The organism is Streptomyces sp. NPDC111507, from assembly GCF_055638955.1.
This window is the reverse complement of sequence record NZ_JBVKBU010000001.1, coordinates 1,104,420-1,162,090: the sequence shown is the minus strand read 5'-3', so window position 1 is coordinate 1,162,090 and position 57,671 is coordinate 1,104,420. Positions and strand designations below refer to the sequence as shown.

The following is a 57,671-nucleotide window of genomic DNA, read 5'->3' as shown; positions in this document are numbered from 1 at the left end:
CGGGGTGTACGACGGCGCCCAGTTCGACCCCGTCAAGGGTTCCCTGCGGCCCGGGGACGTCCTGATGCTCTTCACGGACGGTCTGGTGGAAACCTCCGACCGTGACATCGTCGAGGGCATCGACCGCCTCACCGGCGAGGCCGACCGCTATGTCGCGGGCGGTTTCCACGGCGCCGCGTGGCATCTCATCGAGGCGGTCGCCAAGGACGTCAACGACGACCGGGCCCTCCTCCTGATCTGCCGGGACGGCGCCACGGCGATCCGCTGACGACTCCGCGTCCCGCCCGCGGGCGGGTGGGGTTCTCCCCACCCGGAGTCGGCGGTCCGCCTCATGGTCCCACCCCCCTCCCCATCCGTACGTTCGAGACATCACCCGAGCGAACAGACGAATGCGGCGGAAGGACGGACCCACCATGGGCCTGCGGAAGAAGCGCCACGAACACGCGAACGCGGTCGCGGCCGGCCCGGATCCGACCACCGACTGGGCCGTCGAGCTCCGCGGCGTCCGACGCCAGTACGGCCGTGGCGGCAACACCGTCCACGCCCTGCGCGGCCTCGACCTCGCCCTCCCCCGCGGCAGCTTCACCGCGATCATGGGCCCCTCGGGCTCCGGAAAGTCCACGTTCCTTCAGTGCGCGGCCGGCCTCGACCGCCCCACTGCCGGCACCGTCCACCTCGGCGGCACGGACATCACCGGCATGAGCGAGAACAAGCTGACCGCCCTGCGCCGCACCCGCCTCGGCTTCGTCTTCCAGGCCTTCAACCTCCTCCCCTCCCTCACGGTCGAACAGAACGTCGTGCTCCCCACCCGCCTGGCGGGCCACCGCCCCGACCGCCACCGCGCCGCCGAGGTCCTCGCCCAGGTCGGTCTCGCCGACAAGGCCCGCCGCCGCCCCGGCCAGCTCTCCGGCGGCCAGCAGCAACGCGTCGCGATCGCCCGCGCCCTGGTCACCCGCCCGGACGTGGTGTTCGCGGACGAGCCGACGGGAGCCCTGGACACGACCACGGCCGCCGAGATCCTCGGCCTGCTCAGGGGAGCCGTCGACGGCCTCGGCTCGACGGTCGTCATGGTCACCCACGACCCGGCGGCCGCCGCCTGGGCGGACCGCGTCCTGTTCCTCGCCGACGGCTCGATCGCCGACCACCTCGAACGCGCCTCGGCCCAGCACATCGCCGCCCGCATGACCTCGCTCACCACCCCCGCGTACGCCCGAGCGGCAGCCTGATGACCAGGTCCGCACGCCTCCCCAACGGTCTCGCCCGCGCCGCCCTGCGCTTCAGGCCCGCCGGTTTCGTGGGCACGTTCGTCGCGCTCGCGATGGCCGCACTCGTCGTCGCGGCCTGCGGCATCCTCCTGGAGACGGGCGTACGGGCATCCGTGCCGCCCCAGCGCTACGCCCACGCCCCGGTCGTCGTCGCCGCCGACCAGCGGGCCCATCTCGTCAGCGGCCACGGGGAGGACCGCGAGGACGAGACCACCCAGGTCCCGGACCGCGCCCGCCTCGACAACTCCCTCGTGGCGAAGGCCGCTTCGGTACCGGGAGCGCGTACGGCGATCGCCGATGTGACCTTCCCCGTCCAGGCCGACGCGCACAGGACCGGTACCGCGCACAAGACCGGTACCGCACACGAGGCCCGTACCGCGCATGGCTGGGGTTCCACGGCCTTCACCGGCGAGAAGGTCGTGGCCGGCCGCGCCCCAGGCCCTGGTGAGGTCGTCCTTTCCGACGCCCGGGGCAGGGCCGTCGGCGACCGCGTCACGCTCACCACCGCCGACGGACCCCACACCTTCCGTGTCTCCGGCACGACCGCCCCACAGCCCACGCCCGCCGTCTGGTTCACCGACGCCGAGGCCGTACGCCTCTCCGCGTACCCGGGCCGGGTCGACGCCATCGCCGTCCTCCCCAAGGACGGCGTCCGCGCCGAGACGCTGAAGTCCGAGGTGGCGCGGGTCCTCGGCGCCTCCTCGGACGCGCGGGTGCACACCGGCGACGACCGGGGCGCCGTCGAGAACGCCTCGCTCGCCGAGGCCAGGGACCTGCTCACCGGGCTCGGCGGCTCCTTCGGGGGCATCGCCACCGTGGTCGCCGTCTTCACCGCGGCCGGTACCGTCGCCCTCTCGGTGGGCCAGCGCCGCCGTGAGTTCGCGCTGCTGCGCGCCATCGGCACGACCCCGCGGCAGATCCGCCGCACGATCGCCACCGAGGCCCTGCTCGTCGCCCCCGCGGCGGGAGTGGTCGGCTGCCTCCCCGGTATCGGCCTCGCCCACTGGTGGTTCGGACAGCTGAAGGACAAGGGCGCGGTCCCCGAGGCCGTCGAACTGTCCGTCTCGTACATCCCGCTGCTCACCGCCGTGGGCACCGTGCTGCTCACCGCGCTGTTCGCGGGCTGCATGGCGGCCCGCCGTTCCTCGCGGATCAAACCGGGGCTCGCGCTCGGCGAAGCATCCGTGGAACGGCTGCGGCCGGGCTGGATCCGTACGCCGCTGGGGCTCGCGGCGGCGGCCGGCGGCTTCGTCTGCGCGGGCCTCGCCGCCTCGCTGACCGGTGAGGACGCGGCCAACGCGGCGCTCGGCGTGGTCATGCTCTTCATGCTGGCGGTGGCGTTGCTCGGGCCGCTGGTGGCGCGTGTCTGCGCCACACTGTTCGGGCTGCCGCTGCGCGGCGCGGGCGCCTCCGCCGTGCTGGCCGCCGCCAACTCCCGTACGAACGCTCGCCGGATGGCCTCGGCGATCACCCCGATCGTGCTCGCCATGGCCTTCTCCTCGGTGCTCGTGTTCACGCACACGAGCGAGGAGCGGGCCACCCAGGAGCAGCAGCGCCGTGGCATCGTCGCCGATCACATCGTCACCTCGGACACCGGCCTCGCCCCGGACGCGGTGGCACGGGCCGCCCGCACGCCCGGCGTTACCTCGGCCGTGGGCCTGCTGAAGACGGCGGTACTGGTGCCGGTGAGCGGCTCACTGGAGTCGGCCACCGCCCAGGGGGTCACCGGATCCGTGCGGGAACTCGCCGCCGTCCAGGACCTTGACGTCCGGCACGGCACCCTCTCCCTGAAGCCGGGCGAGGTCGCGATGGACGCCTCGCTCGCGGACAGCGCCCACGCCGAGGTGGGCGACCGGCTCGCGCTCCGCCTGCCCGACGGCACCAAGGTGTCCCCGACGCTCGTGGCGACGTACGGCCGGGGCCTGGGGCTGTCCCAGGTCACGTTCGCGAGGGCCGACCTGGCGCGTCACGTGACCGACTCCTTCGACAGCGAGATCTGGACGAAGGGCGGCACGGCGGCCGGTCTCGCCGGGCTCGGCACGGTCCTCGACCGCGCCGACCACACCATCGCCGAGTCCCGGGACCGCGCGCTCAACGCCTGGGCGAACACCGTGATGGCGGCGGTGCTCGGCGGATTCGCGGCCGTCGCCGCCGCCAACACCCTCGTGATGACGGTTCTCGACCGGCGCGACGAACTCGGCACGCTCCGGCTGATCGGCTCCACCCGCCGCCAGGTGCTGCGCATGATCCGCTGGGAGGCCCTGCTGGTCGCCCTGGCCGGCATCGTCCTCGGCACGGCCATCGCGCTCGCCACGCTGGTGCCGATGATGAAGGGGCTGACCGGGCGGGGACCGTACATCCCGCCCCTTTTGTACGGGTCCTTCGCCGGGGCGGTTGTCATGCTCGGTCTGACGGCGGTCACCGTCCCCGCCCGCGCGGCGCTGCGGCGGGAGACACTGGAGGGGTGACGCAGACTCTCCTGACCCTGGCCGAAATAGAGGCCCTCGCCCGTGCGGCGCATGCCGCCCAGACCGACAAGGCGGGGCGGCCCTACACCGAGCACCTGCAGGCCGTCGCGGACGGGGTCCGTGAGCGCGGGGGCGACGACGAGCAGATCGCGGCGGCCTGGCTGCACGACGCCGTCGAGGACGACGTGCTCTCCGAGGACTGGCTGCGCGAGGCCGCGCTGACCGGGCGGACGAAGGACATCGTGCTCGCGCTGACCAAACGCGAGGGAGAGCTCCCGGAGTCGTACGCGAAACGCATTCGCACGACTCCAGGTGCTCTCGTGGTCAAGGCCTCGGACCTGGCGCACAACGCCGATCCGGCCCGGCTCGCGGTCCTCGACGAGCACACCCGCGCGCGGCTGACCAAGAAGTACGCCGCGATGCGGACGCTGCTGGGACTGCCGCCGGCCTGACAGCGGCCGTACCAGGGTCGACGGTGGCTACGCGGGGGTCCTGGCTCGTTCGCGGGCCAGCTCCGTGGCGTCCCGCTTGAACGCCCACTCCATGCTGGGCTCCATCGCGAAGCGGAAGACCCGCCGGACCGGCGCCGTGCACAGCAGGGTGACGGCCACGCCCGCGACGAGGGTCACGAAGATCTCGCCGAGCGGCCGGTGCAGCCACTTGTGGTCGAACCAGCCCCAGTAGTCGCCGCCCTTGACCAGGAAACCGTGCAGCAGATAGCCGTACAGCGTGCCCGCGCCGAGCGCCGTGAACCACATCCTGCGGCGCGGCACCCAGGCGAAGAAGCACGCGGTGAGCACCAGCGAGCAGCCGAGGAGAGCGAGCACCATCACGGGGCCGACCCACCAGGGGACGCCCAGCTCCTGGGCGCTGTCGCGGTGGTAGAACCAGCCGGGGTTCATCCGCGGCACCGCCCACCAGCTCACGACCAGCGCGGCGCCGAACACCGGCACCGACAGGATGCGCACCTCGCGGCGGCGCACCAGCTGGAAGTGCTCGGGCTTCATGCACAGGCCCAGCACGAAGAACGGCAGGAACTGGAGGGTCCGCTGCAGATCCAGGTCGTCACCGATGGACGGCGAGGTGGTCGCGAGCATGGCCACGAGGAGCGCGAGCGGAAGCGGCCAGCGGACCAGCTTCCACAGCGGCGTCGTCAGCCGCCAGATGAACAGCGCGCACAGGAACCAGGTGAGGAACCAGGGGTCGAGCAGGCTGACCGGCAGCGAGGGATCGTCGTCGGCCCAGCGCTTGAAGAGGACGTACGCCACTTCGAAGACGACGTACGGCACGGCGACGCCGGTGACCAGGCGCTTCAGCCGGTCGGCGCGCATGTCGAAACTGCGGGAGAAGTAGCCGGAGATGATGATGAAGGCCGGCATGTGGAAGGCGTACACGACCATGTACGCGGCTTCGAGGACGCGGCTTTGACCCTTCAGGGGCTCCCAGGCATGGCCCATGGCCACGAGCACGATCGCCAGGTACTTGGCGTTGTCGAAGAAGGCGTCACGCGGTGTGCCGGGCTGGGGGGCGGTGGCGGCCGTGGGGGCGGTGGCGGCCGTGGCGCCGGCCGGCTTCGAAGTCCGGTCGGACGGCAGGCTCGGGCCCGAGCGCGCGGTCGGCACCCCCTCCACCGGCCGCTCCGCCGGGGGGAGCGGCGTTCGGCGGGGACCGTTCGGGTGGAGCGAGTTCGTCACGAAGCCTCCCACCAAAAACCGCGGGGAGCGGAGGGAGCGGAGGAGAGGATCCAGGACCTTGCTGCTCTTGCGGGGGACGAGGCGGCGTGGAACATCTGAGGCACCCTAGCGTTGTCTGTGTGTCTTCGTAAAACTCCTGGCGTTATTCCTGCTTATCACGTGTGAGTTCGTCCGTGAGTAACGTTTCGAGTACCCCGGATTTGAGGATTTCCCCTTACCGCGTGCGATAGTTGTGGCGTCGTTCTGTCCGTATTCGTCATGACTAATTGGTGCATAACACTCGCGGGCGACTCTGGTGAAATGTCCATTCTTCGGTGTCTTCGGGATCATCTTCCGGGCGCCCTTTGGGGTTTCCTCGCCGCGCCTGTGGCAACAATTGGAAATTCCTGCGAACGGGATGTGTGGACACGGCAACGATCCCTCGGAATTTCCCATGCGGGCGCACGGTCGAATTACCGTACGAGGGCGCACAGTTGGTCCGCCACGGGAGGGTGGGAGCGTGCGGTTCCCGGGCGGCCCCGACCGACGATGTGTCACCTGCGGCATACGGGGGCCGCGTTGGTGGCACGATGGTTCTGGCGGGGGTGTGAGGGGCTGCACCCCCGGGCCGGGAGAGCGGACCGACCGTAGGGTGTGATCAGTTGTGGCCATTTCGCTGTCAGTGGTACTGCTGTTGGCGATCATCCTCGTGGTGCTGATCCGAGGGGGATCGATCAAGGCGGGGCCCGCCATCGTCGCGGTGCTCTTCGGCTTCTTCCTCGCATCGACCGGAATGGCTCCGTCCATCCAGCGGTTCCTGGACTCGATAGCGCAGACGATCAACTCGATCAGTTTCTGATCCCTGGTTCTGATCTCCGGGCGGGACGGGCCGACGCCTTCACCGCCCCCATTCGTGGACGCGGACCCGACGGCCGCGCCCCGGGCCGACCGTGCTCTCCTTGCCGGCTCGATCAGCGATCCGGCCGACCGGGAAATCCCTCGGGGGATCCGACCGGTCGGCAGAACGACCGGCAAAACGATCGGTGGACAAAGCGACCGGCGATCCGACCCGCCCGGAAAACGATCAGGGCCGGGCCGGAGGAGTGATCCTCCGGCCCGGCCCTGAGCCGTATGGAGCGGGCGACGGGAATCGAACCCGCGTAGCTAGTTTGGAAGACTAGGGCTCTACCATTGAGCTACGCCCGCACACAGAGCACCGCAGGTCAGTGACCCCGGCACAGGAGGCATCGTAGCGGGTCGCACCCCGTCCCCGCACACCCCGTTCCGCGACCCCGCGGACGCTCGTGAAATGCGGCAGCCGCGCTGTCTCCGGGCATGTACCCTACGTGTCGCACCGACGGGGTGTGGCGCAGCTTGGTAGCGCGTCCGCTTTGGGAGCGGAAGGCCGTGGGTTCAAATCCCGCCACCCCGACCACCAGCCGGTTCCGGCGACACGTCAGGCGACGGATCACGCGAGAGAACAGATGCCCGACAGTCGATGGCCGGGATCGCAAGATCGCCTTTTGGGGCGTGTACCGCCTGCGGTTACTATGCAGGTTGCGCGCCCGTGTGTCTGCACTGTTACGTCTCTCAAGGGCCGCGAATCCGCTGAGGCTCTGCCTGATCTCGGCAGAAACAAACAGCAGAACCCCGCAGCAGTACCCCCAAGAAGTCAGCCACAAGGAGACCGAACCGTGAAGAGCGCCGTGGAGAACCTGAACCCGACTCGGGTTCGGCTCACTGTCGAGGTGCCCTTCGAGGAGCTCAAGGACAGCCTCGACGCGGCGTACAAGAAGATCAACCAGCAGGTCACGGTGAAGGGCTTCCGGAAGGGCAAGATCCCGGCGCGCGTCATCGACCAGCGGTTCGGTCGCGGCGCCGTGCTCGAAGAGGCCGTCAACGACGCGCTCCCGAAGTTCTACACCGAAGCGGTCAACGAGGCTGAGCTGAACGTCCTCGGCCAGCCCGAGGTCGACATCACGGAGCTGAAGGACGGCGAAACGCTGAACTTCACCGCCGAGGTCGACGTCCGCCCGACCATCGAGATCCCGGACTACTCCGGCATCGAGGTCGAGGTCGACGCAGTCGAGGTCGCCGACGAGGACGTCGAGAAGGCCGTCGAGGAGCTCCGTGAGCGCTTCGCGTCCACCTCGCCGGTCGAGCGCGCCGCCCAGGACGGCGACGTCGTCACGATCGACCTGGAGGCCAAGGTCGACGGAGAGGTGCTGGAGGACGGCGTCGCTTCCGACGTGTCCTACACCATCGGCTCCGGCGAGCTGCTGGACGGCATCGACGAGGCCGTGAAGGGCCTGGAGGCCGGTGGCGAGGCCACCTTCGCCTCCGAGCTCAAGGGCGGCTCGGCGGCCGGCAAGGAGGCCGAGGTCACCGTCAAGGTCACCCAGGTCGCCGCGCGCGAACTGCCCGAGCTCGACGACGACTTCGCGCAGCTCGCCTCCGAGTTCGACACCCTCGACGAGCTCAAGGCGGACAGCCGCAAGCGCCTCGAGAACATGAAGCAGTACGACCAGGCCACGCAGGCCCAGGAGCGTGTCCTGGAGAAGCTGCTCGAGCTGGTCGAGGTCCCGGTCCCCGAGAAGCTGCTCGAGGACGAGATCAACACCCGTAAGCACAACCTCGAGCACCACCAGCTCGGCCAGATGGGCCTCGACCTCGCGAAGTACCTGGAGATCCAGGGCAAGACCGAGGAGGAGTTCGACGCCGAGACCAAGGAAGCGGCGGTCAAGGGCATCAAGACCCAGTTCGTCCTTGACGAGCTCGTCAACAAGGAGAAGCTGAACGTCAACCAGGAGGAGCTCACCGAGCACCTCATGCGGCGTGCGGCCTCCTCCGGCATGTCCCCCGACCAGTTCGCCCAGGCGGTCGTCGAAGGCGGCCAGGTCCCGATGCTGGTCGGCGAGGTCGCCCGCGGCAAGGCCCTCGCGGTCGTCGTCGAGGCCGCCACGGTCAAGGACACCAACGGCGAGGTCGTCGACCTCGACGACGAGGAGGACGAGACCGAGTCGGCCACCGAGGTCGTCGCCGAGGTCACCGACGGTGACGAGGCCTCCACCGAGGCCTCCGAGGAGAAGCCCGAGGCGTAAGCCGGCGGCGCTTCAGCAGCTGTACGACGGCCCCCGGGGACACTCGTGTCCCCGGGGGCCGTCGGCCTTCAGGGGCGCGGGGCTGTGACATCCGTGCGGCTCCGCCGCGTGGGCGCGCTCAGCCCCCACGGAGCCGCAGCCGCGTGTGCCACGAACGGTCCATCGGCGGGTGCGGCTTGTGAGGGGTCGCTCGCGCAGTTCCCCGCGCCCCTGTCGGGGGCGCGGCCCCGCCAAACCCCCTGTCCAACCCAGCGGAGCGCATGCGCTCACAGCGAACAGTTCCTTCTGCGGGATTCCCCGGAGGGACCCGCGCGTTAGGGTCCATGAATACGAGGGCAGGGGAGTCCCCGAAGCCGCCCCGGGCGGTTGTCGCACCGGGGTCCCACGCCCCCAGCAGAAGACGTGAGACGGCCCGGCGCCGTCGTAAGACGAGCAGGTGGATACGTGACGAATCTGATGCCCACAGCTGCCGGCGAACCCTTCGGTGGTGGCCTCGGCGACCAGGTCTACAACCGACTGCTCGGCGAGCGGATCATCTTCCTCGGCCAGGCGGTCGACGATGACATCGCCAACAAGATCACGGCGCAGCTGCTGCTCCTTGCCTCCGACCCGGACAAGGACATCTACCTCTACATCAACAGCCCCGGCGGATCGATCACGGCCGGCATGGCGATCTACGACACCATGCAGTACATCAAGAACGACGTGGTGACGATCGCCATGGGCATGGCGGCCTCGATGGGTCAGTTCCTGCTCAGCGCGGGCACCCCCGGCAAGCGCTTCGCCCTGCCGAACGCCGAGATCCTGATCCACCAGCCCTCGGCCGGCCTCGCGGGCTCCGCGTCGGACATCAAGATCCACGCCGAGCGGCTGCTGCACACCAAGAAGCGGATGGCCGAGCTGACCTCCTTCCACACCGGTCAGACGGTCGAGCAGATCACTCGTGACTCGGACCGCGACCGTTGGTTCGACCCGATCGAGGCCAAGGAGTACGGCCTCATCGACGACATCATGCCCACCGCTGCCGGTATGCCGGGCGGTGGCGGCACCGGGGCGGCGTAAGCCCCTCAGCGCCCCCCAGGGCGGCGCGTGGCCCCTCTGCCGCTCTCCGGGCACTCCTTGTGCCCCGGAGCGGCGCAGACGGCCCTCCAGCGCCCCCAGCCGACCGCCCCAGGCTCTTACAGGCTCTTCAGGAGACACAGTGAACGACTTCCCCGGCAGCGGCCTCTACGCCCGCACGCAGGCCGAGTACACCGGTCCTCGTGCGGAGTCCCGCTACGTCATCCCGCGCTTCGTCGAGCGCACCTCGCAGGGCGTGCGTGAGTACGACCCGTACGCGAAGCTGTTCGAGGAGCGCGTGATCTTCCTCGGCGTGCAGATCGACGACGCCTCCGCCAACGACGTCATGGCGCAGCTGCTGTGCCTGGAGTCGATGGACCCCGACCGCGACATCTCGGTCTACATCAACAGCCCCGGTGGCTCGTTTACGGCCCTCACGGCCATCTACGACACGATGCAGTTCGTGAAGCCCGACATCCAGACGGTCTGCATGGGTCAGGCGGCCTCGGCCGCCGCGATCCTGCTGGCCGCCGGCACACCGGGCAAGCGCATGGCGCTCCCGAACGCCCGCGTGCTGATCCACCAGCCCTACAGTGAGACCGGCCGCGGCCAGGTCTCGGACCTCGAGATCGCGGCGAACGAGATCCTCCGGATGCGCGCGCAGCTGGAAGACATGCTGGCCAAGCACTCGACCACGCCGATCGAGAAGATCCGCGAGGACATCGAGCGCGACAAGATCCTCACCGCTGAGGACGCGCTCGCGTACGGCCTGATCGACCAGATCATCTCGACCCGCAAGATGAACAGTTCCGCGATCGTCTGACGTATCGCTGTATCGTCTGCCGCTCGTCTGTCGCCCGTTGGCGCGGTTCACGACAAAGTGAACCGTGCCAAGGGGGGCCCGAACGGGGGGCTCGGCAAGGTACCGTCGGACATAAGGCAGCACCAGGAGCCGCTGGACCTAGGCGTCTCCCAGGCGAAGGGGAAGCACACCGTGGCACGCATCGGTGACGGCGGCGATCTGCTCAAGTGCTCGTTCTGTGGCAAGAGCCAGAAGCAGGTCAAGAAGCTCATCGCAGGCCCCGGTGTGTACATCTGCGACGAGTGCATCGATCTCTGCAACGAGATCATCGAAGAAGAACTCGCGGAAACGAGCGAGGTCCGCTGGGAGGAGCTCCCGAAGCCCCGCGAGATCTACGAGTTCCTCGAGGGGTACGTGGTCGGTCAGGAGTCGGCCAAGAAAGCCCTCTCGGTCGCGGTGTACAACCACTACAAGCGGGTCCAGGCCGGTGAGAACGGCGGCGGTCAGAGCCGGGACGACGCCATCGAGTTGGCGAAGTCCAACATCCTCCTGCTGGGCCCCACGGGCTCCGGCAAGACTCTGCTCGCCCAGACGCTCGCGCGCATGCTCAACGTCCCGTTCGCCATCGCCGACGCGACGGCGCTGACGGAGGCGGGGTACGTCGGCGAGGACGTCGAGAACATCCTGCTGAAGCTCATCCAGGCGGCCGACTACGACGTCAAGAAGGCCGAGACGGGCATCATCTACATCGACGAGATCGACAAGGTGGCCCGTAAGAGCGAAAACCCGTCGATCACGCGAGACGTGTCCGGCGAGGGCGTCCAGCAGGCGCTGCTCAAGATCCTGGAGGGCACGACGGCCTCCGTTCCGCCCCAGGGCGGACGCAAGCACCCCCACCAGGAGTTCATCCAGATCGACACGACGAACGTCCTGTTCATCGTGGGCGGCGCCTTCGCGGGCCTGGAGAAGCTCATCGAGTCGAGGGCGGGTGCCAAGGGCATCGGCTTCGGCGCGACGATCCGCTCCAAGCGCGAGCTCGAGTCCAAGGACCAGTTCGAGGCCGTCATGCCCGAGGACCTGGTGAAGTTCGGCATGATCCCCGAGTTCATCGGCCGGCTGCCCGTCATCACCTCGGTCCACAACCTCGACCGGCCGGCGCTCCTCCAGATCCTCGTGGAGCCGCGCAACGCGCTCGTGAAGCAGTACCAGCGCCTGTTCGAACTCGACGGCGTGGAGCTGGACTTCGAGCGAGAGGCCCTGGAAGCCATCGCCGACCAGGCGATCCTCCGCCAGACCGGCGCGCGCGGCCTGCGCGCCATCATGGAGGAGGTCCTCCAGGCGGTGATGTACGAGGTTCCCTCGCGCAAGGACGTGGCGAGGGTCGTCATCACGGCGGACGTCGTCCTCTCCAACGTCAACCCGACGCTGATCCCGCGCGACGCCCGCGGGCGCGGCCCGGGCGAGCAGAAGACGGCGTAACCGCCACCGCACGGACGTACGGCGAAGGGGCCCCGGTCAACCGACCGGGGCCCCTTCGCCGTTGCTGTGCTCGCGGTTGACGCGTGCGGTCAGATCTTGACGCGGACGTCGTTGCGGAGCTTGGCGGCGGTGGCGGCCGCGTCGTCCAGCGAACCGCTCTTGCCGGTGAGGAAGGCGGCGATGTCGACCGAGGTGACGGAGGCGACCGTGCTGTGGTCGCCCCAGACGCACAGGGGCACCTTCACGGTCTTGGGAGCGCCGGCCGTCGAGGTCGACGAGTCGGTGTTCGTGATCTCGGCCGCCTGGCACTTCAGGATGCCGTTGCTGAAGCCGGAGGGCTTGAACTCCTGCGGGCTGCCGAGCAGCTTGCCCTTGGTCTTGTCCTTGCTCTGGTCCTTCTCGGACTCCGTCTTCAGCTTGGCGAACATGGCGTCGACGACGGCCTCCGGGTCGTCGATCGTGCCGTACACGCCGCTGAAGGACAGGTTCTTCGCGGTCAGGCCCGTGCCGTTCGCGTAGCCCGCGCCGACGCCCTTGGCGTTCTTCACGCCCCACTTCTCGAAGTCCTTGATGTCGCTGTCGGACATCGTGGGGGAGTCGCTGGAGCTGTCGGACTTCTTGTAGGTGTCGTTGATGACCGTCGCGGGTGTCGTCAGCTTGTGCGGGCCGTCGTCCGCGACCGAACCGCTGCCGCTGCCACCACCGATGACGAGATACGCCCCCACGGCGATCACGGCGACGACCGCGACCGAGCCGATGACGATCGCCGTCTTCTTCTTGCCACCGCCGGGCGCGGGCGGCTGCGGGACGTTGTAGGGCTGCTGGCCGTAGGGAGGCTGCTGCCCGTGAGGGGGCTGCTGGCCGTACGCGGGCTGCTGACCGTACGGGGGAGTCTGCGGCGGGACACCCTGGGGAGCCTGCTGGGGGTAGCCGTAGCCGGGCTGCGGAGGAGCCTGCTGCGGGTAGCCGTAACCGGGCTGGGGAGGCTGCGGCGGCTGGCCGTAGCCGGGCTGGGGGGCCTGCGGCTGGCCGTAAGGCCCCTGCTGCCCCGGCTGACCGTACGGTCCGGGCTGCTGGGGCGGCCCGCCGTACGGGCCCGGCTGGTTGTAGCTCATCTCTGGGTTCCCCTCCAGATGCTTATGTGTTCCTGACATCCTGGCGTAACCCCTGGGGTGCCACGGCAGTGGGGGGCGGACCGTTACGAAGGAATCGTGTTTCGGGACAGGGCGGTGACGCCCCTAAACTGACCCCGTGACCGAGAACTCTCAGCAGCCGCAATCAGAGCCCACTCCCGAACTGCCGACCCAGTACGCGCCGGCCGAGGTAGAGGGGAAGCTGTACGAGCGCTGGGTAGAACGGGGTTACTTCGCGGCCGACGCGAAGAGCGACAAGCCCGCCTACACCATTGTCATCCCGCCGCCGAACGTCACCGGGTCGCTGCACCTGGGCCATGCCTTCCAGCACACGCTCATGGACGCCCTGACGCGCCGCAAGCGCATGCAGGGGTATGAGTCGCTGTGGCTGCCGGGCATGGACCACGCCGGTATCGCGACCCAGAACGTCGTCGAGCGCGAGCTCGGCAAGGAGGGCAAGTCCCGCCACGATCTGGGCCGTGAGGCGTTCGTCGAGCGCGTGTGGCAGTGGAAGGAAGAGTACGGCGGCAAGATCCTCGGCCAGATGCGCCGGCTCGGGGACGGCGTGGACTGGTCCCGCGAGCGGTTCACCATGGACGAAGGGCTCTCGCAGGCCGTCCAGACCATCTTCAAGAAGCTGTATGACGACGAGCTGATCTACCGCGCCGAGCGCATCATCAACTGGTGCCCGCGCTGCCTCACGGCGATCTCGGACATCGAGGTCGAGTACCAGGACGACGACGGCGAGCTGGTCTCCATGAAGTACGGGGAGGGAGACGACACGATCGTCGTCGCCACCACCCGTGCCGAGACCATGCTCGGTGACACCGCCGTCGCCGTTCACCCCGACGACGAGCGCTACAAGCACCTCGTCGGCCGACGCATCAAGCTGCCGCTGACCAACCGCACCGTCCCCGTCGTCGCGGACACCCACGTCGACCCGGAGTTCGGCACCGGCGCCGTCAAGGTGACCCCGGCCCACGACCCGAACGACTTCGCCATCGGCCAGCGCCACGACCTGGAGTCGCTGACCGTCATGGACGAGCGCGGCGTCATCACCGTGCACGGCCCGTTCCAGGGCCTCGACCGCTTCGAGGCCCGCTCCGCGATCGTCGCCGCGCTGCGCGCGGAGGGCCGCATCGTCGCCGAGAAGCGCCCGTACGTCCACTCGGTGGGCCACTGCTCGCGCTGCAAGACGACGCTGGAGCCGCGTCTGTCCATGCAGTGGTGGGTCAAGGTCGGCCCGCTGGCCAAGGCTGCCGGCGACGCCGTCCGGGACGGCCGGGTCACCATCCACCCGGCCGACATGTCGAAGCGCTACTTCGACTGGGTCGACAACATGCACGACTGGTGCATCTCGCGCCAGCTGTGGTGGGGCCACCGGATCCCCGTCTGGTACGGCCCCGAGGGCGAGGTTGTCTGCGTCGGCCCGGACGAGGAGCCCCCGGGCACCGAAGCCGAGGGCTGGAAGCAGGACCCCGACGTCCTGGACACCTGGTTCTCCTCGGGCCTGTGGCCTTTCTCGACCCTCGGCTGGCCCGAACGGACCCCGGACCTCGAGAAGTTCTACTCGACCGACGTCCTCCTCACGGGCCACGACATCATCTTCTTCTGGGTCGCCCGGATGATGATGTTCGGCCTGTACGCGATGGACGGCGAGGTGCCCTTCAAGACCATCGCCCTCACCGGACTCGTCCGTGACCAGTTCGGCAAGAAGATGTCGAAGTCCTCGGGCACGGCCGTCGACCCGCTCGACTGGATGAACGCGTACGGCTCCGACGCCGTCCGCTTCACCCTCGCCCGCGGCGCCAACCCCGGTACGGACGTGCCGATCGGTGAGGACTGGGTCCAGGCGTCCCGGAACTTCGCCAACAAGATCTGGAACGCCACCCGCTTCGCGCTGATGAACGGCGCGACGGTCGAGGGCCCGCTGCCGGACCCGTCCGAGATGACGGCGACGGACCGCTGGATCCTCTCCCGCCTGAACAAGACGGTGGCCGAAGTCGACGCGTTCTACGACGACTTCCAGTTCGCCAAGCTGTCCGACGCCCTCTACCACTTCGCATGGGACGAGGTCTTCGACTGGTACGTCGAGTTGTCCAAGACGACGTTCATTGCGGGCGGCGAGCCGGCGAAGGTCTCCGGGCGGGTCTTGGGCGAGGTCCTCGACGTCACCCTGCGCCTCCTCCACCCGATCGTCCCCTTCGTCACCGAGACGCTGTGGACGACGCTGACCGGCGGCGAGTCGGTCGTCATCGCCGAGTGGCCGACCGACTCCGGCTTCCGCGACGCGGGTGCCGAGCGCGAGATCGAGACGCTTCAGCAGGTCATCACCGAGGTCCGCCGCTTCCGTGCCGACCAGGGTCTCCAGCCCGGCCAGCGCGTCCCGGCCCGCCTCACGCTGGACGGCACCGCCCTCGCCCCGCACGAGGCGGCCATCCGCCAGTTGCTGCGGCTGCAGCCGGAGGGCGAGGCCTTCGCGGCCACGGCGACGCTTCCCGTCGCCGGGGCCACGGTGGCGCTCGACCTCTCCGGCACGATCGATGTCGTGGCCGAGCGCAAGCGGCTCGCCAAGGACCTCGCCGCCGCGGAGAAGGAGAAGGCCCAGGCGAACGCCAAGCTCGGCAACGAGGCGTTCCTCGCCAAGGCGCCGGACCAGGTCGTGGACAAGATCCGTACGCGGCTCGCCAAGGCGGACGAGGACATCGCCCGCATCCAGGCCCAACTGGAACGCCTCCCGGAGGCGTAACGGCTCTGCCGTAGGTGAACGAAGGCCCCCGGGACCTCACTGGTCCCGGGGGCCTTCGACGTCCTTCGGCTGCGGGTGGGCGGGGGCTGGTCGCGCAGTTCCCCGCGCCCCTGGGGCGGGGGCTTCGCCCCGCATCTCCCGCCCGCCCGGATTCGTTTGGCCGCGGGCCGGTGGGGGCTGGACATGCCTGGGGCGCCGGGGCGCAGCCCCGTGCCCAGGGGCGCGGGGAACTGCGCGACCGGCTTCCACTCGCCCGCAGCCGAAGAACCCACCCCGGGGGTCTGGGGGCGGAGCCCCCGGGACGGGACGGGTAGGGGCGGCGGGGGCGAGAGACCCGGGGTGGGCTCGGCTCCGTAGACTGGCAGCGTGAGTGAGCTCCCCCCGCACGACAGCAGCGAGCCGGACGAGCCGGACCCCAGCGACCCGCACGGTCTCTTCGACGAGATCATCGCGGCCGAGACCGACCGCGACCCCGACCTCGCCGTGATCGAGGCCGGCAGCCGCACCCTGCGCACCCAGGGCGCCGACGCGGGCCGGCAGGCCGACGTGCCCGCGCGCCCGGCCGACCCCGAGGTCGACAAGGCGCTGCGCGAGGTGGAGGCCGAGCTCGCCAGCCGCTGGGGCGAGACCAAGCTGGAGCCGTCCGTCAGCCGGATCGCCGCGCTGATGGACGTCCTGGGTGAGCCCCAGCGCGCGTACCCCTCGATCCACATCACGGGCACGAACGGCAAGACCTCCACCGCCCGCATGATCGAGGCCCTCCTCGGTGCCTTCGACCTGCGCACCGGCCGGTACACCAGCCCTCACGTCCAGTCGATCACCGAGCGGATCAGCCTCGACGGCGCCCCGATCTCCGCCGAGCGGTTCATCGAGACGTACAACGACATCAAGCCGTACATCGAGATGGTCGACGGCCAGCAGGAGTACCGGCTGTCGTTCTTCGAGGTGCTCACCGGCATGGCGTACGCCGCCTTCGCGGACAGCCCCGTCGACGTCGCCGTCGTCGAGGTCGGCATGGGCGGCAGCTGGGACGCCACCAACGTGATCGACGGGGACGTCGCCGTCGTCACCCCCATCGACCTCGACCACACCGATCGGCTCGGCGAGACGCCCGGCGAGATCGCCATCGAGAAGGCCGGCATCATCAAGCAGGACGCGACGGTGATCCTGGCGCAGCAGCCGGTGGACGCCGCTCAGGTGCTGCTGAAGAAGGCCGTGGAAGTCGACGCGACCGTGGCCCGGGAGGGCCTGGAGTTCGGGGTCGTCGCCCGGCAGGTCGCCGTCGGCGGGCAGCTCATCACACTGCGCGGGCTCGGCGGGGAGTACGAGGAGATCTTCCTGCCGCTGCACGGCCCCTACCAGGCGCACAACGCCGTCGTGGCGCTCGCCGCCGTCGAGGCGTTCTTCGGCGTCGGCTCGGCGCACGCCCAGCGGCTCGACATCGACACCGTGCGGAAGGCCTTCGCCTCCGTCACCTCGCCGGGCCGCCTCGAGGTCGTACGGCGCTCGCCGACCGTCGTCCTGGACGCCGCGCACAACCCGGCGGGCGCCCGTGCCACCGCCGAGGCCGTGGGCGAGGCCTTCGACTTCAGCCGGCTGATCGGGGTCGTCGGCGCGAGCGGCGACAAGAACGTACAGGGGCTGCTCGAGGCCTTCGAGCCGATCTTCGCCGAGGTCGTGATCACCCAGAACTCCAGCCATCGCGCGATGGACGCCGACGAGCTCGCCGCGATCGCCGTCGAGATCTTCGGCGACGAGCGGGTGCAGGTGGAGCCGCGGCTCGACGACGCGATCGAGGCGGCGATCACACTGGCCGAGGAGGAGGGCGAGTACGCGGGCGGCGGCGTGCTCGTGACCGGCTCCGTCATCACCGTCGGCGAGGCCCGACTGCTCCTGAGGAGGGGCTGACCGCTGTGCGTACGCTCTGTGCTTCCACTCTGATCGGCGAGTTCTTCGTCATCGGCTTCGCCGGGCTCGTCGCCATGAAGAATCCCGATCTGTCCATGACCACGGTGTGGACGGTCAGCGGGATCTTCATGGCGGTGAGTGTGCTGCTCTGCGGGATGATCACCCGGCCCGGGGGTGTCCAGCTCGGCTGGGCCCTGCAGATCGCGCTGATCGCCAGCGGGTTCTTCGTGGGGTCGATGTTCTTCCTGGGGGCGATCTTCGCCGCGCTGTGGTGGGCCTCAGTGCACTACGGGCGGAAGATCGACGAGGCCAAGGCGAGGTTCGCTGCGCAGGCGGAGGCGGGCGGGAACCCGGCGTAGGCTCTTCGCCCCCGCCGCCCCTGCCCGTCCCACCCGTGGCTGGGGCTCCGCCCCCGGTCGAACGGCCCTGAACAGCCCCGAACGCCCCCGCCCACCTGACTCTGCGTAACACCCACCCAGACACGCCCTGTAGCCTCGGTCACCCGCACACTTGTGACCCGAAGGAGCCACCACCGTGAGCCAGCGCACCCTCGTCCTCCTCAAGCCCGACGCCGTCCGTCGCGGCCTGACCGGCGAGATCATCAGCCGTATCGAGCGCAAGGCCGGCTGGCAGATCACCGCGCTGGAGCTGCGCACGCTGGACCAGGACACGCTGGAACAGCACTACGGCGAGCACAAGGGCAAGCCGTTCTACGAGCCGCTGGTGGAGTTCATGGCGTCCGGCCCGGTCGTGGCGCTGGTCGTCGAGGGCGAGCGGGTCATCGAGGGCGTGCGCGCGCTCGCCGGCCCCACCGACCCCATCGCCGCCGCCCCCGGTTCCATCCGCGGCGACTACGGCGTGATCGTCCGCGAGAACCTGATCCACGCCTCCGACTCCGAGGAGTCCGCCGAGCGCGAGCTGAAGATCTTCTTCCCCGGCCGCGTCTGACCCTTCCTCGTAGCCGCGTCCGAGCTGCGCACGAGTCGCCGCAGAGTCGCGTCCAAGTCGCCTTCAAGCCAGGTCCAAGTCAGGCTGAAGTCGCGTCCAAGTCGCCTCCAAGTGGCGGCAGCCCCGCACAGACATCACGATTCCAAGATGTTCTTGTAACGGCTTGTAAAGGCTTGTAAAGGACTTGCGTCCCCAGCCTGATGTCCGACCAGGGACGGCCGTGGAAATTCCGGCCGTCCCGCGGCATATGCGTGCCGATCGGGGGAACGCGTGCCCCCGTTGGGTCGTCTCCACAAGCGAGGCGACGCCACGCATGCTGACAATGGCGAAGACCCTCGCGCAGTGTTCGTGCAGGCGCGTCTACGATGGAGACCTTCACGTCACTGCACCCACCTCGCCGTTCCTAAAAAGCCGTCAAAGCTCCGCTTGGGAAGGCCAGACGAATCCTGATGGGGAACTCAATGTCGTTCATCGGCCGTGACATGGCTGTCGACCTCGGGACCGCCAACACGCTGGTGTACGTCAGGGGTCGCGGGATCGTACTCAACGAGCCGTCCGTCGTCGCGATCAACACCAACACCGGCGGCATCCTCGCGGTCGGCGCGGAGGCGAAGAAGATGATCGGGCGGACCCCCGGCAACATCGTTGCCGTGCGCCCGCTGAAGGACGGTGTCATCGCCGACTTCGAGATCACCGAGCGCATGCTCCGCTACTTCATCCTGAAGATCCACAAGCGGCGCTATCTCGCCCGTCCCCGTGTCGTCGTCTGCGTGCCCTCGGGCATCACGGGTGTCGAGCGCCGTGCCGTCATCGAGGCGTCGTCCCAGGCCGGCGCCCGCCAGGTGCACATCATCGAGGAGCCCATGGCCGCGGCCATCGGCTCCGGCCTGCCGGTCCACGAGGCCACGGGCAACATGGTGGTGGACATCGGCGGCGGCACCACGGAGGTCGCGGTCATCTCGCTCGGCGGCATCGTCACCGCCCAGTCGATCCGCGTCGCGGGCGACGAGTTGGACAACGCGATCATCCAGCACATCAAGAAGGAGTACAGCCTCCTCCTCGGTGAGCGCACCGCCGAACAGATCAAGATCACGATCGGTTCGGCGTACGACCTGGACAACGACGAACACACCGAAATCCGCGGCCGGGACCTCGTCTCCGGGCTGCCCAAGACCGTGGTCATCTCCGCGGCCGAGGTCCGCAAGGCGATCGAGGAACCGGTCAACGCCATCGTCGACGCCGTGAAGACGACGCTCGACAAGTGCCCGCCGGAGCTGTCGGGTGACGTGATGGACCGAGGAATCGTTCTGACGGGCGGCGGGGCGCTGCTGCGCGGGCTCGACGAGCGCCTGCGCCGCGAGACCGGTATGCCGATCCATATCGCCGAGGATCCGCTGGACAGCGTGGCGCTCGGCTCCGGCAAGTGCGTCGAGGAATTCGAGGCGCTCCAGCAGGTTCTTGACGCCCAGCCGCGCAGATGAGGTAACTCTTCGATTCCGCCGTACGGGATGATCGCTTCTCGTACGGCGGATCGTTGATATCGAGGCATAAGCTCCCCCATAACACCCTTGGGCGTCAGCACTCGCTCGGGGTGCGTTCCTGTTGACACCGACGAGGAAGGCACGGCCGCCGCACGTGAGGGACACACGAGAGAGCCGGCTGCTCCTGGTGCTGCTGATCGCCATCGCGTTCGCTTTGATCACGGTGGACATCCGTGGTGGACAGGACTCACCGGTCCAGGGTGCCCGCCAGGCCGCCGCGACGGTCTTCGGCCCGATCGAGAACGGGGTGTCCTCCGCGGTCGACCCCGTCGGCAACGCGATCGCCGCGGTCCGTGACTCGGACAGCCGACACGATCGCATCGCCCAACTCGAGCACGACAACACGGCGCTGAAGGCCAAGCTCGGCAGTGACGACCGCAATCGCAGCCGTCTCAACCAGCTCGACAAGATGCTGAAGACGGCCGGCGCCGGGCAGTACGGCATCAAGGGCGCCGAGGTCATCGCCATAGGAGCCGCCCAGGGCTTCTCCTGGACCGTGACCATCGACGTCGGCAGCAACGACGGCATCCAGCGCGACATGACGGTCCTGAACGGCGACGGGCTCGTCGGCCGCGTGACCACCGTCGGTCCGGACACCGCCACGGTGCTGCTCGCCAACGACCCCGATTTCACCGTCGGTACGCGGATGGAGGCCAGCGACGAGCTCGGCTTCGCCTCCGGTCAGGGCGACCGCCCGCTGCGGGTGGAGATGCTCAACGGCAAGGCGAAGATCAAGAAGGGGGACCGCCTGGTCACCTTCGGCTCGCAGGCCGACAAGCCCTTCGTGCCCGGCGTCCCGGTCGGCGTGGTCTCCCGTGTCGACCCGTCGGGCGGCGACCTGACCCGCACGATCTACGTCACGCCGTACGTCGCGTTCTCGAAGCTCGACATCGTCGGTGTCGTCGTAGAGGCCCCCCGCAAGGACCCACGTGACACGGTGCTGCCGGCCAAGCCCAAACCGACGCCCACGCCGACCGTGACCGTGACGGTCACCCCCTCGGCGTCCGAGCCCGTCACCGGCCAGACGCCGTAGGAGCTGAATCCCCATGCGTTTCAATCGGATGCTGCTCTCCGCCACTCTGGTGGTGGTCGCCCTGGTGATCCAGGTGAGCGTCCTCGCCCGTCTCCATCTCCCGGGTGCCGTCCCGGACCTCGTCCTGCTCACCGTGCTGGCCCTCGCCATGGTCTACGGCCATGTCGGCGGCGCCCTCATCGGCTTCGCCGCCGGCCTGCTCGCCGACCTCGCCCCACCCGCCGACCATGCCGCCGGGCGCTACGCCCTCGTGCTGTGCGTCATCGGCTATCTCGCGGGGCTGGCGAAGCCGGAGAACGGCCAGCTCAAGTCGGCGACCGGCCCGATGGCCGTGGTCGTCGCCGCCGCGGTCGGCTCCACCCTGCTGTACGCCGGTGTCGGCGCCCTCGTCGGTGACACCGCCGCCCGCCATGTGGGCCTGGGCAGCCTGCTGTTCACGGCCGCCCTGTACGACCTGCTGCTCGCGCCGTTCGTGGTCCCGGGGCTGATGGCCCTGGCCCGGCGCTCCGAGAGCAATCCGCTCGCCGATTCCAACAGCGCCAAGGCCGCCGACGTCTCCTCGGGCTGGCTGGCCTCCGGCACCGGCCTGCGCATCGGCAGCCAGCGCGGCCACCGGGTCAAGGCCGCCCGCGCGCGCGTCGCCCGCGCCGGGCGCATCAAGGGGGTCAAGCGTCTGTGAGCGCACCTCAGTTGACCCACCCCGGGGTCAAGGCCCCCAGGTTCGCCGTGTACTCGTATGACTTGTATGACTCGTACGCATGTGGCGCCCCGTACGCACACGGCTCGCGCGCCCGTGTCCCGTACCCACTCTGAGAGGGGGAGGCAGCACCAGTGACCAACATTCCCGAGACCGGCAGGACCCCACGGGTACAGATCCGACTCGTCGTCATCCAGATCCTCGTCCTCTCCCTCCTCGGCACCCTCGGCGGCCGCCTCTGGTACCTCCAGATCCGCAACGGCCAGGAGTACGCCAAGGAAGCCTCCGGCAACCACGTCCAGCAGGTCGTCCAGCCCGCCGTACGCGGCTCGATCCTCGACGCGCGTGGGGTGCCGATCGCCGACAACGAGACCCGGCTCGTGGTCTCCGCCTCGCGCACCGACCTGCTGAAGATGAAGGACGACGGCAAGGCGGTTCTGACGAAGCTGGCCGACGTGCTGGACATGAAGCCCGAGGACGTCATCCAGAAGGTCCGGCTGTGTGACGCGAAGACGCCGCAGCCCTGCTGGAACGGCTCCCCGTACCAGCCCATCCCCATCACCGACGAGGCCACCGCCAAGCAGGCCCTGCAGATCCGTGAGCGCTCCGAGGACTTCCCCGGCATCAGCGCCGAGCCCGAGGCCGTACGCCGCTACGCCGCCCCCGGCAAGGCCAACACCGCTCAGGTCCTCGGCTATCTCTCGCCCGTCACGGACGCCGAGATCACCCAGGCCAAGGACAGCAGCTCGCCCTACCTCCGCTCCGACCAGGTCGGCCGCTCCGGCCTCGAGCGCCAGTACGACAAGGAGTTGCGCGGCAAGGCCGGCGTCACCCGTTACGAGGTCGACAACCTCGGCCGCGTGATCGGCAAGGCCAAGAGCGACGCGGCCCAGTCCGGCTCGAACCTCGTCACCAGCATCGATTCCCGCGTCCAGCGGGTCGCCGAGTACGAGTTGGACACGGCGATGAAGACCGCCCGCCAGCAGTTCGACAAGATCACCGGCGAGAACTACAAGGCCGACTCGGGCGCCGTCGTCGTGATGGAGGCCAAGACCGGCCGGATCGTCGCCATGGCGTCCGCCCCGACGTACGACCCGAACGCCTGGGTCGGCGGCATCTCCGCCAAGGACTACAAGGCACTCACCGGGAAGAACTCCGACTACCCGTTGCTCAACAGGGCCATACAGGGTCAGTCCGCGCCCGGTTCGACCTTCAAGGTGGTCTCCACGGCCGCCGCGGTCGAGGCCGGCTACGAGTGGGACGGCGGCTACCCCTGCACCAGCTCGTACTCAGTGGGCGGCCAGGTCTTCAAGAACTTCGAGGGCGAGAACTTCGGCCCCATCTCGCTCGGCCGGGCCCTCGAGGTCTCCTGCGACACCGTCTTCTACGGCCTCGCGGACAACGAGTGGAAGAAGGACGGCGGCATCAACCCCAAGAAGGGGGAGCCGAAGGACTACTTCTACAAGGCCGCCCACCAGTTCGGCCTCGGCAAGCAGACCGGCGTCGACCTGCCCAACGAGGTCACCGGCCGCGTCCCCGACCGCCAGTGGAAGCTGAACTACTGGAAGGCCAACAAGGACGCCTGGTGCAAGAGCGGCAAGAAGGACGGCGACTACGTCCAGAGGATCGCGTACGAGAACTGCCTCGAGGGCAACAAGATGCGCGAGGGTGACTCGATCAACTACTCCATCGGCCAGGGCGACACCCTCGTCACGCCGATCCAGGAGGCCATGATCTACGGGGCGATCGCCAACGGCGGCACCATCCACACGCCGACCATCGGCAAGGCGATCGTCAGCGCCGACGGCAAGAGCGTCCAGGAGATCAAGCCCAAGGTCAGCGGCAAGCTGCCGATCGACAAGGCCACGATCAAGGGCATGGACGACGCCCTCGAGGGCGTCGTCACCCGTGGTACCGCCGCCTGGAAGTTCGGCGGCTGGCCGCAGGACAAGATCCCGCTGCACGCCAAGACCGGTACCGCCGAGGTCTACGGCAAGCAGACCACGTCGTGGTTCTCCACGTACAGCAAGGACTACACGGTCGTCATGACGATCGCTCAGGCCGGTACGGGTTCCGGCGCCTCCGGTGAGGCCGTGCGCAACATCTACAACGCGCTGTACGGCGTCCAGGCCGACGGTTCCATCGACAACTCGAAGGCCCTCCTCCCCACCCCCCAGAAGGGCCTCCCGAAGATCCAGACCGACGGTTCGATCGACACCCCGGACATCTCCAAGGACCCGGTCAAGGACCTCCAGGCCAGCGAGTCGCCCTCGCCCGGGGCCACCGACCAGCAGCTGCCACCGGGCACCACGCCGTCCCCGACAGCCAGTAACCGGAACACCCGAAGGCGTACGGACCGCCCGAAGAAGCGGCGGGGGACGAGGATCCTGACATGACCGGAGCGAACAACTTCTCCGTCTCCGGCTACGGCCCCGCCCGCGGCGGGATGTCACGGCTCTTCGCCCGTGACTCCCTGGCCCGCCGCCTCGACTGGCCGATACTGCTCTCGGCCCTCGCGCTCTCCCTGATCGGTTCGGCCCTCGTCTACTCGGCGACCCGCAACCGCACCGAGATCAACCAGGGCGACCCGTACTACTTCCTCATCCGCCACCTCATGAACACCGGCATCGGCTTCGGCCTGATGGTCGGCACGATCTGGCTGGGCCACCGCACCCTGCGCACGGCGGTCCCGATCCTGTACGGCCTCTCGGTCTTCATGATCCTGCTGGTGCTGACCCCGATCGGCGCGACGATCAACGGCCAGCGCAACTGGCTCGTCGTGGGCGGTCTGTCCCTCCAGCCCGCCGAGTTCATCAAGATCACGATCATTCTGGGCATGGCGATGCTGCTGGCCACCCGGGTGGACGCGGGCGACAAGCAGTACCCCGACCACCGCACGGTGCTGCAGGCGCTGGGCCTCGCGGCCGTCCCGATGATGGTCGTGCTGCTCATGCCCGACCTGGGCACGATCATGGTCGCGGTCATCATCGTTCTCGGCGTACTGCTCGCCTCCGGCGCCTCCAACCGCTGGGTGTTCGGTCTGCTCGGTGCCGGTACGCTGGGCGCGGTGGCGATCTGGCAGCTCAAGATCCTCGACGAGTACCAGATCAACCGCTTCGCCGCCTTCGCCAACCCCAACCTCGACCCGGCAGGCGTCGGCTACAACACCAACCAGGCCCGTATCGCCATCGGCTCCGGCGGCCTCTTCGGCACGGGCCTGGGCCACGGCTCCCAGACCACGGGCCAGTTCGTCCCGGAACAGCAGACAGACTTCGTCTTCACGGTCGCGGGCGAGGAGCTGGGCTTCGTGGGTGCCGGCCTGATCCTGCTCCTGCTGGGCGTCGTCCTGTGGCGGGCCTGCCGCATCGCCCGCGAGACCACCGAGCTGTACGGCACGATCGTCGCCGCCGGCATCATCGCCTGGTTCGCCTTCCAGGCCTTCGAGAACATCGGCATGACGCTGGGCATCATGCCGGTCGCGGGCCTTCCCCTGCCCTTCGTCTCCTACGGCGGTTCGTCGATGTTCGCGGTGTGGGTGGCGGTGGGGTTGTTGCAGTCGATCAGAGTCCAGCGCCCCATGTCGGCGTAGGCCTCCGGCGGTTGGGCGGGAGGGGGTACGTCTTCGGCTGCGGCCCGGTGGGGGCTGGTCGCGCAGTTCCCCGCGCCCCTGAACCGGGGCTTCGCCCCTGAATCGGGGGTTGGTCCCTGGCGCACGGTTGGTTTTTCGGGTGCGGCTCGGTGGGGGCTGGTCGCGCAGTTCCCCGCGCCCCTGAAAGCCTTGGGCGTCCGGTGTTCGAGGGGTGTGCCCGAGCCAGTCCCGCCCTCAGAGCACCTCGCGCGTCCGGCGCGTGAGGAGGAGGCGGCCGCCATCCCACCCACAAGGCGGTGCTCTCCCCTGCCGCGTCCGTCCAACCCACGCACCCCGGTGCGCACCTTTCAGCCCGTCCGGTGTTTGAGAACGAGGCCGTTCAGCCCGTGCCTCGCCCACCCCGCCCATCCCACCCGCCCAGGCCGGCATCCGCAGGCCGGGGCGGGGGTCTGGGGCGCGGCCCGGCGAGGGTCGGGGCCGCAGTCCCGCCGGAGTCCAAGGGCGGCGCTTTGTGGGGGTGCAGGGGGCGGCAGCCCCCGGTGGGGTGCAGGGGCGGGGCTTCGCGGGGTTTGGGGGCGGGGCTCCGCGGGGTCCAGGGAGCGTAGCCCTTGGCGGGGTTCGGGGGCGTAGCCCCGTGGGGGGTTCGGGGGCGTAGCCCCCAGTGGGGTTGAAGGGGCGGAGCCCCTGGGGATGGGACGGGTAGGGGCGGCGGGGGCGAGATCCGGTCGTTCCCAGAGGTCCGGGCAGGGGCTGGTACTGCCATCCCGGCCCGACAGCCACTAGATTCAGTTCATGGCGGACACCAAGCGCGAAATCGAGCGAAAGTACGAGGGTCCCCCGGCCGGCGGCGACGCGCCACTCCCGGACCTGACCGACGTCCCAGGAGTCTCGGGCGTCATCGACAAGGGCGTGGCCGAACTGGACGCCACCTACTACGACACGGCCGACCAGCGGCTCGCCACCGCCTCCCTCACCCTCCGCCGCCGCACCGGCGGCGACGACGCGGGCTGGCACCTCAAACTCCCCGTTTCCGAGGGCGTCCGCGACGAAATCCGCGCCCCGCTCTCCGACACCGTCCCCGAAGACCTGACCGCCCTCGTCCGCTCCCGCATCCGCGAGGCCGAACTCGTCCCCGTCGTACGTCTCCTGTCGGCCCGCGACGTCCGCCACCTCGTCGACGCCTCCGGCACCCTCCTCGCAGAGGTCAGCGTCGACCGCGTCCACGCGGAGCGCCTCAGCGGCGGTGCGGGCAGCGCGGAATGGACCGAGATCGAGGTGGAACTCGCCGACGACGGCGATCCGGCCTTCCTCGACAAGGTCGAGAAGAGGCTCCGCAAGGCGGGCATCAAACGCTCCGCCTCCGCGTCCAAACTGGCCAAGGCACTCGACGACACGGCCCCCCGCAAGCCGGGGAAGCCGGAGAAGGCAGGCAAGCGGGAGAAGGCAGGCAAGGCGGAGACGGCAGGCAAGCCGGAGAAGGCAGGCAAGGCGGCGGCGACCGACAAGGTCGCTGACGCGTCGAAAGCGACGACGACGGCCGCGAAGCCCGAACCCCCCGATTCGCCCCCGCACACCGCCGGCGGCCACATCCTCACCTACGTCCGCGCGCAGCGCGACGCGATCGTCGAGCTGGACCCCGCCGTCCGCCGCGACGTGCCCGACTCCGTGCACCGTATGCGCGTAGCCACCCGCCGCCTCCGCAGCACCTTCCGCTCGTTCGGCAAGATCCTCGACCGCACCGTCACCGACCCGGTCGGCGTCGAGCTGAAGTGGCTCGCCGCCGAGCTGGGCGTCGACCGCGACCAGGAGGTCCTCACCGAGCACCTGACGGCGGCGCTCGACGACCTCCCGTCCGACCTGGTCACGGGCCCCGTCCAGGCCCGTCTGAGCACCTGGTCGGGGGCCCGCCGCTCCGGCTCCCGGCAGCGCCTGATCGCCGTACTGGACGGCAAGCGCTATCTGGACCTGCTGACGACGCTGGACACGCTGGTGGCCGGCCCGCCCCTGCGGGAGGCCGCCTCGAAGAAGCCCGAGAAGGTGATCGCCAAGGCCGTACGGAAGGATTTCAAGAAGGTCGCCGACCTGGTCGGCGAGGCCCTGGAACTGCCGCCCGGCTCCGAGCGCGACCTCGCGATGCACGACGCGCGCAAGAAGGCCAAGCGCACGCGCTACGCGGCCGAGGCGGCCACCCCCGCCCTCGGCATAGCCTCCGCCGACCTGGTCAAGTCGATGAAGTCCCTGCAGACGCTGCTGGGCGACCACCAGGACAGCGTGATGGTCCGCGGGGCCCTGCGGGAGGTGGCGACCGAGGCGCACGAGGCGGGCGAGAACGCGTTCACGTACGGGGTGCTGTACGGCCGCGCGGAGCAGCGCGCGGCGGCGGTGGAGGCGGCGCTGCCGGGGGAGTGGGAGGCGATCGAGGACAAGGGCGCCGTCTGAGGCGGACGGGAGCCGGCTCCGGTCGCGTTAGGCTGGATGGTCACCCCTGTCAGTACCTCCCAGCTCACGAAGGTTCGCGAGATGCCTGCCGAAGCCGCTGTATCGGTGTTTCCACAGCTCGAAGCTCTGCTCCCGCATGTGCAGAAGCCGATCCAGTACGTCGGCGGAGAGCTCAACTCCACGGTCAAGGCCTGGGACGCCTGTGACGTCCGCTGGGCGCTGATGTACCCGGACGCGTACGAGGTCGGGCTGCCCAACCAGGGCGTCATGATCCTTTACGAGGTGCTGAACGAGCGCGAGGGCGTCCTCGCCGAGCGCACGTACAGCGTCTGGCCGGACCTGGAGGAGCTGATGCGCGAGCACCGGGTCCCCCAGTTCACGGTGGACAGTCACCGCCCGGTGAAGGCCTTCGACGTCTTCGGTCTGTCCTTCTCCACGGAGCTGGGCTACACGAACATGCTGACGGCCCTGGACCTGGCCGGGATTCCGCTGGAGTCCAAGGACCGCACCCTCGACGACCCGATCGTCCTGGCCGGCGGCCACGCGGCGTTCAACCCCGAGCCGATCGCCGACTTCATCGACGCGGCGATCATCGGTGACGGCGAGCAGGCCGTGCTCGACATGACGGAGATCATCCGGGCCTGGAAGGCGGAGGGCCGCCCGGGTGGCCGCGAGGAGGTCCTCTTCCGCCTGGCGAAGACGGGCAACGTCTACATCCCGGCGTTCTACGACGTCGAGTACCTCGCCGACGGCCGTATCGCCCGTGTCGTGCCCAACAAGTCGGGTGTGCCGTGGCGTGTGTCCAAGCACACGGTCATGGACCTCGACGAGTGGCCGTACCCCAAGCAGCCGCTGGTCCCCCTGGCCGAGACGGTCCACGAGCGGATGTCGGTGGAGATCTTCCGCGGTTGCACGCGGGGCTGCCGCTTCTGCCAGGCGGGCATGATCACCCGCCCGGTGCGCGAGCGCTCGATCACGGGCATCGGCGAGATGGTGGAGAAGGGCCTGAAGGCGACGGGCTTCGAGGAGGTCGGCCTGTTGTCCCTCTCCTCGGCCGACCATTCGGAGATCGGCGACATCGCCAAGGGCCTGGCCGACCGCTACGAGGAGGACAAGATCGGTCTGTCCCTCCCCTCGACCCGTGTGGACGCCTTCAACGTCGACCTGGCGAACGAGCTGACGAGGAACGGCCGTCGCTCCGGTCTGACCTTCGCGCCGGAGGGCGGCTCCGAGCGCATGCGCAAGGTCATCAACAAGATGGTCTCGGAGGAGGACCTCATCCGGACCGTCTCCACGGCGTACGGCAACGGCTGGCGCCAGGTGAAGCTGTACTTCATGTGCGGCCTGCCGACGGAGACGGACGAGGACGTCCTGCAGATCGCCGACATGGCGATGAACGTGATCGCCGAGGGCCGCAAGGTCTCCGGCCAGAACGACATCCGCTGCACGGTGTCGATCGGCGGCTTCGTTCCCAAGCCGCACACCCCGTTCCAGTGGGCGCCCCAGCTCTCCGCCGAGGAGACGGACGCGCGCCTGGAGAAGCTCCGCGACAAGATCCGCGGTGACAAGAAGTACGGCCGCTCCATCGGCTTCCGCTACCACGACGGCAAGCCCGGCATCGTCGAGGGCCTGCTCTCCCGCGGTGACCGCCGCATCGGCGCCGTCATCCGCGCGGTCTACGAGGACGGCGGCCGCTTCGACGGCTGGCGCGAGCACTTCTCGTACGACCGCTGGATGGCCTGCGCCGAGAAGACCCTCCCGGCCTTCGGCGTGGACGTCGACTGGTACACGACCCGCGAGAAGACCTACGAAGAGGTCCTTCCCTGGGACCACCTCGACTCCGGCCTCGACAAGGACTGGCTCTGGGAGGACTGGCAGGACGCCCTCGACGAGACGGAGGTCGAGGACTGCCGCTGGACCCCGTGCTTCGACTGTGGCGTCTGCCCGCAGATGGATACGGCCATACAAATCGGCCCGACCGGCAAGAAGCTGCTGCCTCTGACGGTCAAGAACGCGGGTCCGACGCCGGCATCGAGCGGTCACTCTCACTGACGTGAGCGGGGCACTCGATCGAGTGATTGAGGCGCTGGCGGGGGCTAGCGAGGACGAGGTGACGGCGGCACTGTCCGCGGCTGGCGTCTCGTCCCCTCGCCCGTCCGCGCCGTCGACACCCTCTCGGACCCCGCTGCCGGGCCCTGAGGCTTCGCTGCACATCGTTTCCGAGGTGGAGTGGGTCTGAGGTTCGAATCGGCTTCTGCGTGACTGTGTGTCGTGAGCCCCCTTTCTCACCGGGAAGGGGGCTCGTTGACGTCTGGCGGCACGTGAGTTCGTGGGCTTGACGCTGCGGAGTGCCCCGCCGCGGTGGCTGGCCCGCTGAGACGGCGATCCGATGAGATGGCAGTCGGATGGGTGGGTGAAATCCCAGGGCTTACGCTCCCGGGCATGACCAAGTTCTACGCCACTGTGTGTCTGCCGCCGGCCGCGCCCCGGAAGGTTCCGCAGGCTGTAGCTGCCATCATGGCGCCCTACAACGCCAACCTCACCGAGGAATGGAATCCGGTCGGCCACTGGGACTGGTGGGCCATCCACTCCAGCCCGGGCAATGCCTACCTCGTATTGCCTCAGCACGACGGTGACCGCAGGCTCGTCACCGCCTCAACGGTGCCGCGCAGGAAGGCCAAGCTCGATGGCCTCGGGCCGCTGGAATGCTATGGCGGGCCTCGGGGTCTGCTCGACTTCGACGGTATGCGGGAACGAGCGGCGCGCGCGCATGACGCCCTGCTCACCGCTTGGACCGGGCTGACCGCGATACATCCGCCAGCTCGCCCGCTCGCCGACTTCCTCGCTCGCCACGAGGCCGATCCTGAGAGGTACTCCGCGGCAGACGCCAGGGAGGAGCATCTGGCCCAGCCACTGGTGCAGGACGTGGCCCAGAGGGCCGTCGCGGGAGACCCGCACTTTGATACGTCGTTCCTGCTCAACGACCCAGTCGCCTACTTCGCGCAGGAACATGAGGAAGCCCGGCTGTGGTCGGTCCGGTGCGCCGTGCCCGGCTTCGCCCTGGTCACCCTTGATGGCACGTGGATGGACGCGGACACAGACGGCCACTGGGAACAGGCCAACCGCTATCTCGACGCCCTCGACGCCGAGGCCGTCGTCCTCGACCTGCTCTGTCACTCTTGAGTCGTCAGTCCGGCCGTCCCGCGGCTGCGTGGCGGGACCCCAATGATCGCCCGGACAGGTTCTAGGTGCGCAGACTCAGGGCGACTCGGCGACAACAAGGCAGCACGAGCGCGCACTTGCTGCGGCGCACCGCTTCGTAGCTCATTCCACCCACCGCCCAACCGTGATTGAGGCGCTGGCGGGGGCGAACGAGGAGGAGGTGGCCGCTGCGCTGTCTGCGCTCGGTATTTCGCGTCCTCGCCCGCCAGCGCCGGTGGCGTCTTCCCGGACGCCGCCGCCGGGTCCCAGGAAGGCCTCGGGGGTCGTCTCCGAGGTGGAGTGGGTCTAGGGCTGCTCCCGGCTCGCACGTGACTGTGGCTGGCTAAGCGCCCTTCCCTGCCAGGAAGGGGCCTCACCGAAGAGCTGGCGGCCGCGGTGCGGCAGGTGGTCGAGCGCTACGACTGTGCCGACGGTCGCCCGTACTGGATGGTTGCCCTCGGACACCCGGCTCCCGCGGTGACACAAGGAGAATCGGATGAGTGACGACACACGGCCGCGGATCGAGGTCACGATCGCGGCGCCCGTGGACGTGGTGTGGGACGCGTTGCGGGACAAGGACAAGATCCGCCACTGGTTCGGCTGGGACTACGACGGCCTGGACGGCGAGATCGACCTGATCTTCTTCACCGAGACCGTGGAGGATGCCTCCACACGCACGTTGAGACTGCACGGCGGGGACGAATTCAGTCTCGAACCGCACGGCGAGGGCACCCGGGTCACGCTCACCCGCGTCCTACGCGGTGACAACCCGGACCTGGACGCCTACTACGAGGACGTCACCGAAGGCTGGATCACCTTCGTGCACCAGCTGCGGTTCGCCGTCGAGCGCCGCCCCGGCGCCGTCCGCCGCACACTCAGTTTCGTGGGCAGCAACGACAACGCGGTGCACCTCATCAGCGCACTAGATCTCGCACACATCGCCGCGGGCACACCGTTCCAGGTGAATCTGCTCGGCGAGGACGTCAAAGGCGAGATGTGGTACCGCTCCGACCACCAACTCGGCATCACCGTCCACACCTGGGGCAACGGTCTGCTCATCGTGTCCAGCATGGCCGCGACACCCGACAAGCCGAACGGCGCGGCCATGGCGATCCTGAGCACCTATCACCTCGACGACACCCACCTGGCCGACCTCGAATCCCGCTGGCGGACCTGGTGGACGGAACGCTTCCCAGGTGGCGAATAACCCCCGTCAGCCGCGCACACACGAAGATCGACCGCGGGCGCGGGCGAGTGCGGGTGGCTACCTGCCCGCAGATGGACACGGCCGTACGAATCGGCCCGACCGGCAAGAAGCTGCTGCCTCTGACGGTCAAGAACGCGACGACGGCGCCGGCATCGAGCGGTCACGCGCACTGACGTGAGCGGGGCACTCGATCGGGTGATTGAGGCGCTGGCGGGGGCTAGTGCTGTGACCGCGTAGGTTCGCCGGATTGGGTTGGGTCGAGCCGTTTTCAAAGATCGGACTCTGACCAGAGCCCGGTGTCAGAGCCTCCCGATAACGTGCCGGCAACCAGATCCGACTCTTCTCCGGGAGAACCACCGTGGACATCGTGCTCATCGCTGGCTTGTGGCTCGACGGATCCGCCTGGGACGACGTCGTGCCCGAACTCACCGCGCTCGGCCACCATCCCGTGCCGCTCACCCTCCCGGGCCAGGGCGACGGCGCCGCCTCCGCGACGCTTGACGACCAGCTGGAAGCAGTGCTTGCCGCGGTTGACGCGGCGCCCGCAAAGCCGCTGGTGGTAGGGCACTCCGCAGCATCGACCCTGGCCTGGCTGGCCGCCGACGCGCGACCGGAGAAGGTGGCCAAGGTCGCCCCGATCGGCGGCTTCCCCGCCGCCGATGGGCGGGCCTACGCCGATCACTTCGCGATCGAGGGCGGCGCCATGCCCTTCCCTGGCTGGGATCCCTTCGAGGGCGCGGACGCCGCCGACCTGGACCAGCAGACCCGCGACCGCGTCGCGTCCGCCGCGGTTCCTGTCCCCGAGGCGGTCGCCAGGGGAGTCGTACGCCTGGCCAACGAGCGCCGCTTCGACGTCCCCGTTGTGGTTGTATGCCCCGAGTTCACCCCTGCCCAGGCCAAGGAGTGGATCGCCGCCGGTGAGAGTCCTGAGCTCGCCCGTGCTGCCCACCTTCAGTACGTGGACCTCGACTCGGGCCACTGGCCACTGGCCGATGGCCACCCGCCCCCGCGAACTCGCCCGCGTCCTGGCGGAGGCCGCCAACTCCTAGCGGTGCCGGGTTGGGCGGTCAGGCCACCACTGACATCGGCCGGCCGCCCCAGCGGATTTCCCCTGCGGACGGCCGCGTGACCGATCTTCTCAGCGGGGGGCCTACTCGTGAGGCTGCCAGGTGTAGCGGACGTCCGGCTCATGTTCCTCGTTGCGCAGTCCGTCGGTGTGCTCGACTGCGATGAAACCGTGCCGCTCGTAGAACCGTTGGGCTGGTCCGTTGACCTGGAACGTCCACAGTCCCAGTCCATCGGGCCGCTGCTGCTTGGCCAAGTCCATGAACCGGTCGCCTACACCCCGACCGCGCCAGGACGGATCTAGGTAGAGCTGTTCGAGTTCCTCGCCATCGAGTACCAGGAGCCCGATCACGGAGCCCTCGGCGACGGCTACCCAGGTCTCGTACTGCGGCACGACCACGTAGGAAAACCAGTTCCGCACCTCTTCGTCGCCGTGCGCGCGGCGCACGGTCGGCAGCGCAGCGGTGAAGGAACGCAGCCAAACGCCGGCAATGTCGGCCGCATCAGAGTCATCCGCACGCCGAAACACAAGCTCAGTACTGTTCACAGCGCGCGACTATCGCAGATGAGTGATCTTGACGCATCCGTATTTCGAGAGCGCTGTCCTCCCGGCGAACCTATGCGGTCAGAGCACTAGCGAGGAGGAGGTGGCGGCGTTGATGGCTGCGGCGAGTGTTCCGCGTCCGCGTCGACCGGTGCTGTCAGCCTCCTCTCGTACGCCTTTGCCCGTGCTGGGGAGTAGCGCAGACATTCAGTCGGAGGTGGAGTGGGTTTAGCGATCTCTCCGTGAGAGCCTTCGCGGTATGGGGGATGCGGCGGCTGGACGGACCGTCCGAAAGTTTCTGGCGGCGATCCGTGTCGGTGACGTCTGCCACGGGACGGTCGCTGCGGTTTCTCGGTCTGAGATATCGGTGATCCTGGACGGCTTCACCGCCCAGCCGCTCGGGACGGTGTGGCCGTTGGACGGTTCCTGGCGTCGGCGCTTCGCCGACATCGCTGTGGTCGGGCAGAGGATCACCGGTGAGGTGACTGCTGTGGATCTGGACGCGGGCCGGGTGAGGCTGTCGACGGCGGCCACTGAGAACCCGGAGCTCTGGGCGTTCCTCAAGCGGCTTCGTCGTGGTGAGCTCTTGGTCGGCACGGTGGCGGCGATCGAGCGGTTCGGCGTCTTCGTGGCATTGGATGAGGGCCCTGAGCATCCGGTGTATCCCGGCGTCGGCTTCATCACCTATCCCGAGCTGTCCTGGCGTCGTTTCGAGGCGGCGTCCGATGTCGTTGAGGTCGGGGAGCGGGTGTCGTGCGAGTTCTTGCAGTTCGACACGTGGAACGGGGAGGCGCGGCTGTCCCTGCGGGCGATGCAGCCGGACCCTTTCTTGGCGTTCGCCGAAGGCATCGTGGTGGGCCAAAGACTGAGCGGGCGGGTGACCAAGCTGGTTCCGTTCGGCGTCTTCGTACAGGTCGCCGATGGCCTTGAGGGCCTGGTGCATCTCTCTGAGCTGGGCTCGGTGCCCGTGGCGGCGCCAGAGGATGTCGTACAGATCGGCGATCAGTTGACGGTCGTCGTCACGGACATCGACCTAGAGCGACGCCGACTGTCGCTTTCTCGGCGGCAAGCCTGAACGGTTGCGGTTCGGGCCGTGCCTGCAGATGGATACTTGGCCACAAGTAAGTAACAGCGGGAAGAAGTTGCTGCCGTTGACGGTCAAGAAAGGATGCGACCAGCAGCGGACACAGCCACTGAGGTGAGTGAGTCTCTGGCGCGGATTGCTGATGCCCTGGCGGGGCGAGCGAGAACGACATAGCCGCTGCTCCGGCGGCTGTCGGCGTCTCCGGGCGTCAGCAGTCGACACCGCAGCCCAGGCCTCAAACGCCCTTGCCGGGGCCTGGAGGTTCTTCGGACATCCACTCAGTGGTGGAGTGGTCTGAGTTCGCTGCGGGCCTCCCTGTTATCTTCTGAGCCCCTTCCCTGATCGGAGGGGGCTCAGTGTTTTTGCGCCCTCGACAATGACTGCGGTTCGGCCCTATCTGCCGATACGAGGCCTGCGTGCGAAATCCGCTCGGGAGCCGGGTTGACCCTCGACCTTGTTTAGGGGCCAAAGTGCTGGGTGTGGAGGACGACATGCGCAGCATTGGCGAGATGGCCCGCGACAGCGGCCTGGGCGTGAGTGCCCTGCGGTTCTACGACCGTGCCGGTGTGTTGGTCCCGGCCTGGGTGGATCCGGTGAGCGGTTACCGGTGGTACGAACCCGAGCAGTTCGAAGAGGCCCGGGTGTTGGCCCGCTTGCGCCGGGCCGGGATGCCGCTGGCGGACATCCGGCTGGTGCTGGCGAGCTGGTCCGGCGCGGACACCGACCTGGTCCGGAAACTGCTCAAGGCACACGTGTGCCGTCTCGAACAAGGGCTGTCCGATGCCCGCAGGGAGTTCTCCGTGCTCCGAGCACTACTCGATCACCGGGAGAATGTGATGACTTCGCTCCGTACCGCCACCGTCCAGCTGTCCATCGCCGCGCCCGAGCTGGCAGGCGCGCTGGACACGGTTCGCTTCGCGGTGAGTACCGACCCGGAACTGCCGATGCTCGGCGGGGTCCTGTTCGACATCGAGGGCGAGTGCCTCCATGTCGTGGCCACCGACCGGTACCGAATGGCTGTCGCGCAGGCCGACATCGGCGGGCACGACGGGAGCCGAGTGCAGGTCATCGTGCCCACCCCGCTCGCCGACGCAATGCGGGCGCTGTTGGACAGCGAGGGACCCGTGCGGCTCTCCGGCGACGGTGACCGCGTGACACTGGAGGTCGGGGACAGACAGGCGGCCGGTCAGTGCCTCGACCACGACTTCCCCGACTACCGCCGTCTGCTCTCCGTGGCCGGCGGACGCCGCACCCTCGTCGAGGTGGCGGCCTTTCGGAAGGCCCTGGAGACCGGTCCTGTCCGCTGCGGCGAGGCCGGAGCGCATGACCTCAGTGTGCTCAGCGTGGAGGGCGGCGGCACGGTCACCCTCTGCACTGACGGTGACGACGACCCGAACCGCGTCGCAGTCAACCGTGAGTTCCTGCTGGACGCGCTGGCCGCCGGAGCCAGGGACCGACTGATTCTGGAGCTCGGTGCCCCCACGGCACCGATCGCGATCCGTCGACCCGACGACGAGGGCACCTTCTCGATCCTGATGCCGGTCCGTCTGGAGGACTGACGGTACGTTCACCCCAGACGGCTGACCTGAAGCAAGTTCTCGCGAGAAGGGTGCTGACCGGGCCCTGGCCCACACGCGGCTTGCAGGCCACACTTGGGGCCGTGACGATCAATGGTGCCAGCGGTGCTATCGACCCCTGGGCGCTTCTCCTGGAGACGGACTGGAACAGCGTCAACCACTGTTGCCCCAACGTAGCCCCGGCGACCCCCGTCATTCTGGCCGGGCTACTGGATGACGACGAGGGTGTTCAGCGAAGCGCCGTACACACCCTCGGTCAGGCCGTGACCCACCAGAACAGCATCTATGGCGCCACCGCCCCGGCCGCTCGCTTCGTCATCGCCATCCTTGGCCACCCACGAACGATGACCTCGGGGGTCTACTTCCACGACGAGCGCCGTCGGCCCATGCGCGCGGCACTCCTGCAATGGCTGGGTGACCTCGCTGATGACGCGACGTACGACGAAGACGGCCCGGGAGAACCTGACGATGTCGCCGCGGTGCGTGCCATCCTTCCCCTGACCTACGAAGCCGCGCGGCCGTACCTTGCTGATGCTGACCTTCTGATCCGGGAAGCTGCGGTGCACGCAGCTGCGATGACGCTCGCCGCCCCTGAATTGGCTGTACATATTCCGGAGTTCGTGCCCCTGGTACGCGGCACGCTCAGCACCAGCGAGTACCGGGGTTACCGATACCTCGCCAAGCGGTGCCTCGTGACCTGGGGTGCAGAGCCCGGCCCGCTACCCGACCCACGGATCTCGGGTTCCAAACCGATGGATCGCCCCTGGACGGACGGCTACTCCGACGACCCGCCCTTCTGACCCCAGGGGGTGTCGTGAAGCATCGGGCGTCACCGACGACAGTTCCGCCGAACTGGTCCCCCTCTGTCCAGGACAGGGAAATGCTCCGAGAACGGTAGCTGGCGGTCCGACGTGAGTATGGATGGCTCCCTGCCCGCAGATGGATACCAGCATCCAGATCGGCCCGACGGGCAAGAAGCTCCTGCCGCTGACCGTCAAGAACGCCGCACCGGCCCCCGCAGGGACCGGTCACACGCACTGAGGCGGGCGCGGGACTCGATCGGGTGATCGAGTCCCTGGCGGGGCGAGCGAGGACGAGGTGGCTGCCGCGCTGGTTGCGGCCGGCGCTTCCGGCCCTCGCCCGTTTGCACTGGTGGCAGTTTGGGCTGCCATGCGACCGAGACCAGTTGAGCCCCCTTCCTTGGTTTGGGAGGGGGCTCGTTGGCGTTCGCCGGCGTGTGGGACGGTGGCTTGGTCGATGGTGGACGGGATGGGAGCAGGCGCCTCGTCCCAGTGGGATAGAAGTTTCTCTACGGCGCGGGCGCGCATGCGGGTGCAGCTGGAAATTCATCCGCGGGCCGAGGAGGTGCCTCCGGCAGGAAGGCACTCGGACTCCGGGATGGACGGGGCGCCGTTCGCGAGTGCCTGCCGAATCGTGGCGAGCGTCGTGGGCTCCCCTCTCGACCACCTTCGCCCCAGGCAGAGCCGAGTAGACACGGCACTGGGCTTCCAGGTCGTTCGTACAGTGGCGCGCTCCACCTGGACGCCCGGCGCCGCGCCCAGCCGGTTCGGAGCCTCGCTGGTCTGCGTCGGCGTGTCCCTCGCCGAGGCGGGCATCGGCTGCTGTTTGAATCGTCATATGACTAAGCGTGACAGCGCGGCCCTGTTCGGCAACCGATTCTTGACCGCGCCCGCTCCCTCGGAGACCTTCCCCGTGGAAGGCATGGCTGCGACGGACGCAATGAGGTTGCTGGACGTGGACCTCGCCATGGAGGGTGACCCGCAGCGCAACCTCGCCACGTTTGTCACCACTTGGATGGAGCCGGAGGCGCAACGGATCATCGCCGAGAATCTCCACCGCAATTTCATCGACCATGCGGAGTACCCGATTTCCGCCGAGATCGAACAGCGTTGCGTGCGCATGCTCGCCGACCTCTTCAACGCGCCGGGCAAGACGACCGGATGTCGAACCCAGGGCTCGTCCGAGGCGATCATGCTCGGGGCGCTGTCGCTGAAGTGGAAGTGGCGGGAGCGCCGCAAGGCGGCCAATCTGTCGGCCGACCGACCCAACTTGATCTTCGGCGGGGACGTCCACGTCGTGTGGGAGAAGTTCTGCCGCTACTTCGACGTCGAGCCGCGGATCGTGCCGCTCGCCGAGGGCAAGTACACGATCGGCCCGGAGGACGTGGAGCCTCGCCTCGACGAGAACACGATCGGCGTCGTCGCCGTCCTCGGCACCACGTTCACCGGCCACAAGGACGACGTCGTCGGGATCGACAAGCTCCTGCGGGACGTCCGCAAGGAGCGGGACCTTGACATCCCGATCCACGTTGACGGAGCCAGCGGCGCATTCGTGTGGCCCTTCCTCTACCCGGACTCGAAATGGGACTTCCGGCTCGAGCAGGTCCGTTCGATCAACGTCTCGGGACACAAGTACGGCCTGGTCTACCCCGGCATCGGCTGGCTGGTCTTCCGCGAGGAGTCCGACCTGCCCAAGGACCTCGTGTTCCACGAGAACTACTTGGGGAAGACCGACGCGACGTTCACGCTGAACTTCTCCACCGGCGCGTCTATGGTGCTCGCGCAGTACTACAACTTCGTCCGGCTCGGTCGCCAGGGCTACACCTACGTCATGAAGATGTTGCAGGAGAACGCCCACGTGTTGGCGGACAACCTGCGTAGCGGCGGCCGCTTCGAAGTGATCGGGAGCGACCTCGAGCAGCTGCCGCTGGTCGCTTTCCGTCTCGTCGGCCAGCACGCCTACGACGAGTCCGATGTCGCCTGGCAACTCTCGGCCGAGCGCGGCTGGATGGTGCCGGCGTACACGCTCCCGCCCAACGCGGAGCGGGTGAAGATCATGCGTGCCCTGGTCAAGGAGACCCTGAGCCGCGAGCAGATCGATCGCCTGAGCCAGGACATCGCCGACGCGTGTCGCACTTTGGACGACAAGGGTGCGACCCATGGGAGCGAGCGGGCCCAGGTCAAGCGCGGCACCGGCTACTGACTGCCGCTGACGGTCAAGAACGCCGCACCGGCCCCCGCAGGGACCGGTCACACGCACTGAGGTGAGCGAGGCACTCGACACCGGGTGGCTGAGGCGCCGGCCGCGGTCGTCGCTTCGCCCCCTCGCCCGTCGGCGCCGCCGGCGTCCTCCCGGACGCCGCTGCCGGGTTCTGGCAGCGCCCTGCACATCGGCTCCGAGGCGGAGTGGATCAGCCGAACCTCGACTTTCTCCAAGAGGCAGGCACAGAGTGCAAGAGGTCAGAACCGTCGTCGCTGGGGCGGTCGGCCGCACGACGACGGCGCAAGGGCGGAACGCGATGGATCAGGCCGGGGTGTCGGCGTCCTGCACGGAGGCCGCGAACGCCTCGGGGCCCTGCTCCGCCGCCGCCGGGTCCATCCACATGACCTGCCAGCCGTGGCCGTCGAGGTCGAAGAAGCTGCGTGAGTACATGAAGCCGTAGTCCTCGGCGCCATCCGCTTCGGAGCCGCCCGCCGCGAGCGCAGCGGCGCTGACCGTGTCGACCTCGTCACGGGACGACACGCTGAAGCAGTACAGCGCCAGCGTGTGCGTGGTGGGATCGGCCATCGGCAGTTTCGCGAACTCGGCGAACTTCTCGCGGCTGAGCAGCATGACGAAGGCGTGCTCGCCGACCAGCATGCAGGCGGCGGTCTCGTCGGTGAACTTCGGGTTGAAGCTGAACCCGAGCTTGGCGAAGAACGCCTTGCTGCGATCGAGGTCCGCTACGGGGATGTTCACGAACAGCATGCGGCCGGGGTGTGCGGGATTGGTCATGGTGGGGCTCCAGTCGGTGGCTCGATGGCGTACGTCCTGGTAGACCGGCGCAGCCGGCGGAACTCATCGGTGGATCTCGGCCAGATCGCAGTCGCAGCGTTGATCAAGTCCACAGCCACAGCCCGCCGCCTAGGGCATCCGCTCAGTGGTGGAGTGGGCCTGCGTCTCGGTCGGGGGCTTGGTGGCGCGGACGATGGCGGAGTGCATGCCGTCGGCCACGGGGTGCGTGGGGGTGATCTCGACGTTCACGAACCCTGCCGCCTCAAGACCTTCGCGGTACTCGGTGAACGACAGGGCCCCCGCGATGCAACCGACGTAGTCGCCACGCTCGGCGCGCTGGGTGGGGGAGAGGGCGTCGTCGGCGACGACGTCGGAGACGCCGATGCGGCGGTTGGGGGTCAGGACGCGGAACGTCTCGGCGAAAACCGCCGCCTTGTCGGTCGACAGGTTGATCACACAGTTGGAGATCACCACGTCGATGGTGCCCGCGGGGAGCGGGATCGCCTCGATGGTGCCCTTGAGGAACTCGACGTTCGTCGCGCCCGCCTTCTTCGCGTTGGTGAGGGCCAGGGCGAGCATCTCGTCGGTCATGTCGAGGCCGTACGCCCTCCCCGTGGGGCCGACGCGACGGGCGGAGAGCAGGACGTCGATGCCGCCGCCGGAACCGAGGTCGAGGACGCGTTCGCCTTCGTGGAGATCGGCCACGGCGGGCGGGTTGCCGCAGCCGAGTGAGGCGGCGACGGCTTCGGCGGGCAGAGCGTCACGCTCGTCGGCGGCGTAGAGGGCGGGGCCGAAGTTCTCGTCGACCTCGACCGGCTGCGGTCCGCAACACGCGGTGCCACCTTCGGTCACCTTCACGGCCGCGGAGGCGTATCGCCGGCGGACGGCCTCGCGCAGTTCGGTGGACTGCTCGCGCATGGCTGACTCCTGGATGACGGGGTATGGCGCGCCCCGGAACGGCTTGTATTGACGTTCGTTGATGCAACCTTGCGTCTTGTATCGAAGAACGTCAACATAGAGGTATGTCGAAACAGGAGCTTGAGGTGCTCGGCCAGGACGCGGACGGCGCCTGCTGCCAGGGACTGGCCTCCGCTCCGCTGGCCGAGGACCGGGCCGTCGAACTGGCGAAGGTGTTCAAGGCGCTGGGCGACCCGGTCCGGCTGCGGCTGCTCTCGATGATCGCTTCGCGGGAGGGTGGCGAGGTGTGCGTGTGCGAGCTGACGCCCGCGTTCGAGCTGTCGCAGCCGACGATCTCCCACCATCTCAAGCTGCTTCGGCAGGCCGGACTCATCGACTGCGAGCGTCGTGGGACCTGGGTCTACTACTGGGTGCTGCCCGGCGTGCTGGACCGGCTGGGCGCGTTCCTGACCGCTCCTGAGTCCGTCGGGGTGACCGCGTGAGCGCTTCGCTCGGTCGGTGCGTGGTGCGTGGTGCGTGGTGCGTGGTGGCCGAGCTGGTCGGGATGGCCGCGCTGGTCGGGGTGGTCGCGGTGGTGGTCGGCTCGGGTATCCGGAGGACGGAGCTGTCACGGGACGTCGGCGTGCAGGTGCCGGCGGGCGTCCGGCGTCGTGATCACCATGGGGTGCGGCGAAGCGTGACGGTCGAGAACGCCGCACCGACCCCCGCGGGGGGCGGTCACACGCGCTGAGATGGGCGCCGGAATCGATCAGGTGATCGATTTCCTGGCGGTGCCCAGAGATGCCTCGGGCCTCCGCTCAGAGGTACCTCGGGCCTCCGCTCAGCGGTGGACTTTCACTCACTGGTGGACTGGGTCCGAGTCCGGTTCGCGCCTTATTGCTGCCCCTGCGCTGTTGCGGAGGGCAGTGACCCGGCGTTGGAATCAAGTGTGAGGCACTTTGGCGGCGCCGAGTCCGCCGGCCGCCCAGCTCCCGGGACGGGGTCCGGCCGGAAAGGGCTCAAGAACGACGCCCTGGGCATTTTCTCCTCGGTGGCCATGGGCCTGGCCTCCACCGGCCCGGCGTTCAGCCTTGCCGCCACGCTGGGCGTCATCGTGGCCGGGGTCGGACTGCAGGCCCCGATCGTCACCATGCTGGCGTTCATCCCGATGCTGCTGGTCGCGTACGCCTTCCGGGAGCTGAACGCGAGCAACGCCGACTGCGGGACCACCTTCACCTGGGCCACCCGCGCCTTCGGACCGCGCATCGGCTGGATGGGCGGCTGGGGCCTCATCGTCGCCAACATCATCGTCATGGCGAGCCTCGCCGAGGTCGCCGCCGCCTACGGCTTCCGGCTGGTGGGTCTGAACGGACTGGCGGAGAACCGGCTGTGGACCACCGTGGCGGGCATCGCCTGGATCGCCGTGCTGACCGCGATCTGCTACGTCGGCATCGAGTTCTCGGCGGCTGTCCAGCGCTGGCTGCTGTGCCTGGAAGTGGTGATGCTGATCCTGTTCGCCGTCGCCGCACTGGTCAAGGTCTACACCGACCCGCCCCCGACGGCGATCCACGTTTCCGCCTCCTGGTTCAACCCGTTCGCGGTGCCCTCGGCAACGGCGCTGACCTCGGGCATCCTTGCGGGGGTCTTCATCTACTGGGGCTGGGACACCGCGTTCGCGGTCAACGAGGAAACCGTCGACAGCACGTGCGTCCCCGGGCGCGCGGCGGTCCTGTCCACCGTGCTGCTCCTGATCATGTACGGGCTGGTGTCCACTTCGGCGCAGGCGTTCGCGGGAGTCGGCACCGCGGGCATCGGGCTCGGCAACACGCACAACTCGAACGACGTGTTCTCCGGACTGGGCGAGGCCGTGTTCGGGAGCGACGACACGGGGCTGTTCCTGTCGAGACTGCTGATCCTGATGGTGCTGACCTCGGCGTTGGCCTCCGCCGAGACGACCATCCTGCCCCTGGCCAGGACCGTCTTCTCCATGGCGGTCCACAAGGCCGTCCCCGCCCGGTTCGCCCGGGTCCACCGCAGGTTTCTCACCCCGACCTGGGGAACCGTCGGCATGGGCGCGGTGTCGGTCGCCCTGCTGGTCCTGCTGACGTCGTTCAGCCATAACGTCCTGGCCGACTCGATCGACGCGGTCGGCCTCGCGATCGCGTTCCAGTACGGACTGACCGGCTTCGCCTGCGTCTGGTACCACCGCAAGGTTCTCACCCGCAGCGCCAGGGACCTGGTCTTCAAGGGGGTGTTGCCGGGGCTCGGCGGGCTGATCATGCTCCTGCTGTTCCTCTACGCCGCCTTCGTCGTCTATGCGGACCCCGGATACGGCATGACCAGCGTCGACCCGCCGCTGATCGGGAGGACGGGCGGGGTCACCGTCCTGGGCCTGGGCGCCCTGCTGCTCGGTCTCCTGCTGATGCCGATGGTCACCCGTGGCCATGCCGTGGCCCTCAAACTCCAGCGGAGCCTGCTGCCGGGCCGCCTGCCGCCGCACGCCGCCGTTGACGCGGCGAGCCGCTACCAGCCCGCCGACAACGGGTCCGGGGTGGGCGGCGACTGGTACGACCTCATCCCCCTGTCCGGCACCCGGGTCGGTCTGGTCGTCGGGGACGTGCTCGGTCACGGCCTGCGCGCCGCGGCCACCATGGGCCGCTTGCGCACAGGTGTGCGCGTGCTGGCCCGGCTGGACCTGAGCCCGGACGAGCTCCTGTCCCGCCTGGACGACCTGGTCGAGCAGACCGCGCACGAGCGCGGGGACGGCCAAGGCCCGGGCCACCTGAGGCCGAAGGCCGACGAGGCCCTGGGCGTGACCTGCCTGTACGCGGTGTACGACCCCGTCTCGGGGAAGTGCAGTCTGGCGCGGGCCGGGGAGTCGGTCCTGGTGGTCGTCGAGCCGCACACGGGTGCCGTCGACCATCCGGAGCTGCCCCCCGGACCGCCGCTGGGAATCGGTGGCCTGCCCTACCAGAGCACGGATCTGGAGCTCCCGCCGGGCAGTCTCCTCGCCCTCTTCACGGGCGGCCTCCTCCAGGCGGCCGACAACCGTGCCGCCGGACTCGCGCAGCTGTCCCATATCCTCGCCGACTGCCGGGCGTCCCTGGAAGTGCTGTGCGACCGGGCGGTGACCACCCTGCTGCCCGGGGCCGTGGACGAGGACGCGACGCTGCTCGTCGCCCGCACCCGCCTGCTCGACCGGAACCAGTTCACCCAGTGGGAGCTGCCCTCGGACCCGGCGGCGGTGGCCACCATCCGCACCGCCGTCAGCAAGCAGCTCCGCGACTGGGGGCTGGACGACCTGACGTTCGCCAGCGAGCTCATCGTCAGCGAACTGGTCACCAACGCCATCCGCTACGTCGGCGGCCCGATCCAGGTACGCCTCATCCGCGACCGGACCCTGATCTGCGAAGTCTCCGACACCGGCCACACCACACCCAATCTGCGGCACGCCGCCAACGACGACGAGGGAGGCCGGGGGCTGTTCATCATCGCCCAGATGACCCGCCACTGGGGCACGCGCTACACACCCACCGGCAAGACGATCTGGACCGAGCAGGACCTGCCGCCGGAGGACGGCCGGTAGCACCGCCCGAGGTCCGAACAGACCGCGTCGGCGCCGGTCGGTCACAGACCCCACCAGGCCGATCACCGGGGCGGCCGTAACGGAAAGGGCAAGATCGCGCGAGGCGTGATCGACTTGCCTACCCTGCCTGGCATGGGCGGGATCGATGTGGCCAACGGAGTTGTGGGCGCCGTACTCGGGATGCTGTGCGCGGTGCTGTTCCAGCAACCGTTGCAGGACGGCTGGTTCAGGCTGCGTGCTCGCTCCACCCGCGCGGTGCGCGGCCTGCGGCAGCGGGAGGAGTCCAGTCCCGCGTGGAGGACCTTCTCCCTCGGCCCTCTGCACACGTCCGCCCTGATCGTCGAAGGGCACGGCGAGTCGTCCATACCCGCCGAAGCCGTCCATGTCCAAGTGCTCGACGCGGAGATCGAGCTGCCCTCGGACATGGACGGCTGGCGGGCCGAGATCGAGGGGGAGAGTGAGCGTCTGCGGGTGGAGGGGCGGACTCCGTTGTGGAACGGCCCCCGTTACGCGGTCGAGTCGTTCGGCGTCTCACGCACCGCTCTCGAAGAGCAACCCGTAGTCCACCTGAGGCTCCGCCCGACGGACTACTACACCTTTCTCGCCGCTCAGCAGCTCGACCGCCGACTGGCCGACGGGACAACCCCTCGTTCCCGGTATCTCACGCCGGACGATCCGCTGCGGGCACCCGCGTTTCTGCAGTGCAGCTTCGCTGTGAACGTGGCGGTGGTGACCAGCGACGACCTGCTGGTCGTCAGTCAGCGCAGTGACCGGGTCCGGATGGCCCCGGGTGTCTGGAACTCCTCGGTCAACGAAGGCATGTCGCGGCACATCGACTCGTCCGGCAGGAACGCCCCCGACGTGCATGCGGTGGCCCGGCGCGGCATGCGGGAGGAGCTGTCCCTCGAACCCCACGAGTACGCACTCGATCTGCTTGCCTTTGTGCTGGACGTCGACAAGCGCCACTGGAGCGCCCACTTCCACGCCAGGCTGAAGGACTTGACCCGAGAAGACCTGCAAGCGCGTATGAGCCGAGGGGTCGCGGACCGATGGGAGCATCAGACCATCGACTACGTGCCTTTCCGTCCTGCGGCAGTGGTCACGTACATGCTGCGCGCGGACCGGATCCACCGCTGGGCCCCTCTTGCGCCCGCCCTGTTCCATCTCGCCCTGGTCCATGTCTACGGCCGCACGCCCGTCGAGAGGGCGGAGGCGCAGGTCGTCCGGCGTATGTAGTACCCGGGGTCCTACAGGGGCCCCGGGTACCTCGTCCTACGTACTGATGGCGGACTACGACTGACGACGGACTACGTACTGACGGCCGACTACTTGCTGACGGCGAAGCGCATCAGGGCGTGCTCGTCACCCTGCTTGATCTTCCCCGTCACGTTGATGACCTCGAGCTTCCAGCTGCCGTCGACCCGAACGGCCTTGGCCACGGCGCACCCGTTGTCCTGGGTGAGCATGCTCGGCCAGATGTCGGCGACCTGCTGAGTGGTGCCGCCGGTCGCGTCGTACACCTTGAAGCTGATGTTGCGGGCCTTCTGGAAGGAGCTGCCCTTCTTGAAGGCGGCGGCGATGAACACGATCGACGTGATGTTGGACGGTATGCGGGCGAACTCGACCGTCAACGTCTCGTCGTCGCCCTCCCCGCGCCCGGTCTGGTTGTCACCGCTGTGCACCAGGGAACCGTTGCCCATGGGGTCGAGCGAGTCGAGGCCCGCCAGGCGCACCGGGTCCATGTTCTGCATCGCGATGGCGATCAGGTCCAGGTCGGTGCCCGTCTTGCGGCGGAGTACGCCCATCACTCCTCCGCTGCTGCCCGCGGTGGGATCCCAGGACACTCCGATGGACAGATGGGTGACTCCGTCCAGATCCGCCGGGCCGTCTTCTTTGGTGAGCGTAATCATGCGTGGATCATCCTCTTGGAGACGGGACTGCGACAGGCAAAGTGTGCATGGAGTTCCCGGCGTTCCTTCGGCAGGGGTCCCTTCATAAGCGGACAAGGAGACACATGAGGCACTGATCGCCGACTGGTGCGTGTGATCACTGCTGGTTGTGGGCCGATGCGGTGCAGTGCAGGGCGCGTTCCAGAGGGAGTTGGCGCGCGGCCGGCACGAGCAGCGGGCGGTCTGTCGGCAGCAGTGGGAGGCCGAGGTGCGGCGGAGGAGCGGGGAGTTGGAGGCCCGGGTGGCCTCCGTGCGGGGCTTGCCGGCCGTCGGGTGCCCGCGTTCAGGGTCGCCATGCTCACCCGTTCCCAGCGGGTCGAGCCCTTCGCTCCGGGGCCGCCGGCGCAGCCGACGCCCATGCCTGATCCGAACCACCACCAGGTCCAGGGCGGTTGAGGGCTCGGTGCCGCCCGTCGCGCCCAGGCGCGACGCGGCCCTGGCCCGCCGCTCCCCCTGCCGGCTCTCCGGCGGCCGGCAGCAGCGCGTCGGTGTCGCCCGCGCACTCGCGGCCGACCCAGGCGGACGCGCGTCCGCTTCGAGCGTGACCGGGGGCCGCGCAGGCGGCGGCCGACACGACGCCGCCGTGTCCGAGATGACGGCGGGGCTCAGCGAGGGCCTGGTCTTCGAGCCGCGGCTCGTGATCACGCCGGTGCTTCTCGCCGAGGGAATGACGGTCTTCTCCGATCTTCCCCGACGGCGGCGCGCCGGGCGGAACGGCGCGAACGCCAGGAGTTTCGACGCGAGCGCAACCGGCCTCAGAGGCGTGCATCCAGATGGTGCCCTGACGCGTCTACGTCGGTATGGACCTGGAAAAGTCGCCTGCTGAGCGACCCGCAGCACCGGCCGAGGGGTGCCTCACGGTCGCGATCCGCCTGCCCGTGCGGATCGTCGTCCTCGTGCTCGTCGTGCCCGTGCGCATGCTGTGGGACGCCCTGGTGGTCGGCGGAAGGTTTCTGCGGGACACCGTGCTGCGTCCCGTGGGGCGGATGTTGCAGTGGGTCGCCTGGGCGGTGTTCGTCTGGCCGTGGGTGACGCTGTGGCGGTACGCCGTGGTGCCGCTCGGCAAGGCGCTGGCGTGGCTCGGGTACGTGCTGCTCGTCGTGCCCGCCGTGTGGATGTACGAGACGGTGCTCACGCCGGTCGGACACGCGATCGCCTGGGTGGCGCGGGGCGTCGGCGCCGGGTTCACCTGGGTCTTCCGCGGTCTCGGCGCCGGGTTCGCCTGGGTGCTCCGTGGCATCGGCGCCGTACTCACCTGGCTGTACGCCCGGGTGCTGACCCCTGTCGGGCGGGCCGTCGCCTGGCTGCTCAGGGGCCTGGGGCTCGGGTTCGGGGCGGTAGCGCTCGGGGCGTACCGGGTCGTGGCCTGGCTGGTCCGCCATCTGATCGTCGTACCGGCACTGTGGTTGTACGAGTGGATCCTCGCCCCCGTCGGACGGGCGATCGCCTGGGCGGCGCGCGGACTCGGGTGGCTCGTACGGATGATCTTCACCGGGATCGGCGCCGCGCTCCACTGGACCCTGCGCGTCCTGCTCGTGCTGCCCGCGCACGCCCTGTGGCGCTGGGTGCTCGTGCCGGTCGGACGGGTCCTCGCCGTCGTCGCGCGGGAGGTCGGGGACGCACTCGGACACGCCTGGCGGGTGGCCGGACACCTTTCGCTCGCTGTCGGCCGGTTCCTCGGACGACTCTTCCGGTGGATCTTCGTGGAGCCCGTGCGCTGGGTGTACCGCAGTGTGCTGACGCCGGTCGGACACGTCGTCCGGGACACGGTCCTGCGGCCCGCCGCCGAGGCCGCGCGCGGCGTGGGCCGCGTGACACGGCAGGCCCTGGCCACCGCCCGCGAGTCGGCGCGGCAGACCCGCGCGGACATCCGCCGCATGCTCTTCGGCACGCCCCGGGAGCCCGAGCGGGTGCCCCTGACGAAGCACCGGCGGGAACCGGGAGCCGCCGGGACACGTACTCTAGGTAGCAGTACGACCGCTCTCACGAAGGACTGAACGACACTGGGCAAGCGACAGCCCGAAGGCCCGCCGCCCGCACCCGCGGTGCAGCGCATCCGACTGCGCTACACCAAGCGCGGCCGCCTCCGGTTCACCAGCCACCGTGACTTCCAGCGCGCCTTCGAGCGTGCGTTGCGCCGTGCCGAGGTGCCGATGGCGTACTCGGCGGGGTTCACACCGCATCCGAAGGTGTCGTACGCCAATGCCGCACCCACCGGCACAGGCAGCGAGGCGGAGTACCTGGAGATCGCGCTCACCCAGACGCGTGACCCTCAGAAGCTGCGTGAGCTCCTCGACGAGTCGCTGCCCGACGGGCTCGACATCATCGAGGCGGTCGAGGCCCGTACCTCGGGTCTCGCCGACCGGCTCACCGCGTCCGTGTGGGAGCTGCGCCTCGACGGCGTGGCGCCCGAGGACGCGGAGCGCGCGGTCGACGCCTTCAAGTCGGCCGACACGGTCGAGGTCCAGCGCAGGACCAAGAACGGGATGCGCACCTTCGACGCCCGCGGTGCCGTGGCGAGCCTCGAGGCGCACAGTCCGCAGGCTGATAGGCCGACCGACCAGCCCTGTGCGATACTGCGCCTGGTTGTTCGGCACGTGACGCCTGCCGTACGACCCGACGACGTCCTGTCCGGTCTTCGCGCCGTGGCCGACCTGGCGCCGCCGGTCGCCGCAGCGGTGACCAGGCTGGCGCAGGGGCTGTTCGATGAAGAGACCGGCACGGTGACCGACCCGCTCGCGCCCGACCGCGAGGCAGTCACGGCCGCCCCAGCCGATCGCACAGGGGCCGCCGAAACTGCCGCCGCGAAGGCGTCGGCGTAAGGAAGGTCCCGCGTAAGGACGGACGTCGTAGCGCCGCCCTCGGATCCGGGAGCCACCTGGGTCGGGCAGCGCACCGACCAGAAGACTTTCGCCAGGCCGTACGCACACATGGCGTACGGAACCGGCGAGACAGGACACAGAGAGCTCCCGTGCGGCGCCCGCGCCCCGGACGGCGGCACCGCGCATCGCGCGAGCCGCGGACGTCACCGGCACTGCCGGACCAGGCGCGGCGCCCGGGAGCCTGACGGGAGATCCACCCGCATGCTCGAGCCGACCGAACCCACTGAGGGTTCCGACAACAACAACACTCCGAGCGACACCCTGCCGCCGCGGCGCCGCCGCCGTGCGGCGTCGCGTCCGGCCGGCCCGCCCACGGGCGCGGCCGAGTCCCCGTCCGTGGCCGAGACCACGGCTCCGGCCATACCGCCGGTGGCATCGGCCGAGGCCATGGCCACAGCCGAGGGCGTCGAGGCTCTCGAGACCGAAGAGGCCCAGGAGACCGAAGAGACGGTGGAGGAGGCGGTGGCTCAGGCCGCTGCCGCCGAGCCGGTCGAGTCGGTCGGGCCCGCCGAGGACGCCGCTCCGCGCCGTACGCGTCGCCGCGCCACCCGCCGGGCGTCCGCGCCCGCCGGTGCGCCGGTGACGGCCGAGGCGACAACGGCGGCGGAGACCGTGGTGCCCGCGACCGCGCCGGCCGAGGCCGAGGCCCAGGCCGAAGAGGCCCCCGCTGCCGAAGCGGCCCCCGCCGTCGAGGAGGAGGCGGCGCCCGCCGCCCGTCCGCGTCGTCGTGCGACCCGTCGTGCCTCCGCACCGACCGGTGCGCCCAAGGCGGCCGAGGCCGCCCGGACCACCGAGGCCGCTCGGACCCCTGAGGTCTCTGAGGCCCCTGAGGCTGCTGAGACCCCTGAGGTCGTCAGGGAGCCCGTCGAGGCGCAGGCCGAAGAGGCCCCCGCCGCCGAGGACGCCGCACCCCGTCGCACCACCCGTCGTCGCGCCACCCGGCGCGTCTCCGCGCCCGCCGGTGCGCCCGAGGGCGACGCCGCCGACGAGCGTGTGGAGGCGCCCGTGACCAGCGAGACCAGCCCCAGCGAGAGCAAGCCCGCGGCCGAGGCCGAGAGCAAGCCCGCCGCGGAGGCCGAGACCACGCCCGCGGCCGAGGCCGAGACCGCCGAGGACGGCGCCCCGCGCCGGACCCGCCGCCGTGCCACGCGCAAGGCCGCTGTCGGTTTCTCCGCCCCCGCGCCGAAGGAGGCCGAGTCCGCGCGACGGCCCGCGCGTCCGGCCGTCGCCGTGTTCCAGGCGCCCGTGTTCACCGAGCCGATGTTCCAGACGCCGGAGCGGGCCGCCGCCGCGGCTGCCGCCGAGGCGGCGGAAGTGGCCGCCGAGGCCCCCCAGGCCGAAGAGGTCGTCGAGGTACCCGTGGCCGTCGAGGAGGAGACGGGCGGACGCCGTCGCCGTCGCCGCCGGGCCGTCGAGGAGGCACCCGCGGCCCCGGCCGCGGAGCCCGTCGACGAGGTGGAGGAGCCCGACGAGTCCGCCGAGGACGTCGAGGACGGCGCCGAGGACGACGAGTCCGAGGAGGAGTCCGCGGGCTCGCGCCGCCGTCGCCGTCGTGGTGGCCGTCGCCGTCGCCGCGGCGAGTCCGCCGAGGCGGACGGTGAGGCCGGTGACGACGAGTACGCCGCCGAGCAGGCCGCGCAGGACGCCGAGGACACCGCCGAGCAGGCCGAGGAGGACGCCGAGGAGGCGGACGAGCGCGACGAGCCGGGCGGTTCCGGCTCCAGCAGCAGCCGTCGCCGCCGTCGGCGTCGTCGTCGCGCCGGTGACTCCGGCCCCGAGGCCGAGCCCGGCGAGAACGACCCCGAGCGCACCGTCGTCAAGGTCCGCGAGCCGCGCGGCAAGAAGGACGAGCACCCGTCCGACGAGGTGCAGTCCATCAAGGGCTCGACCCGCCTGGAGGCCAAGAAGCAGCGCCGCCGTGAAGGGCGCGAGCAGGGCCGCCGTCGCGTTCCGATCATCACCGAGGCTGAGTTCCTGGCCCGCCGTGAGGCCGTCGAGCGTGTGATGGTCGTCCGCCAGAGCGGCGAGCGCACGCAGATCGGCGTCCTCGAGGACAACGTGCTCGTCGAGCACTACGTCAACAAGGAGCAGTCGACCTCGTACGTCGGCAACGTCTACCTGGGCAAGGTCCAGAACGTGCTGCCGTCGATGGAGGCCGCCTTCATCGACATCGGCAAGGGCCGCAACGCCGTGCTCTACGCCGGTGAGGTCAACTTCGAGGCGCTCGGCATGGCCAACGGGCCGCGCCGCATCGAGAGCGCGCTGAAGTCCGGTCAGTCGGTCCTCGTGCAGGTCACCAAGGACCCGATCGGCCACAAGGGCGCCCGCCTCACCAGCCAGGTCTCCCTGCCCGGCCGCTACCTGGTCTACGTGCCCGAGGGCTCGATGACCGGTATCAGCCGCAAGCTGCCCGACACCGAGCGTGCGCGCCTGAAGACCATCCTCAAGAAGATCGTCCCCGAGGACGCGGGCGTCATCGTGCGCACCGCCGCCGAGGGAGCGAGCGAGGACGAGCTGGCCCGCGACGTCGAGCGTCTGCAGGCGCAGTGGGAGGACATCCAGAAGAAGGCGAAGAGCGGCGGCAGTTCGAACGCGCCGTCCTTGCTGTACGGCGAGCCGGACATGACCGTCCGTGTCGTCCGCGACATCTTCAACGAGGACTTCACCAAGGTCATCGTCAGCGGCGACGAGGCGTGGGAGACCATCCACGGGTACGTGTCCCACGTCGCGCCCGACCTGGCCGACCGTCTCTCGAAGTGGACCTCCGAGGTCGACGTCTTCGCGACGTACCGCATCGACGAGCAGCTGATGAAGGCCCTGGACCGCAAGGTCTGGCTGCCCAGCGGCGGTTCGCTGGTGATCGACAAGACCGAGGCCATGGTCGTGGTCGACGTCAACACCGGCAAGTTCACCGGTCAGGGCGGCAACCTCGAAGAGACCGTGACCAGGAACAACCTGGAGGCGGCCGAGGAGATCGTGCGCCAACTGAGGCTGCGCGACCTGGGCGGCATCGTCGTCATCGACTTCATCGACATGGTCCTGGAGTCCAACCGGGACCTGGTGCTGCGGCGCCTTCTGGAGTGCCTGGGACGCGACCGTACGAAGCACCAGGTCGCCGAGGTGACCTCGCTGGGCCTGGTGCAGATGACGCGCAAGCGTGTCGGCCAGGGTCTGCTGGAGTCCTTCTCGGAGACCTGCGTCCACTGCAACGGCCGTGGCGTGATCGTGCACATGGAGCAGCCGACCTCGGTCGGAGGCGGCGGCAAGCGCAAGAAGCGCGGCCGTGGTGGCGCCGAGCAGGTCCACGAGCACGACCACGAGCTCGAGCACGCGCACGAGATCGCGGAGGAGCCGGAGACGGTCGAGAGCGAGGCCGAGGTGGCCGCCGAGGTCGCCGCGCCCGTCGCCCTGGTCGAGCAGGAGTTCCAGCCGGACGAGGAGCTGTACAGCAGCGCCGCCGAGGCGGAGGCCGCGGCTTCCCGTGGCGGCCGTTCGCGGCGCCGGGCGACCCGGCGCGTGTCGGCTCCCGCGGGTGCGCCGAAGGCAGAGGAGCGTGCTCCCCGGGGCCGCCGTGAGGAGCGGGCCGAGCGGACCGAGCGGGCTCTGACGTCCCACGAGGCCGCCGCGTCCGAGCCGGTCGCGGTCGAGGACCCGGTCGTCGAGGCGCCCGAGGTCACGCCGGCCGCTGAGGCCGCTCCGGCCCCCGTGGTCGCCGTACCGGAGGACGAGGCCGCTCCCAAGGGCCGTACGCGTCGTCGCGCCACCCGCAAGGTGTCGGCTCCGGCCGGTTCCCCGAAGGCGGCGGAAGAGGCCGTGGTGACGGTTACGGAGCCGGTCGCGGCGCCCGCGCCGGAGGCCGCCGCCGAGGTCGTCGAGCCGCAGCCCGCGCCGGTCGCCGAAGCGCCCGCCGAGGTCGCCGCGCCGGCCCGCCCGCGTCGCCGCGCCGTCCGCAAGGCCACCGCGCCCACCGCGTCCGAGGAGGCGGCCGTCGTGGTCGTCCCGTCGGCCTCGGCGGAGCCGGCCGAGGCTCCCGCGGCGGTCGAGACGGCGGCCGAGACCGCGGTCGAGACGGACGCCGAGGCCCCGGCCCCGGCCAAGAAGACGGCCGCCCGCAAGACGGCCAAGAAGGCGACGGCGAAGAAGGCCGCCACCAAGAAGACCGCTGCCAAGAAGACGGTCGCCAAGAAGGCCACGGCCAAGAAGGCGACCGCGAAGAAGGCGGCCGCCAAGACCACCGCGAAGAAGACCGCGGCGGCCGAGCAGCAGGACCGTTCGACAGTCTCGGCGACCACCGAGGACTGACGCGGAACCGGCGGAGGGCTGACGGAAGTCGGTCCCTCCGCTGCTCCGACAGCATGACGGTGGCCCGGTTTGACCCCTCAAGCCGGGCCCCGTAACCTAGACCGTCGGCGTGTCCCCTGACGCGCCGCACCCCCGTAAACCTCTTCCTCCCGTAATTCTGCGTGTCATGCGTGTTCGCGTGCCGTGCGCTTCGGGAGAGGCCGCTCGCGCAGCGCGCGGCTGGACTGCGGGGTTCCGTTCCGAGCGAGAGAGAGATCCGCGTGTACGCCATCGTGCGCAGCGGTGGTCGCCAGCACAAGGTTGCTGTCGGCGACATCGTTGAGGTTGACAAGATTTCCACTGCCAAGGTTGGCGACACGGTCGAGCTCTCGACCCTGCTCGTTGTCGACGGCGACGCCGTGACCAGCGACCCGTGGGTCCTTGCCGGCATCAAGGTCCAGGCCGAGATCGTGGACCACCACAAGGGCGTCAAGATCGACATCCTTCGCTACAAGAACAAGACCGGTTACCGCCGTCGTCAGGGCCACCGCCAGCAGTACACGGCGATCAAGGTCACTGAGATCCCCGCGGCTGCGAAGTAAGGGACTGAGGAGAGATGGCACACAAGAAGGGCGCATCGTCCACTCGGAACGGTCGCGACTCCAATGCTCAGCGGCTCGGCGTGAAGCGCTTCGGCGGTCAGGTCGTCAACGCCGGTGAGATCCTGGTCCGCCAGCGCGGCACCCACTTCCACCCGGGCAACGGCGTCGGCCGTGGCAAGGACGACACGCTGTTCGCCCTTGACGCCGGTGCGGTGGAGTTCGGTACCCACCGTGGCCGCAAGGTCGTGAACATCGTTCCGGTCGCCTGACCGGTTCTTTCGCGAGGCGGACCTCACTTCCCGTACGGGAAGCGGGTCCGCCTTTCGCGTGTTTTGAAGAGAAGCGGCTCTGTGGCATACAGGGTTGCGCAGGACTTTCGTACGTAACTGGAGGCACATCCCATGACCACCTTCGTGGACCGCGTCGAGCTGCACGTCGCCGCGGGTAGCGGGGGCCACGGCTGTGCCTCCGTACACCGGGAGAAGTTCAAGCCGCTCGGCGGCCCGGACGGCGGCAACGGTGGCCGGGGCGGTGACGTGATGCTGGTCGTCGACCAGTCCGTGACCACGCTGCTCGACTACCACCACAAGCCGCACCGCAGCGCCACCAACGGCAAACCCGGCGAGGGCGGCAACCGCTCCGGCAAGGACGGGCAGGACCTGATCCTGCCGGTGCCGGACGGCACGGTCGTGCTCGACAAGGCGGGTAACGTCCTCGCGGACCTCGTCGGCCACGGCACGTCGTACGTCGCCGCACAGGGCGGTCGCGGTGGCCTCGGCAACGCGGCGCTGTCGTCGGCCCGCCGCAAGGCGCCCGGCTTCGCGCTGCTCGGTGTCCCCGGTGACTTCCAGGACATCGTCCTGGAGCTGAAGACCGTCGCGGACGTGGCCCTCGTCGGCTACCCGAGCGCCGGCAAGTCCTCCCTCATCTCCGTCCTGTCGGCCGCCAAGCCGAAGATCGCGGACTACCCCTTCACGACCCTCATCCCCAACCTGGGCGTGGTGACGGCGGGCGAGACGGTCTACACGATCGCGGACGTGCCCGGCCTCATCCCCGGCGCCAGCCAGGGCAAGGGCCTCGGCCTCGAGTTCCTCCGCCACGTCGAGCGCTGCAGCGTGCTGGTGCACGTGCTGGACACGGCGACCCTGGAGTCCGAGCGCGACCCGGTCACCGACCTCGACATCATCGAGGAAGAGCTGAAGCAGTACGGCGGCCTCGGCAACCGCCCGCGCATCGTCGTCCTCAACAAGATCGACGTGCCGGACGGCAAGGACCTCGCCGAGATGGTCCGCCCCGACCTGGAGGCCCGCGGCTACCGCGTCTTCGAGGTGTCGGCGGTTGCGCACATGGGCCTGAAGGAGCTGTCCTTCGCGCTCGCCGAGATGGTCGGCACGGCGCGCGCCGCCAAGCCCAAGGAGGAGGCGACCCGGATCGTCATCCGCCCGAAGGCGGTCGACGACACCGGCTTCACCGTGGTCCAGGAGGAGGACGGCCTCTACCGCGTGCGCGGCGAGAAGCCCGAACGCTGGGTCCGTCAGACCGACTTCAACAACGACGAGGCCGTCGGCTACCTCGCCGACCGTCTCAACCGCCTCGGCGTCGAGGCGGAGCTGATGAAGGCGGGCGCCCGCTCGGGCGACGGCGTCGCCATCGGCCCCGAGGAGAACGCGGTCGTCTTCGACTGGGAGCCCACCGTCATGGCCGGCGCGGAGATGCTCGGCCGCCGTGGTGAGGACCACCGTCTCGAAGCCCCGCGGCCCGCCGCGCAGCGCCGCCGCGACAAGCAGGCGGAGCGCGACGACGCGGACAAGGAGTACGACGACTTCGAGCCGTTCTAGGTCGACGTCCCCGGTCCCTCTGCCGCCGTTCGTTCGGCTGCGGGTGGGCGGGGGTTGCTCGCGCGGTTCCCCGCGTCCCTGAAAAGGGCGCGGGGAACCGCGCGATCTTTTGAGCATGAGAGGTCGCCCTTCACCTTCTTGTCATGCTCTTGATTAACTCCGTTCAGCGAGCGGGCCACTGCGGCGTGTGAGCCTCCCGATGTCCAAGGGGCCACCGACGCAGGGGAGTTCACCGATGACCGGAACCGTCTCGCGCGATCGACGCCGCTTTCTCACCGCCGGCGCCGCGGCCCTGGGGGCCGCCGCCACCAGCCAGTTGTGGCTTCCGGGCACCGCCCGCGCCGCCGAACCCCCGCTGCCCGACGGGGTGTTCACCCTCGGTATCGCCTCCGGCGACCCGCTGCCCGACGCCGTCGTGCTGTGGACCAGGCTCGCCCCCGACCCGCTGAACGGCGGCGGCATGCCCGACCGCGCGGTTCCGGTGGAGTGGGAGATCGCCGAGGACGCCCGTTTCGGGAGGCCGGTGCGGCGGGGCGTCGCGCAGGCGCTGCCCGAGTACGGGCACAGCGTCCACGTCGACGTCCGCGGACTGCGCCCCGACCGCGCGTACTGGTACCGCTTCCGCGCCGACGGCCAGCTCTCGCCGGCCGGCCGCACCCGCACCGCCCCGCACCTCCACAGCTCCGGCGGCTCGCTGCGCGTCGCGCTCGCCTCCTGCCAGAACTGGCAGAACGGCTACTTCACCCCGTACGCCGACATGCTGGCCCAGGATCCCGACTTCGTGCTCTTCGTCGGCGACTACATCTACGAGTCTCCGCCGTCGGCGACGGCCGTCCGCCGGCACGAGGGCGGCGGGGAGCCGTACACCCTCGTCCAGTACCGCAACCGCTACGCGCAGTACCGCACCGATCCGCACCTCCTGGCGATGCACGCCGCGGCGCCCTGGGTGGTCACCTTCGACGACCACGAGGTCGACAACGACTTCGCCGGGGAGATTCCGCAGGACCCGGCCAAGCAGTCGCACGACGCGTTCGTGGCCCGGCTGACCGCCGCCTACCAGGCGTACTACGAGCACATGCCGGTCCGGGCGACCGCGGTGCCGAACGGTCCGCACATCCGGATGCACCGGCGGCTCGACTTCGGTCGGCTGGTCCGGCTGAACGTCCTGGACACCCGGCAGTTCCGCAGCGACCAGGCGACCACCCAGGCGGGCGCCGAGGACCCATCGATGACCATGCTCGGCGCCGAGCAGAAGGCCTGGCTGCTGCGCGGGCTGCAC

At 69.5% G+C, this 57,671-nt stretch carries 42 protein-coding genes, 2 tRNA genes and 2 pseudogenes (2 of these 46 cut by a window edge); 39 read left to right on the top strand and 7 right to left on the bottom strand.

Features of this window, described 5'->3' with window-relative positions; genetic code table 11:
* From ACZ7M2_RS05170 to ACZ7M2_RS05155, 4 genes are all read left to right on the top strand, one after another.
* Window positions 1-268, top strand: partial view of a PP2C family protein-serine/threonine phosphatase gene (locus ACZ7M2_RS05170; RefSeq protein ID WP_471594171.1) — the 3' end only. 905 nt of this gene lie to the left of the window's left edge; only the last 268 of its 1,173 coding nucleotides appear in the window; its start codon lies off the left edge, out of view; it ends in the stop codon at window positions 266-268.
* 145 nt (window positions 269-413) lie between these two features.
* Entirely contained in the window at window positions 414-1,226 is an 813-nt protein-coding gene (locus ACZ7M2_RS05165) for an ABC transporter ATP-binding protein (RefSeq protein ID WP_471594170.1), read from the top strand.
* Window positions 1,226-3,733 carry an ABC transporter permease gene (locus ACZ7M2_RS05160; RefSeq protein ID WP_471594169.1) on the top strand — a complete coding sequence of 836 codons (2,508 nt, stop codon included), beginning with the start codon at window positions 1,226-1,228 and terminating at the stop codon, window positions 3,731-3,733. Before ACZ7M2_RS05165 ends, ACZ7M2_RS05160 begins: the two co-directional genes overlap by 1 nt.
* Window positions 3,730-4,185, top strand: coding sequence for an HD domain-containing protein (locus ACZ7M2_RS05155; RefSeq protein ID WP_471594168.1), 456 nt, complete (start codon window positions 3,730-3,732; stop codon window positions 4,183-4,185). Before ACZ7M2_RS05160 ends, ACZ7M2_RS05155 begins: the two co-directional genes overlap by 4 nt.
* Before the next feature lie 27 nt (window positions 4,186-4,212).
* On the opposite strand, the gene ACZ7M2_RS05150 is transcribed toward ACZ7M2_RS05155, so the two are convergent.
* The gene (locus ACZ7M2_RS05150; protein ID WP_471594167.1) at window positions 4,213-5,427 is read right to left on the bottom strand and encodes an acyltransferase family protein; all 1,215 of its coding nucleotides are present in this window, start codon (window positions 5,425-5,427) and stop codon (window positions 4,213-4,215) included.
* Window positions 5,428-6,070: 643 nt separating this feature from the next.
* Here ACZ7M2_RS05150 and ACZ7M2_RS05145 point away from each other — a divergent pair.
* Window positions 6,071-6,265, top strand: coding sequence for a hypothetical protein (locus ACZ7M2_RS05145; RefSeq protein WP_054231893.1), 195 nt, complete (start codon window positions 6,071-6,073; stop codon window positions 6,263-6,265).
* Window positions 6,266-6,538: 273 nt separating this feature from the next.
* Here the strand turns inward: ACZ7M2_RS05145 and ACZ7M2_RS05140 are convergent.
* Window positions 6,539-6,612: transfer RNA gene (locus ACZ7M2_RS05140), tRNA-Gly, on the bottom strand.
* A 152-nt stretch (window positions 6,613-6,764) separates the two neighbouring features.
* Between ACZ7M2_RS05140 and ACZ7M2_RS05135 the strand changes: the two genes are divergently transcribed.
* The 5 genes from ACZ7M2_RS05135 to clpX all read left to right on the top strand — a co-directional run bounded on the left by ACZ7M2_RS05135 (window position 6,765) and on the right by clpX (window position 11,847).
* A tRNA-Pro gene (locus ACZ7M2_RS05135) sits at window positions 6,765-6,841 on the top strand.
* A 259-nt stretch (window positions 6,842-7,100) separates the two neighbouring features.
* Window positions 7,101-8,507 (top strand): trigger factor, encoded by a 1,407-nt coding sequence (tig, locus tag ACZ7M2_RS05130; protein ID WP_471594166.1) that lies wholly within the window; start codon window positions 7,101-7,103, stop codon window positions 8,505-8,507.
* Between the two features lie 456 nt (window positions 8,508-8,963).
* Complete coding sequence (locus tag ACZ7M2_RS05125; protein ID WP_266421778.1) at window positions 8,964-9,569, top strand: ATP-dependent Clp protease proteolytic subunit; 606 nt, start codon at window positions 8,964-8,966, stop codon at window positions 9,567-9,569.
* Window positions 9,570-9,708: 139 nt separating this feature from the next.
* The gene (locus ACZ7M2_RS05120) at window positions 9,709-10,389 is read left to right on the top strand and encodes an ATP-dependent Clp protease proteolytic subunit (protein ID WP_054231896.1); all 681 of its coding nucleotides are present in this window, start codon (window positions 9,709-9,711) and stop codon (window positions 10,387-10,389) included.
* Window positions 10,390-10,560: 171 nt separating this feature from the next.
* Window positions 10,561-11,847 (top strand): ATP-dependent Clp protease ATP-binding subunit ClpX, encoded by a 1,287-nt coding sequence (gene clpX, locus ACZ7M2_RS05115; RefSeq protein ID WP_067370615.1) that lies wholly within the window; start codon window positions 10,561-10,563, stop codon window positions 11,845-11,847.
* Between the two features lie 89 nt (window positions 11,848-11,936).
* Here the strand turns inward: clpX and ACZ7M2_RS05110 are convergent, their stop codons facing one another.
* On the bottom strand, window positions 11,937-12,962 hold the full coding sequence (locus ACZ7M2_RS05110; protein ID WP_471594165.1) for a hypothetical protein: 1,026 nt from the start codon (window positions 12,960-12,962) through the stop codon (window positions 11,937-11,939).
* Between the two features lie 136 nt (window positions 12,963-13,098).
* Between ACZ7M2_RS05110 and ACZ7M2_RS05105 the strand changes: the two genes are divergently transcribed.
* The 14 genes and pseudogenes from ACZ7M2_RS05105 to ACZ7M2_RS05040 all read left to right on the top strand — a co-directional run bounded on the left by ACZ7M2_RS05105 (window position 13,099) and on the right by ACZ7M2_RS05040 (window position 33,341).
* Window positions 13,099-15,729 (top strand): valine--tRNA ligase, encoded by a 2,631-nt coding sequence (locus ACZ7M2_RS05105; protein ID WP_471594164.1) that lies wholly within the window; start codon window positions 13,099-13,101, stop codon window positions 15,727-15,729.
* A 366-nt stretch (window positions 15,730-16,095) separates the two neighbouring features.
* Window positions 16,096-17,637: a bifunctional tetrahydrofolate synthase/dihydrofolate synthase gene (folC, locus tag ACZ7M2_RS05100; RefSeq protein ID WP_471594163.1), complete on the top strand. Its 1,542-nt coding sequence runs from the start codon at window positions 16,096-16,098 to the stop codon at window positions 17,635-17,637.
* 5 nt (window positions 17,638-17,642) lie between these two features.
* Entirely contained in the window at window positions 17,643-17,996 is a 354-nt protein-coding gene (locus ACZ7M2_RS05095; RefSeq protein WP_352046230.1) for a DUF4233 domain-containing protein, read from the top strand.
* Between the two features lie 175 nt (window positions 17,997-18,171).
* Window positions 18,172-18,585 carry a nucleoside-diphosphate kinase gene (ndk, locus tag ACZ7M2_RS05090; protein ID WP_054231901.1) on the top strand — a complete coding sequence of 138 codons (414 nt, stop codon included), beginning with the start codon at window positions 18,172-18,174 and terminating at the stop codon, window positions 18,583-18,585.
* Window positions 18,586-19,046: 461 nt separating this feature from the next.
* The gene (locus ACZ7M2_RS05085; RefSeq protein ID WP_037747701.1) at window positions 19,047-20,066 is read left to right on the top strand and encodes a rod shape-determining protein; all 1,020 of its coding nucleotides are present in this window, start codon (window positions 19,047-19,049) and stop codon (window positions 20,064-20,066) included.
* Between the two features lie 154 nt (window positions 20,067-20,220).
* Window positions 20,221-21,159, top strand: a complete 939-nt coding sequence (gene mreC / locus ACZ7M2_RS05080) for a rod shape-determining protein MreC (protein ID WP_067370104.1) — start codon at window positions 20,221-20,223, stop codon at window positions 21,157-21,159.
* Window positions 21,160-21,172: 13 nt separating this feature from the next.
* Window positions 21,173-21,838, top strand: a complete 666-nt coding sequence (gene mreD / locus ACZ7M2_RS05075; RefSeq protein ID WP_099922669.1) for a rod shape-determining protein MreD — start codon at window positions 21,173-21,175, stop codon at window positions 21,836-21,838.
* 152 nt (window positions 21,839-21,990) lie between these two features.
* The gene (gene mrdA, locus ACZ7M2_RS05070) at window positions 21,991-24,252 is read left to right on the top strand and encodes a penicillin-binding protein 2 (protein ID WP_471594162.1); all 2,262 of its coding nucleotides are present in this window, start codon (window positions 21,991-21,993) and stop codon (window positions 24,250-24,252) included.
* Window positions 24,249-25,445, top strand: coding sequence for a rod shape-determining protein RodA (gene rodA, locus ACZ7M2_RS05065; RefSeq protein WP_352046227.1), 1,197 nt, complete (start codon window positions 24,249-24,251; stop codon window positions 25,443-25,445). Before mrdA ends, rodA begins: the two co-directional genes overlap by 4 nt.
* 792 nt (window positions 25,446-26,237) lie before the next feature.
* Window positions 26,238-27,884: a CYTH and CHAD domain-containing protein gene (locus ACZ7M2_RS05060; protein ID WP_471594161.1), complete on the top strand. Its 1,647-nt coding sequence runs from the start codon at window positions 26,238-26,240 to the stop codon at window positions 27,882-27,884.
* 81 nt (window positions 27,885-27,965) lie between these two features.
* Window positions 27,966-29,936 carry a TIGR03960 family B12-binding radical SAM protein gene (locus tag ACZ7M2_RS05055; RefSeq protein ID WP_471594160.1) on the top strand — a complete coding sequence of 657 codons (1,971 nt, stop codon included), beginning with the start codon at window positions 27,966-27,968 and terminating at the stop codon, window positions 29,934-29,936.
* A 390-nt stretch (window positions 29,937-30,326) separates the two neighbouring features.
* Window positions 30,327-31,067: a hypothetical protein gene (locus ACZ7M2_RS05050; protein ID WP_471594159.1), complete on the top strand. Its 741-nt coding sequence runs from the start codon at window positions 30,327-30,329 to the stop codon at window positions 31,065-31,067.
* A gap of 514 nt (window positions 31,068-31,581) precedes the next feature.
* A complete protein-coding gene (locus ACZ7M2_RS05045) occupies window positions 31,582-32,292 on the top strand; it encodes an SRPBCC family protein (protein ID WP_471594158.1) in 711 nt (236 codons plus the stop codon).
* Between the two features lie 358 nt (window positions 32,293-32,650).
* Window positions 32,651-33,341 (top strand): annotated as a pseudogene (locus ACZ7M2_RS05040) (alpha/beta fold hydrolase).
* A gap of 101 nt (window positions 33,342-33,442) precedes the next feature.
* On the opposite strand, the gene ACZ7M2_RS05035 reads toward ACZ7M2_RS05040, so the two are convergent.
* Window positions 33,443-33,904, bottom strand: coding sequence for a GNAT family N-acetyltransferase (locus ACZ7M2_RS05035; RefSeq protein WP_471594157.1), 462 nt, complete (start codon window positions 33,902-33,904; stop codon window positions 33,443-33,445).
* A gap of 256 nt (window positions 33,905-34,160) precedes the next feature.
* Here ACZ7M2_RS05035 and ACZ7M2_RS05030 point away from each other — a divergent pair, with 256 nt between their 5' ends.
* The 4 genes from ACZ7M2_RS05030 to ACZ7M2_RS05015 all read left to right on the top strand — a co-directional run bounded on the left by ACZ7M2_RS05030 (window position 34,161) and on the right by ACZ7M2_RS05015 (window position 39,565).
* Window positions 34,161-34,976, top strand: coding sequence for a S1 RNA-binding domain-containing protein (locus ACZ7M2_RS05030; RefSeq protein WP_471594156.1), 816 nt, complete (start codon window positions 34,161-34,163; stop codon window positions 34,974-34,976).
* Window positions 34,977-35,476: 500 nt separating this feature from the next.
* Window positions 35,477-36,544 (top strand): DNA polymerase III subunit beta family protein, encoded by a 1,068-nt coding sequence (locus ACZ7M2_RS05025; RefSeq protein ID WP_471594155.1) that lies wholly within the window; start codon window positions 35,477-35,479, stop codon window positions 36,542-36,544.
* A gap of 101 nt (window positions 36,545-36,645) precedes the next feature.
* Complete coding sequence (locus ACZ7M2_RS05020) at window positions 36,646-37,362, top strand: hypothetical protein (RefSeq protein WP_471594154.1); 717 nt, start codon at window positions 36,646-36,648, stop codon at window positions 37,360-37,362.
* 838 nt (window positions 37,363-38,200) lie between these two features.
* Entirely contained in the window at window positions 38,201-39,565 is a 1,365-nt protein-coding gene (locus ACZ7M2_RS05015) for a glutamate decarboxylase (RefSeq protein ID WP_471594153.1), read from the top strand.
* Window positions 39,566-39,886: 321 nt separating this feature from the next.
* On the opposite strand, the gene ACZ7M2_RS05010 is transcribed toward ACZ7M2_RS05015, so the two are convergent.
* Window positions 39,887-40,357 carry a VOC family protein gene (locus ACZ7M2_RS05010; protein WP_471594152.1) on the bottom strand — a complete coding sequence of 157 codons (471 nt, stop codon included), beginning with the start codon at window positions 40,355-40,357 and terminating at the stop codon, window positions 39,887-39,889.
* A 129-nt stretch (window positions 40,358-40,486) separates the two neighbouring features.
* Window positions 40,487-41,275: an arsenite methyltransferase gene (arsM, locus tag ACZ7M2_RS05005; protein WP_471594151.1), complete on the bottom strand. Its 789-nt coding sequence runs from the start codon at window positions 41,273-41,275 to the stop codon at window positions 40,487-40,489.
* 104 nt (window positions 41,276-41,379) lie between these two features.
* Here arsM and ACZ7M2_RS05000 point away from each other — a divergent pair, with 104 nt between their 5' ends.
* The 4 genes and pseudogenes from ACZ7M2_RS05000 (at window position 41,380) to ACZ7M2_RS04985 (ending at window position 46,076) form a co-directional block, all read left to right on the top strand.
* Window positions 41,380-41,757: an ArsR/SmtB family transcription factor gene (locus ACZ7M2_RS05000; RefSeq protein ID WP_471594150.1), complete on the top strand. Its 378-nt coding sequence runs from the start codon at window positions 41,380-41,382 to the stop codon at window positions 41,755-41,757.
* A gap of 62 nt (window positions 41,758-41,819) precedes the next feature.
* Window positions 41,820-41,912 (top strand): annotated as a pseudogene (locus ACZ7M2_RS04995) (aquaporin family protein); the annotation flags it as partial.
* A gap of 291 nt (window positions 41,913-42,203) precedes the next feature.
* Window positions 42,204-44,840, top strand: coding sequence for an amino acid permease (locus tag ACZ7M2_RS04990; RefSeq protein WP_471594149.1), 2,637 nt, complete (start codon window positions 42,204-42,206; stop codon window positions 44,838-44,840).
* A 132-nt stretch (window positions 44,841-44,972) separates the two neighbouring features.
* Window positions 44,973-46,076: a hypothetical protein gene (locus ACZ7M2_RS04985; RefSeq protein WP_471594148.1), complete on the top strand. Its 1,104-nt coding sequence runs from the start codon at window positions 44,973-44,975 to the stop codon at window positions 46,074-46,076.
* A gap of 89 nt (window positions 46,077-46,165) precedes the next feature.
* Here ACZ7M2_RS04985 and ACZ7M2_RS04980 read toward each other — a convergent pair whose 3' ends face one another.
* A complete protein-coding gene (locus ACZ7M2_RS04980; protein WP_352046210.1) occupies window positions 46,166-46,750 on the bottom strand; it encodes a TerD family protein in 585 nt (194 codons plus the stop codon).
* A gap of 839 nt (window positions 46,751-47,589) precedes the next feature.
* Between ACZ7M2_RS04980 and ACZ7M2_RS04975 the strand changes: the two genes are divergently transcribed.
* The 7 genes from ACZ7M2_RS04975 to ACZ7M2_RS04945 all read left to right on the top strand — a co-directional run.
* Window positions 47,590-48,786, top strand: coding sequence for a hypothetical protein (locus ACZ7M2_RS04975; protein ID WP_471594147.1), 1,197 nt, complete (start codon window positions 47,590-47,592; stop codon window positions 48,784-48,786).
* Between the two features lie 48 nt (window positions 48,787-48,834).
* Window positions 48,835-49,611 carry a TIGR03936 family radical SAM-associated protein gene (locus ACZ7M2_RS04970; RefSeq protein WP_471594146.1) on the top strand — a complete coding sequence of 259 codons (777 nt, stop codon included), beginning with the start codon at window positions 48,835-48,837 and terminating at the stop codon, window positions 49,609-49,611.
* 261 nt (window positions 49,612-49,872) lie between these two features.
* Window positions 49,873-53,973 (top strand): Rne/Rng family ribonuclease, encoded by a 4,101-nt coding sequence (locus tag ACZ7M2_RS04965; protein WP_471594145.1) that lies wholly within the window; start codon window positions 49,873-49,875, stop codon window positions 53,971-53,973.
* A 260-nt stretch (window positions 53,974-54,233) separates the two neighbouring features.
* Window positions 54,234-54,554, top strand: coding sequence for a 50S ribosomal protein L21 (gene rplU / locus ACZ7M2_RS04960; protein WP_006374708.1), 321 nt, complete (start codon window positions 54,234-54,236; stop codon window positions 54,552-54,554).
* Between the two features lie 14 nt (window positions 54,555-54,568).
* Window positions 54,569-54,823: a 50S ribosomal protein L27 gene (rpmA, locus tag ACZ7M2_RS04955; protein ID WP_028802588.1), complete on the top strand. Its 255-nt coding sequence runs from the start codon at window positions 54,569-54,571 to the stop codon at window positions 54,821-54,823.
* Window positions 54,824-54,955: 132 nt separating this feature from the next.
* Window positions 54,956-56,392 carry a GTPase ObgE gene (obgE, locus tag ACZ7M2_RS04950; RefSeq protein ID WP_352046207.1) on the top strand — a complete coding sequence of 479 codons (1,437 nt, stop codon included), beginning with the start codon at window positions 54,956-54,958 and terminating at the stop codon, window positions 56,390-56,392.
* Between the two features lie 235 nt (window positions 56,393-56,627).
* Window positions 56,628-57,671, top strand: the 5' portion of a protein-coding gene (locus ACZ7M2_RS04945) for an alkaline phosphatase D family protein (protein ID WP_471594144.1). Its footprint extends 507 nt past the window's final position; the window shows 1,044 of its 1,551 coding nt (coding positions 1-1,044); its start codon is at window positions 56,628-56,630; its stop codon lies off the right edge, out of view.

Bases quoted from the DNA above. Each gene is read 5' to 3' on its own strand.
- ACZ7M2_RS05030 (WP_471594156.1), top strand. From the start codon at position 34,161: ATGGGGGATGCGGCGGCTGGACGGACCGTCCGAAAGTTTCTGGCGGCG.
- ACZ7M2_RS05125 (WP_266421778.1), top strand. From the start codon at position 8,964: ATGCCCACAGCTGCCGGCGAACCCTTCGGTGGTGGCCTCGGCGACCAG.
- ACZ7M2_RS05110 (WP_471594165.1), bottom strand. From the start codon at position 12,962: ATGAGCTACAACCAGCCGGGCCCGTACGGCGGGCCGCCCCAGCAGCCC.
- ACZ7M2_RS05050 (WP_471594159.1), top strand. From the start codon at position 30,327: ATGACCAAGTTCTACGCCACTGTGTGTCTGCCGCCGGCCGCGCCCCGG.
- ACZ7M2_RS05160 (WP_471594169.1), top strand. From the start codon at position 1,226: ATGACCAGGTCCGCACGCCTCCCCAACGGTCTCGCCCGCGCCGCCCTG.
- ACZ7M2_RS05025 (WP_471594155.1), top strand. From the start codon at position 35,477: ATGCGCAGCATTGGCGAGATGGCCCGCGACAGCGGCCTGGGCGTGAGT.
- ACZ7M2_RS04985 (WP_471594148.1), top strand. From the start codon at position 44,973: ATGGGCGGGATCGATGTGGCCAACGGAGTTGTGGGCGCCGTACTCGGG.
- mreD (WP_099922669.1), top strand. From the start codon at position 21,173: ATGCGTTTCAATCGGATGCTGCTCTCCGCCACTCTGGTGGTGGTCGCC.
- rpmA (WP_028802588.1), top strand. From the start codon at position 54,569: ATGGCACACAAGAAGGGCGCATCGTCCACTCGGAACGGTCGCGACTCC.
- ACZ7M2_RS04965 (WP_471594145.1), top strand. From the start codon at position 49,873: ATGCTCGAGCCGACCGAACCCACTGAGGGTTCCGACAACAACAACACT.
- ACZ7M2_RS05165 (WP_471594170.1), top strand. From the start codon at position 414: ATGGGCCTGCGGAAGAAGCGCCACGAACACGCGAACGCGGTCGCGGCC.
- ACZ7M2_RS05015 (WP_471594153.1), top strand. From the start codon at position 38,201: ATGACTAAGCGTGACAGCGCGGCCCTGTTCGGCAACCGATTCTTGACC.
- arsM (WP_471594151.1), bottom strand. From the start codon at position 41,275: ATGCGCGAGCAGTCCACCGAACTGCGCGAGGCCGTCCGCCGGCGATAC.
- ACZ7M2_RS05060 (WP_471594161.1), top strand. From the start codon at position 26,238: ATGGCGGACACCAAGCGCGAAATCGAGCGAAAGTACGAGGGTCCCCCG.
- ACZ7M2_RS05085 (WP_037747701.1), top strand. From the start codon at position 19,047: ATGTCGTTCATCGGCCGTGACATGGCTGTCGACCTCGGGACCGCCAAC.
- ACZ7M2_RS05045 (WP_471594158.1), top strand. From the start codon at position 31,582: ATGAGTGACGACACACGGCCGCGGATCGAGGTCACGATCGCGGCGCCC.
- ACZ7M2_RS05055 (WP_471594160.1), top strand. From the start codon at position 27,966: ATGCCTGCCGAAGCCGCTGTATCGGTGTTTCCACAGCTCGAAGCTCTG.
- ACZ7M2_RS04975 (WP_471594147.1), top strand. From the start codon at position 47,590: ATGGACCTGGAAAAGTCGCCTGCTGAGCGACCCGCAGCACCGGCCGAG.
- rodA (WP_352046227.1), top strand. From the start codon at position 24,249: ATGACCGGAGCGAACAACTTCTCCGTCTCCGGCTACGGCCCCGCCCGC.
- ACZ7M2_RS05000 (WP_471594150.1), top strand. From the start codon at position 41,380: ATGTCGAAACAGGAGCTTGAGGTGCTCGGCCAGGACGCGGACGGCGCC.
- ACZ7M2_RS04980 (WP_352046210.1), bottom strand. From the start codon at position 46,750: ATGATTACGCTCACCAAAGAAGACGGCCCGGCGGATCTGGACGGAGTC.
- obgE (WP_352046207.1), top strand. From the start codon at position 54,956: ATGACCACCTTCGTGGACCGCGTCGAGCTGCACGTCGCCGCGGGTAGC.
- ACZ7M2_RS05010 (WP_471594152.1), bottom strand. From the start codon at position 40,357: ATGACCAATCCCGCACACCCCGGCCGCATGCTGTTCGTGAACATCCCC.